Source organism: Rhizobium leguminosarum, from assembly GCF_010668065.1.
Taxonomy (GTDB): domain Bacteria; phylum Pseudomonadota; class Alphaproteobacteria; order Rhizobiales; family Rhizobiaceae; genus Rhizobium; species Rhizobium leguminosarum_S.
The window spans coordinates 1-57147 of the sequence record NZ_WUEN01000004.1; the positions used below are offsets into that span (position 1 = coordinate 1).

Genomic DNA, 57147 nt, shown 5'->3' on the forward strand with positions numbered 1-57147 from the left:
CCTCCCGCCCGCCTCTTCTTGCTTCTTCAGCCGGCACAGCAGCCAGATGCCGGCTGTGTCAATCTCCGAAATCTCCGAGAGGTCTACCGTCAGGTCGCCAGTCTTCTTCTGCAGGAGCTTTTCGAAATCGCGTAGCACCAGATGGATGTAGGCGCTGCGCCAATTGCCCTGAAGACGCACACGCTGTCCCGAGCCATCGGCCTGGTCGTCCACTTGCAGTGAGGCGGCGTTGCGATTCTCGGCGGTCAAGATACTTGTGTCTTTCAAGGCTTACAGCGACATTGCCGAATCGCGAAGCAGATCGTCCGTCCGGCGCGTCAATATACAGAAGCACCGTGCAATTTCCATGCTTGCAGGAGAGCAATAATGCCGCGCACCCTCGATATCCAGATGAATTCCTTTCCGATTGCCGGGACCTTCACCATCTCGCGCGGGGCAAAGACCGAAGCCGAGGTCATCACCTGCGCGCTTATCGAAGAGGGTGCGCAGGGGCTTGGCGAATGCGTGCCCTACCGCCGCTACGGCGAGACCATGGAGAGTGTTTTCGCCCAGATCGAGGCGGCGCGACCGCTGATCGAGGCCGGTATTTCGCGCCGCGACCTGCTGTCGGCGATGCCGCCGGGTGCGGCCCGCAACGCCGTCGATTGCGCCCTCTGGGATCTCGAGGCGAAGCGGACGGGAGACAGCGTCGCCGCCCGCCTCGGCCTTTCCGCTCCGCAGCCGCTCACCACCGCCTACACCATCTCGCTCGGTGAGCCGGAGGTGATGGCCGCCCAGGCGCGCGAGCATGCCGGCCGCGCCCTGCTGAAGGTCAAGGTCGGCACCGGCGACGATGAAAGCCGCATCCGCGCCGTCCGCGCCGCCGCACCCGATGCCGAAATCATCCTCGACGCCAATGAGGGCTGGCCGGAAGCGGTGTTGGAGCGTCATCTCCATATCGCCGCCGAAGCAGGCATCGCCCTCGTCGAGCAGCCACTGCCGGCCGGCCGCGATGGGCTGCTCGCCGAAATCCGCCGCCCGCTCCTCGTCTGCGCCGATGAGAGCGTCCACCACACCGGCGATCTCGCAAGCCTTGCCGACCGCTACGACGCGATCAACATCAAGCTCGACAAGACCGGCGGCCTGACGGAGGCGCTGTCGATGAAGGCCGAGGCCGAACGGCTCGGATTCAGTATCATGATCGGCTGCATGGTCGGCACCTCGCTTGCCATGGCGCCCGCCGTTCTGCTCGCGCAGAATGCCGATTTCGTCGATCTCGATGGTCCGCTGCTGCTTGCCCGCGACCGCGAACCCGGCCTGCGTTACGCCGCTTCCCTGGTCTTTCCGCCCGAAACTAGCCTTTGGGGCTGAAGGTAATAGGCGAAGATGACGAGGCCGAGGCCGGCGAACGCCACCACGGCCATGACGTAATAGCTGACGACGCCGAGCCAGGCGTAGAGATAACCCGACGCCAGGGTCATCAGCGCCATCGCCATGCCGACATAGAAGAAATAGGCGCCCTGCGCCGAGGATTCCTGCGTCTCCTGCACCGTCGCCACGATCCGCCGCTGCACGCCCGTATGCACGAAGGCGTAGGTGAAGCCGTGGAAACATTGCAGCAGGAAGAAACCGGCAAATCCCGTATTCATCGGAAACAGGATCCAGCGGCAGACGCTGATGGCGCAGCCGAAGCGGATCAGAGTCCAGGCGTCGAAGCGACGGCTGAGGCGCTTCGACAGGAAGAACACCGTCACTTCCGAAGCGACGCCGGCGCTCCAGAGGAGGCCGACCTCGGTACCGGAAAAGCCGAGGTGATGCCAGTAGATCGAGGAGAAGGCGTTGAGCACCGCATGGCTCGATTGCTGGATGGCGACTCCAATCAATAGCAGCAGCAGGTGCGGCTCACGCAGGCCGCTGCCGGTGGCGGCCGGAAGATCGATCGGCTGGCCTCGCCGCCGCGTCGGCCCGATGCGCGGGCAGAAGATTGCCATGACCACGGTCATGATAAAGCCGAACATCATGATCGGCAGCACCATCCCCCCGCCCCACTGGTTGATGAGTTCGCCGCCAACCAGCGTCGAAACGATGAAAGCAATCGAGCCCCAGACCCGCATCGATCCGTAATCGAGACCCCAGCGGCGCACGCCCGATATGACGATCGATTCGACGACCGGCACATAGGGCGCGAAGGTGGCGCCCTGCAGCGTAAAGACGATGAAGACAGGCCAGAAAGTCGTCGTCCAGTAGAGTGCTACCGCCGTCAGCAGCGACAGACTGCCTGACCAGAGCAGCACGTCGGCGCGCTCCTTCATCCGGTCGGCGATCATGGCGACAACAGGCGCCACCAGCACGCGCACCACCATCGGAACGGCCAGGATCACACCGATTTCGTGGTCGCTGAAGCTGTGGCCCGCAAGCCAGACGGGGAAGAACGGCAGGACGATGCCATTGACGAGCAGCGGCGCGCAATAGGAAAGCGCGCTGAGCAATCGGAAGCGCGGCGGCGCTCCCTCACCCGTCGGGGAATTTTGAGCGGGAATCATGGATGGACCTGAAGGAAACTCGTCGCTGTCCTAACACACCACCCTGGAAGCGACTATTGCGAGAAATAGCCCTTCTGAAACGTTTTAGAAAATAAATAGGGCCTGTCGCCTTGCGGTAACGGCTAAATTCCTACTGCAAAATTTCAAAGTGCTACGGCGTCCTTTGCGCGTCTGAAAAGACGCGCGGCGCTGTAAAGGGCGGGTGCCAAAATCAGGCGGCTTGCGGGGCCAGCTCACCCTCGTCATGCATTTCGATGGCGGCAAGCGCCGGCACGCTGCTGGCGAGCGCCCGCCAGGTGATCAGTTCGAACGTGCCGTCCTCGTGCTCGGCGACCGCCGTGCAGCTTTCCACCCAATCACCGGTGTTGATGTAGCGGATGCCGTCCATATCCTGGATGATGGCATGATGGATATGTCCGCAGATCACGCCGTCGGCGCCGTTTTTGCGGGCTTCCTCGGCCACGACGCGCTCGAATTCGCCGATGAAATTGACGGCATGCTTGACCTGCAGCTTCGCCCAGGCCGAGAACGACCAGTAGGGCATGCCGAGCCGGCGGCGCACCGCCGCCAGGATGATGTTGATGCGGATCGCCGTGTCATAGGCCCAGTCGCCGAGATAGGCGAGCAGCCGGGCGTTGCGGACCACGACGTCGAACTCGTCGCCGTGCAGGATCAGGTATTTCTTGCCATCGGCGCCGTCATGCATCATGCGCTCGACGACCTCGATGCCGCCGAAATGCATGCCCGGGAAGGCGCGCAGGAACTCGTCATGATTGCCGGGAATATAGACGACGCGCGTGCCCTTGCGGGCCTTGCGCAACAGTTTCTGGACGACATCGTTGCAGACCTGTGGCCAGTACCAGCTGCGCTTCAGGCGCCAGCCGTCGACGATGTCGCCGACGAGCACGATCGTATCGGCCTCGTGGTGGCGCAGGAAATCCAGCAGGAAGTCGGCCTTCGCGGCCTTCGAGCCGAGATGGACATCGGAAATGAAGAGCGTGCGGAAATGTCTGGGTTCCATCATGTCTTTCACGAGCTGCCGCTCATGTCCCATCTTTCATCTAACCTTCCAAAACCAGACTCGTGTTTCAGGAAGATGACAAGCTTGGGGAAAAGCCCTGCAAAGCTGTTCATCCCGCGGGCATAATGCCCGTCGCCGCTAGGCCCGCCGACAATGTTGCCCTGCGCATTCAGGGCGTTCATGATGGCGGCGATTCATATCGACAATGCGGGATGGCTGATGCGTCTCTTTCTCGTTCGCCACGGCGAATCCCTCGGCAACATCAACGAACAGGCCTACCGTCAATTCGGCGATCACAACGTGCCGCTGACGCGATGGGGCCATCGGCAGGCTCTCGAGGCAGGCGGCGTGATCGCGTCCTATCTCGAGGCTTTGCCGAGCGCGGGTTTCGGCAAGCTGCAGATCTGGTATTCGCCCTTTCTCAGGACCCGGCAGAGCAAGGATGCGCTGCTCGAAGCCCTGCCGGAAAGCTTCGTCGGCGATATCAGGGAGGATTATCTGCTGCGCGAGCAGGATTTCGGTCTCTTCACCGAAATCTACGACCACGCCGAACAGAAGCAGAAGTTTCCCGAGGAGTTCGAAAAATGGGCGAGGCTGCGCAGCAACAGCGGCAAGTTCTACGCACGGCCGCCGGATGGCGAAAGCCGGGCGGATGTGGCCCAACGGGTGCGCCTGTTCCTCCAGACAGTCATGCACGACGCCGAAAATAGCGACCACAACGTCGTGATCGTCGGCCATGGCGTCACCAACCGGGCGGTCGAGATGAATTTCCTGCACCGCCCCGTCGAGTGGTTCGAGCGCTCCGACAATCCCGGAAACGCCGATATCACCCTGATCGAGGGGACGCGCTCGCAAGGATACGAGTCGATCCTGCTGCATCAAGCCGCCGACCGGCAGCCGGGACAGGAAGGCGAACTGCGCGATGCCTATGGCGCTGACGTGACGATCACGCCGAAGCCGATCGCATAATTCCTGAAATCGGACCGGCGCAAAGGTGCGGCGGGTTGCGCAAGGCAACCCGCCAACTCTTCACCTCAGGTCGGCGACGTCACCGGCGCAGGCTCCTGCCCGGCCGGCGCCTCCTCGTTCACAGTCTCCGGCCGCTTCGTCCTCAAGAGACGCAGCACGAAGACGAAGAAGACCGGAACGAAGAAGATCGCCAGCACCGTCGCCGAGATCATGCCGCCAAGCACGCCCGTGCCGATGGCATTCTGGCTCGCAGCACTTGGTCCGGTGGCGATCGCCAGAGGCACCACGCCCAATGTGAAGGCGAGCGAGGTCATGATGATCGGCCGGAAGCGCAGACGAGCGCCTTCGATCGCGGCATCCATCAGCGATTTGCCCTCGGCAAAACCGTCCTTGGCGAATTCGACGATCAGGATGGCGTTCTTTGCCGACAGCCCGATGATCGCGATCAGGCCGACCTTGAAGTAGATGTCGTTGGTCATGTCGCGGCTCATCACCGCGAGCACGCAGCCGATGACGCCGAGCGGCACGACCAGCATCACCGACAACGGGATGGACCAGCTCTCGTAAAGCCCCGATAGCAGCAGGAAGACGAAGAGAATGCTGAGGCCGAACAGGAACGGCGCCTGCGATCCCGATCTCAGCTCCTCCAGCGACTGGCCGGTCCATTCGAAGCCGAAGCCGTCGGGAAGTTCCGAGGCCAGCCGCTCCATTTCGGTAATCGCCGCCCCCGACGAATATCCCGGCGCCGGAGCGCCAGAGATACGCACGGAAGGGTAGCCGTTATAACCGACGATCTGCGCCGGTCCCTTCTGCCATTCAGCGACGGCAAAGGACGATAGCGGCACCATGCCGCCGCTCGCATTGCGGACATTGAGCTTCATCAGGTCTTCCGCCTGAAGTCTGCTCTTGTCCTGCGCCTGCACGATGACGCGCTGCATGCGGCCCGAATTCGGGAAGTCGTTGACATAGCTCGAACCGAGATTGGCGGTGATCGTGCTGTTGATGTCGGCGAAGGCGACACCGAAGGTATTTGCCTTCTCGCGATCGATGACGAGCACGAGCTGGGCCGAGTCAGGCATGCCTTCCGGGCGGATGCCTGCGATGATGGGGTTCTGCGATGCCTTGCCGATCAGCATTCCCGCCGCCTCGGTCAGTGCCGCCTGGCCCTTCGCCCCGCGATCCTGAAGGCGGAAGGTGAAGCCGTTGGTCGTGCCGAACCCTTCGATCGGCGGCGGCGACAACGCGAAGGACGTCGCGTCCTTCAGTCCAAACAGCTGCATATTGGCGCGGTTGGAGATCTCCTGCACCGAATTGCCGGCGCCGCGTTCAGCCCAGTCCTTGAGCGTGACGAACACCAGGGCGGCGTTCGGTCCCTGCCCCGAGAAGCTGAAGCCCTGGATCGCGACGACGTTGGCAACGGCCGGCTCCTTCTTGAAGATCGCTTCGATGCTTTCAAGCGAGGCCACCGTGCGGTTGCGGCTCGCCTCCGGCGGTCCCTGCACGTCGACGATCAGGAAGCCCTGATCTTCATCCGGCACGAAGCTGCTCGGCAGGTTGACGAAGAGGTAGCCAAGGCCGATGAGCAGCGCGACATAGACGGCCATCACCCGCCAGGAGCGCTTGGCCAGTCCCTCGACGGTGCGGGCATAGCGGCCGGTCAGCCGGTCGAAGTTGCGGTTGAACCAGCCGGCGATGCCCTTCTTCTCGTGATGACCCTTGATCGGCTTCAGGAAGGTGGCGCAAAGCGCCGGGGTCAGCGACAGCGCCAGGAAGGCCGAAAACAGGATGGATACGACCATGGTCAGGCTGAACTGACGGTAGATGATGCCGGTGGAGCCCGGGAAGAACGCCATTGGTACGAAGACGCAGGAGAGAACCAGCGTAATCCCGAGGATCGCGCCGGTGATCTGCCGCATCGCCTTCTTGGTCGCTTCCTTCGGTGACAGCCCTTCCACCGCCATCAGCCGCTCGACGTTTTCCACCACCACGATGGCGTCGTCGACGAGAATGCCGATGGCAAGCACCATCGCAAACATCGTCAGCACGTTGATCGAGAAGCCGGCGGCAAACATGACAGCAAGCGTCCCGAGCAGCGCGACGGGCACGACGAGCGTTGGAATGATGGTGTAGCGGAAGCTCTGCAGGAAGATGAGCATGACGACAAAGACGAGCGCGACGGCTTCTGCGAGCGTATGCGCCACCTTCTCGATCGATGCCGAGACGAACGGGCTGGTATCATAAGGAACGGAATATTCGACGCCATCAGGGAAGAAGCGTGACAGCTCCTCCATCTTCGCCTTGACCAGGTTGGAGGTGTTGACGGCATTGCCCGTCGACGACAGCTGGATGGCGATGGCGGCACTCGGCTGCCCGTTCAAGCGGGTGGAGAAGCTGTAGCTCTCGCTGCCCTCTTCGATGCGCGCGACGTCGCGTAGCCTGACGTTCGATCCGTCGGCATTGGCGCGCAACACGATGTCTCCGAACTCCTTGATGTCGGTCAGCTGCCCCTTCACCAGCACCGTCGCCGTCAGGTCCTGCGAGATCGGATTGGGTGCTGCACCGATCTGGCCTGCCGCGACCTGGGCGTTCTGCGCCGAGATCGCCGCGCTGATGTCGGACGCGGTGAGGTTCAGGCCGACCATCTTGTCGGGGTCGATCCAGATGCGCATCGCCCGCTGCGAGGCAAATAGCTGGGCGCGGCCGACGCCCTCGAGACGGCGCAGCTCGCCGATGACGTTTCGGTTGAGATAGTCGCCGAGCGCCACCTCGTCGGTCTTCCCGTCCGTCGAAGTCAGCGAGATGAACATCAGGAAGCCCGACGATGCCTCCTCGACCGTGATGCCCTGATCCTTGACGGATTGCGGCAGCCGCGGTTCGACGCGGCGGATGGCGTTCTGAACGTCGACCGAGGCCTGGTCGATATCGGTTCCGGCCGCAAAGGTGGCGGTGATCGTCATCGCACCCGATGTATCGGAGGTCGACTCGAAATAGGAAAGGTGCTCGACCCCGTTCAGCTCTTCTTCGATCTGGCGGGTGACGCCTTGATAAATGTCCTGCGGCGATGCGCCGGGATAGCTGGTGGTGATGCTGAGCTGTGGCGGCGCGACCTTCGGATATTGCGCAACCGGCAGGAACGGCAGCGCGATCAGACCGGCGAGGGAGATGAAGATCGCAAAGACCCAGGCTAGGATCGGGCGATCGATAAAGAAACGTGCCATCGACCTTACTCCGGCTTCTTGGCGTCACCGGACGCGAGCTGGCCATCCCGCCACTCTTCCGGCGCGACCTTTGCGCCCGGCTGCAGCTTCTGGCTGCCGTCGACAACGAGACGCTCACCTGATGACAGGCCGCTTTCGACCACCCATTCATTGCCGAAGGATTGACCGAGCTCGACGTCGCGCGGCTGTGCTACGTCTCCCTCCTGGACGACGTAGACCTGCGCCTTGCCGTCGGCCGTGCGGATGACGGCGCGCTGCGGGATGAGGATCGCCTTCTCCCGGACGGCCTGTTCGATGCGAACACGGACGTAAAGACCGGGCAGCAGGTCGCCCTTCGGATTGGGGAATTCACCGCGAAGGGTGACCTGGCCCGTCGTCGCATCGACGCTGGCGCTGCTGAAGAGAAGCTTACCGGCTTCGCCATAGACCGTGCCGTCGTCGAAGACGAGCTTGATGTCGGCCTTGCCTGGTTCGGTCGACGTGAGGCTGCCGTTCTCGACCGCCCGCTTCAGCGCCAGCAGGTCTCCGGAGGATTGCGTGAAGTCGGCATAAACGGGGTCGATCTGCTGGATCATCGCCAGCGCATCGCCGCCATCGGCCGTCACCAGCGCACCTTCCGTCACCAGCGCGCCGCCGATGATGCCTGTGATAGGCGCACGAACTTCGGTATAGCCGAGATTGATCTTCGCTTCGTCGAGCGCTGCCTGCGCCAGCGCGACATCGGCATCGGCCTGGGCAAGGGCGACGGCAGCCGCATCGTATTCGATACCGCTTGCGACATCGCGGTCGCGCAGCGACTTCTGCCGGTCCAACTGCTGGCGGGCATTCAGCTGCGTCGCCCTGGCGCGATCGAGGCTTGCCTCCGCGCTTGCCACGCGGACCCGGAACAGCGCCGGATCGATCCGGTAGAGCACGTCGCCCTGATGAACGAGGCTGCCCTGCTCGAAGATCCGTTCCTGCAGTATGCCGGAAACCCTGGCACGCACTTCGGAAACGCGCGTCGCCGCAATGCGGCCGGGCAATTCGCTGATAACGGGAACCGGACGCGCGTTGAGCGTCAGGACGCTGACGGCCGCAGGCGGCATCGCGCCGCCTTCCTGTGCGTAAGCCGGCAGGCCGGCACCGAATATCAGCGCCAGGACAAGCGTGTAACGCAATGATTTCGTTCCAAATAGCATGTTCATCAGCCTTCCTGCTGGTCCCGCTGGGGTCCAAAAAAGCACAGCCCGCCGAAATGACGTTCGGCGGGCCTCCTTAACCGACAGATAGTCGATCTTTTTTTGCTTTGCAAGATACCTACCGGTTGGTATGATAGCATTATCATGATCGGAACTCCCATGGTCCGGCGATCCCGGGAGTGATACTGATCTTCCCGGGCCGCCTCGGCGCGAAGCTTATCTCGAACACAGGTCATGCATTGGTAGATAGCCCCCGCAACAGAAAGAAACAGCCGGATGTCGTGCGGCAGGCTCTTCTCGATTGCGCCAGGAAGCTGGCGCTCGAGCATGGTCTGGCTGCCGTCAGCCTGCAGGCCGTCGCCAGCGCAGCCGGCGTGACCAAGGGAGGTCTGTTTCATCACTTCCACAATAAGCAGGCTCTTATAGAGGCCGTGTTCGACGGCATGATGGAAAGCCTCGATCGCGAGATCGACGAGGAGCTTGAAAAGGATAAGGGCGGCCATGGCACATTCACCCGCGCCTATGTCCGCACCCTGTTTGCCGACCGAGCCCTTGCCAACAGCCCGTGGTCGGCGCAGACGATGACGGTGCTAGCCGACCCCTACTCCAAGAGCCTCTGGCACAGATGGATGAATGACCGGCTGGTCAGGCACGCCGAAACCGACATGGGAATGCGGCTAGAGATCGTTCGCTTGGCGGCGGACGGCGCATGGCTTGCCCATGTTTTGAGGCCTGACGACCATGCCGCGTCCGACGACGCGGTTCTGCTGCGCGAATTGATTGAACTCACCGACGGGTGACAAGCGATTGGCGCCTCATCCCGCGCCCGGCTATATCACCCGAGCGCGGGATCGTCGGGGCTAGGCAGCTCGCACTGCCGCCATCGGTTTAACATTCTGGTTCATCCGGAACAGATTGTTCGGATCGTAGCGCCGCTTGATCTCGGCAAGGCGAGCGTAGTTGGCGCCGTAGGCAGTCTCGACGCGGTCGCCTTCGTCTTCGGGCATGAAGTTGATGTAGGCCGTGCCGACCGAATGCGGCTTGGTTGCCTCGAACAGATCCCGCGCCCAGCTGATGCAGCTTCCATCCATCCCGGCCTCCCGCCAGCGCGCATGCACATTCATGACGAAATGCGAGCTGCGCTGCGGAAATGCGGTGGCCTCGGTGGCCACGCGGCCAGCCGCACCGCCGACATGGCCGATGAAGATCTCGCATTCCGGGCCGGGCAGCCTGCGCACGGCATTGAGCAGAACCTCGATCGCGACATCAGAGAGAGAGGCAAAATCCTGGCTCTTCCAGTAATTGCGCGCACCCGGTGTCAACAGTGGATCGAAGGCCTGCTGCCAGCCGGTGAACGGCACCGGACCGACAACGTCGGCAATCGGATTTCCGATCGCGCGCAATCTGGCTGTCGCCTTTTCGCCCGCCGCGATGTCTCCGCAATAACACATGGCGAGCACAACGATTTCCTTGCCGTGCCATTCCGCGGGAAGGAACGGCAGAGGCGGCGCCTGGCGCATCACCACCCAGCAGGTCAGTTCGTCAGGGGCCGCGTCCAGCGCCTGCCGGTATTCCCTCAGCACCTTCTCCGCATCGGCGAAGGGATGCACGACCAGCCCAGCGAGAACCTCTGTGTTGAGAGGGTTGAGCTGGAACTCGAAGGAGGTCACGACGCCGAAATTGCCGCCGCCGCCCCGCAGCGCCCAGAAGAGATCCGGCATTTCCGTCTCGCTCGCCTTGACCAGTTCGCCGTCGGCCGTCACCACATCAACCGAAAACAGATTATCCAGCGTCAGCCCAAATTTGCGGGTCAGCCAGCCGAAGCCGCCGCCGAGCGTCAGTCCGGCAATGCCGGTCGTGGAATTGATGCCGGTCGGCAGCACCAGCCCGAAGGCCAGCGTTTCCTGGTCGACATCGGCAAGCGTGGCGCCCGGCTCGATCCTGGCGCGCCGCGTCTGCGGGTCGACCCGCACCGATTTCATCGCCGACAGGTCGATGACGACGCCGCCCTCGCAGACGGCATTGCCGGCGATGCCGTGCCCACCGCCGCGCACCGAAAGGAGCAGATTGTTGTCGCGTGCAAACCGCACCGCCCGCACGACATCGGCAGCACCCGCGCATCGCGCAATAAGCCCGGGCCGCCGGTCGATCATCGCATTCCAGATCGCCCGCGCCTCGTTGTAATCCATGTCTTTACTGGTCAGGAGACTGCCGCGAAATCCGGCGGCAAAGGCATCGATGGCCACGTCATTGACCATCGTCTGCCCCCTTTGCAGGGTCGTCAGGTTCAAATTGTCCATGATTTCCTCCATGCGACCGGCGCCCCGCACCGTCGCGGCCGGCATTTTGCGCTTGCTGCGGTCGTCAAACAAGTTTCGAAAAGGATTAGCCCTCTGCGCCCGCAACGAAAGGAAGCGGCTTCCTATTGAATTTTCATGGGAAATCGATGCCTGCGGCGGCAATCCCGGCAATCCCGGCATGCGGTGGAACAGGCCCTAATCCCGCAGTCCCCGAGCAATGGCCTCAATGACCGCGCCAATCCTTCCGGGTACGAACCGGCGTGACGGATGAATGGCGTGGATCGGCAGCACCAGTTTCCGCCAGCCAGCCAGAACTTCCACCAGTCGGCCATCCACTATGTCTTCCGCCACGAGATCCACCGGAACGTAGATGATGCCTGCCCCGGCAAGCGCCGCCATCCGCAGCGCCTCTCCGTTGTCGATCTCGATGTTGCCGCGAACCCCAACCGTGAAACTCTCACCGTCCTTTGTCTCGAACGGCCATTCGTCTCGAGGCACGAGATTGAGGTTGAGGATGCAGCGGCCAAGGCGAAGATCCTCGGGCCTCTCCGGCATGGAAAACCTATCGAGATATGCCGGAGAGGCGCAGCAGACAAAATGATAGCTGCCGACGCGCCGCGCAATGAGCGACGAGGGCTTCAATTCGCCGATCCGGATCGCCAGATCATACCCCTCGGCCACCAAGTCGACATTGCGATCGCTGAGATTGAGCTCGACCGAAAGTGCCGGATGCCGCTCCGCGAGTTCGGCCATAACGGGCGCAAGCCGCTTGATCCCCAGTGTCGTCGGAGCGCTTAAACGCAGGCGTCCCGACATGGCCTCGGCGTCAGGCCGGGAGATGTCATTGAGTTCCTCCAACTCATCGATGATTGTGTTTGCCTTGACCAGGAAACGGGACCCGACCTCGGTCAGCCGCTGCGTACGCGTCGTGCGTTCGATCAGCTTGACCCCATACTCATGCTCCAGCGCCTGGATGCGCCTGCCGACCATGGCAGGCGAAATACCGAGGCGTTTCGCGGCGGCGGCGAAACTCCCCGATGTCGCGGCGGCAATAAGCGTCTGCAAGTTCAGAAGATCGGGCATTCGATACTTTTATGCATCTCTGTTATCGATATCAATGCAATTAACGACGGAATATTTCGGATGTATCCCTGAGACCATCACATCGGAAACAGGAGACAGAACGATGAAGACTGCAATTATCGGCATCGGAAACATGGGCAAGGGCCTGGCCTCACGCCTTGCCGGGAAGACTGACCTGATCGTCGCGGGACGTAACGATCAGGCCGCGCGCAGCCTTGCCGAAAGCCTCGGCGTTGAAAGCGCCACTATTGCGGAGGCGATCGCTGCCGCGGGGATCGTCATCCTCGCCGTTCCCTATGCCAGTGCTCTTGAGATCGCCGCCTCGCCGTCGCTCTCGGGCAAGATCGTCGTCGACATCAGCAATCCCCTGAAGCCCGATTTCTCCGGTCTGCTCTTCGGCCACGAGACCTCCGCTGCCGACAAAATCCAGAATGCCGCGATCGGTGCCAAGGTGGTCAAAGCTTTCAACACCATCTTCGCCGAGCTCTTCAACGCGTCCCGCGATACCACGGCCAAGGTGCCGGTATTTGTCGCAGGAAATGACGAAGACGCGGTGGAAAAGGTTTCCAGACTGGTCGTGGACGCAGGATTTGCCGTCGAAAAGACTGGAGGCCTCGACGCTGCCAAGCTCCTGGAACCGCTGGGCATGCTCAATATCCGCCTCGGCTACGGCCTCGGCCGCGGAACCGCCATCGCCCCTGCCTGGATAAACCTCGCCGCCTGAGGTCTCCCATCGACCGGCAGGACCGACATCCCGTCTGCGAGGGCGGGATGTTTTATTGCCCGGACAAAAACTCGCCAACTCCGCCATTTCCATACTGTCGCCGGTATCCGATTGATGTATGGAGGGAGCTCAAAAGACGTGCACGGAGGCGGCGATGGATCACCCGGAAAAATCGAAGACAGAAAAGAACCTGACGAGCGGCGATCTAGACGAACAGGCGCTTTTCTTCCACCGCTATCCCCGCCCCGGCAAGCTTGAGATCCAGGCGACCAAGCCGCTCGGCAACCAGCGCGACCTGGCGCTCGCCTATTCGCCCGGCGTTGCCGCCCCCTGTCTTGCCATCCGCGACAATCCCGAGATGGCGGCCGAATATACCTCGCGCGCCAATCTCGTCGCCGTCATCTCCAACGGCACCGCCGTGCTCGGCCTCGGCAATATCGGCCCGCTGGCCTCCAAGCCGGTCATGGAGGGCAAGGCCGTGCTCTTCAAGAAATTCGCCGGCATCGACGTCTTCGATATCGAGATCGATGCCCCGGGCGTCGAGCAGATGGTCTCGACCATCGCCTCGCTGGAGCCGACTTTCGGCGGCATCAACCTCGAAGACATCAAGGCGCCGGAATGTTTCGAGGTCGAGCGGCGCCTGCGCGAGAAGATGAAGATCCCCGTCTTCCACGACGACCAGCACGGCACGGCGATCATCGTCGCCGCCGCGATCCTGAACGGGTTGGAACTCGCCGGCAAAAACATCGCCGACATCAAGATCGTCGCCTCCGGCGCCGGTGCTGCCGCCCTTGCCTGCCTCAACCTGCTGGTCATTCTCGGAGCAAAACGCGAAAACATCTGGGTCCACGATCTCGAAGGCCTCGTCTATGAGGGCCGTATCGAGCTAATGGACGAATGGAAATCCATCTATGCCCAGAAGAGCGATACGCGCACGCTCGCCGAAAATATCGGCGGCGCCGACGTCTTCCTCGGCCTTTCGGCCGCCGGCGTGTTGAAGCCGGAGCTGCTGGCGCAGATGGCCGACAAGCCGTTGATCATGGCGCTTGCCAATCCGACGCCGGAGATCATGCCCGATCTCGCCCGTGCCGCCCGCCCCGACGCGATGATCTGCACCGGCCGCTCGGATTTCGCCAACCAGGTCAATAACGTCCTCTGCTTCCCCTATATCTTCCGCGGCGCGCTCGATTGCGGCGCTGAGACGATCAACGAGGAAATGAAGATGGCGGCCGTGCGCGCCATCGCAGCCCTTGCCCGCGAAGAACCGTCGGATGTCGCCGCCCGCGCCTATTCCGGTGAAACTCCGGTCTTCGGCCCTGACTATCTCATCCCCTCGCCCTTCGATCCGCGCCTGATCCTGCGCATCGCACCTGCAGTCGCCAAGGCCGCCGAACAGAGCGGCGTCGCACGCCGCCCGATCCAGGATTTCGACGCCTATCTCGACCAGCTGAACCGCTTCGTCTTCCGCTCCGGCTTCGTCATGAAGCCGATCTTTACCGCGGCCAAGGCCGCCGAACGCAAGCGCGTCATCTTTTCCGAAGGCGAGGACGAACGCGTATTGCGCGCCGCCCAGGTGCTGCTCGAGGAAGGCCTCGCCGAACCGATCCTGATCGGCCGCCCGCAAGTCATCGAGACGCGCCTGAAGCGATACGGCTTGCGCATCCGGCCGCTGCAGGATTTCGAAGTCATCAATCCGGAAGACGATCCGCGCTTCCGCGAATATGTCGATCTCTATTTCTCCCTCGTCGGCCGCCGCGGCGTCATCCCGGAAGCGGCCCGCACGATCGTGCGCACCAACACCACCGTCATCGGCGCGCTGGCGCTGAGGCGCGGCGAGGCCGATGCGCTGATCTGCGGCCTGGAAGGGCGTTACGAGAAGCATCTGCGCGACGTCCGCCTGATCATCGGCAAGCGCAAAGATGTCCGCGATTTCTCAGCCCTCAGCCTGATGATTTCGCAGCGCGGCGCCACCTTCTTCACCGACACCTATGTCACCTTCAATCCGACCGCCGAGGAGGTCGCCGAGGCGACGGTGCTGGCGGCCGAGGAAATCCGCCGTTTCGGCCTCACGCCGCGCGCCGCCCTGGTCTCGCATTCCAATTTCGGCTCGCGTGAATCCGAAAGCGCCACGAAGATGCGCAACGCCCTGCAGCTCGTGCGCGAAGCCGCGCCCGACCTTGAGGTCGACGGTGAGATGCACGGCGAAAGCGCCATCACCGAAGCGTTGCGCAAGCGCGTCATGCCGGACACGACCCTGCACGATGAGGCGAACCTCCTGGTCTTCCCGAACCTCGATGCCGCCAACATCACCCTCGGCGTGGTCAAGTCGATGACCGACGGCCTGCATGTCGGCCCGATCCTGCTCGGCACCGCCCTGCCCGCCCACATTCTCGCCCCCTCGGTCACCTCCCGCGGCGTCGTCAATATGGCAGCGCTCGCCGTCGTCGAGGCATCGCAACCGGCTTGAGCCGGTTGCCCGCAACCCAACGTAAAGACCTTGAAGCCGTCTCGACACATGTCCTGATGTCACACATATCAGACACTCCGTATCGACAGGCGCCCCTTCTCTGCGAGCGCATCCGCGCGTTCGTTGCCGGCAATGCCGGAATGGCCTTTGCACCAGACAATGGTCATGAGCGCATTCTGGGATAGTTGAAGATCGACCGCCTTCCAGAGTTCCGCATTGGCGATCGTTCGCCTTCGCGCATTCCCATTCGGGCTGCCCTTCTTCCAGCCGTTGTTCTTCCAGATATGTCGCCAGCTGTTGCAGCCTTTGACGGCGTAGACGGAATCGGACCAGATGGTGACAGGCTCGGCGCTTGCCTCGCTGTTGATCCAGATTGCCGCCCTGAGCACGGCGGTCAATTCCATCGAATTATTGGCGGAATCTTCGGCGCCACCGAAGCCGGACGCGATTTCCGCGGTATCGCGATAAACGACGAATGCCCAGCCTCCGTGCCCAGAACCCGGTTCATAACAACCGTCCACGAAGACGTGGAAGCCGTCTTGGGTTTCCGGCAGCCCGACTGTCGTTGCGGGGGAGCTGAGTTCGTTGGCAATACCTGTCATTTTCGACGTCCTGATATGAGTACGTTCCCCAAGCGACCCTGGAGATTGGAGCGGAGCACTGGCCTCGTTGATTGCCATCGGCAGCTTCTTCACAATCGAACACTGGGTCTCTGGCGGTCCACTGGATAAAATCGCGAAAATGCGCTAGGAATTTCTCCGAGCTTATTAAGAGAAACACGTTAAGAGACAACGCGCGGCGATCGAGGCCGCAATCGACCGATCGATTCTTTGCTCATTCCGGGACGACGCCGTGAAACGCCGAAACCTGTCTCTTGCCCTTCTCCTTGCCTTTGCGGCGCCTGCGGCCGCGCAAAGCAGCGCCGTCTGTGAAGACCTGCGCGGCCGCCTGGCCGACTTGCCGCGGTCGATCGGCAATGGCAACGGCCCGGAAGCGCGCCAATATTCTAGCGCCATGGCCGAGCAGAACCTCGAGCTGCGCAAAGTTCGCAACGAGCTGCGCAGCAATGGCTGCACCTCGGGCAGCATGGTCGTGATCGGCGGCGAGAATGCCGATTATTGCGCCGAACTCTCGCAGTCCGAAGCCCGCATGATCGACAACATCCGCTATCTCCAGGACCGCCGCAACGAGCTGGCCAGCCAGAATGGCGCCGATGACGACGCGCGCCGCGAACTGGTCGCGGCTCTCGACCGCAACCGCTGCAACAGCGAAAACTTCTATGCTCCGAGCGACCGCAGCGCCAACGAACCGGCTCCGAGCGTCGAGGAACAGGCGATGCGCACCAATACCTTCATTCCGCTCGGCGGCGGTGAAGAGGTCGATCCGCGCTACGGCCTGCCGCGGGCCGAGATGCTCTCGCCGGTCAGCACCATGTGTGTGCGCAGCTGCGACGGCGGCTTCTTCCCGATCAGCTCGAACGCCACATCGGTCGATTTCGGCCGCGACGCCCAAACCTGCGCCAAGATGTGCCCGGGCATCGAGACCGAACTGTACTATCGTGACGTGACAAGCACCGAAGCCTCGAACATGATCTCGGTCGCAACGGGCACGCCCTACAGCGCCATGAAGAACGCCTTTGCCTACAAGAACCGCACGCCCGGGGAAAAGTCCGCCTGCGCCTGCAATCTCACCGCCTATTACGAGGAGATGCGCGGCAAGCAGGCGGTGAGCGAACCGCCGCAGCAGGGCTCGATCACCACCATCCGCACCAATCCCCCGGCGAAGGATGGCACAGCGCAGATCGCACCGCAGCAGTCCGTTCCCGAGCGTCCGTATGATCCGACGCAGAACCGCGTCCGTCAGGTCGGCCCGCAGTTCCTGGCCGGCGATCAGGGGTCGATTGATCTCGCCAACCCGGCAACGTCAGGTCCGCAGCCGCAACAGCAGCAGTGATCGAACAGCTGGAACGGCGGTGGCCGAGCCATAGCGGCGTTGTGCCAGGATACATGAGATGACGGCGATGTCGCGTGAACGTGCGGCGGGATGTGAATGCGGGTCGCTCGAGCATGGTCAGTAGGTCGTACGACCGCCGCTCAGGTCGAACGTCGATGCGGTCGTGTAGGAGTTCTCTTCGGAGAGCAGCCAGACGACCATCGAAGCGATCTCACGCAGTTCGACAAAACGGTCGCGCGGAATGCGGACGCGCATATATTCGATAAATTCGGCTGTCAGCCCGTCCAATATAGGTGTCTTTGCTGTGGTCGGCGTTACCGCGTTCACGGCGATTCCCGTCTTTGCGAGTTCCTTGCCAAGAGACTTGGTGAAGCCCAGCACACCAGCTTTCGCTGCGCTGTAGGCGGCGATGTTCGGATTTCCTTCCTTGCCCGCAACCGAAGAGATGTTCACGATCCGTCCGTAATCGCGTTTTGACATGACCGGAACGACGTGCCTGCAACAATTGAAGGTTCCCGTCAGGCAGACATCGACGACGTCTTTCCACTCGTCGAGATCGTATTCGATCGTGGGTTTTACCGGACCGGTAATCCCGGCGGAATTGACGAGGCCGTCGATACGGCCAAAAATCTCCTCGGTCGTCGCCGCCGCGTTTTTCACTGATTGGGGATCTGCGACGTTGACGCCGAAAGCGACCGTGCCGGATCCGAGAGCGGTAGCGCTGTCCTTCGCCATGCTTTCGTTCAAGTCCCAGATGGCCACCTTGCCACCAGACTGGATGACGCGCTCTGCGATCGCGTAGCCGATGCCCCGCGCACCGCCTGTGATCACGATGATGCGTTCCTTCAAGTCGATCATGTTCATTGGGCCGTTATCCTCCGATTGAGCCGCCGATAGCCGAATATCTATTGGAAATTCCGAGATTCGCCTTCAGCGTATCGATATGAAGGCCAGGAATAAAGATATCTCGGCCTCGCCCGGCGTCGGCGATACCGACATCGGTTTGCTCACCTTGACGGTCAATGGCGTGACTGTGCGATTGAGGCCATGCTCGACCGCACGGCCCCCGGGAAGACCGTGCCCTAGGTGTTCAGTCCCCACCCATCATGGAAGACGAGGTCTTCGAGCGGCAGCCGCTGCCGCCAGCCTTTGACGGAGAGTTCCGGCTCATCATAGAGCCGATCGACGAAACCGGCACAGAGCCAGGCGATCACCTCGATATGCTCGGGTATGCCGAGAATGGTTTTCAGATCGCCTTCGCGAAAAATGCTGACCCAGCCGATGCCGACCCCTTCCGCCCGCGCCGCCAGCCAGAGATTCTGAATGGCGCAGACGGTCGAGTATGAATCCATCTTCGGATTGTGGGTGCGCCCCAGCACCACGCTGCCGCTGCGCGTGGGATCGCAGGTCACGCATATGCCGAGCGGCGCCTCGACGATGCCTTCGAGCTTGAGGGCGCGGTAGGCCTGCTGCCGCTCGCCGGCAAACATCTGCGCCGCCTCCTCGTTGGCACTCGCAAAGGCATCCCGGACGCGCGCCCGCACAGCGGCACTTTTCACCAGAATGAAATTCCACGGCTGCATGAAGCCGACCGAGGGTGCGTGGTGAGCGGCCGTCAGCAGCCGCTGCACGACATCGTCAGGCAAAGGATCGGGTCGAAACTGGCTGCGAACGTCGCGCCGCGTCATGATCGCGTGATAGACGGCCTCGCGTTCGGCCAAGGAAAAACCGGACGCCGCCGAAAGGGCATCCTCATCAAAGGGTCGCATCGTCAAATCCCCAACAACGCGACCGCCCCGCTGTCCGCGCGGATCGGTCTATCTTGCCAGGCCGGTCTTCTGACTCGGCGTCATCCGTCTGCCGCAGCCTTCCCGGCGAAAAGCCAGTGGCGTGATGAAGCGGCAAGCGTCGGCCTTACAGCGTTGGGCACGTTCCGGTCTTGCACCGGATTCTCGATTCTCCCGCCTTATCGGCGGGCACCTGACGGCGCATCTATTTCAGGAAAGCGCGGCGGCGGCAAGCCGGCTCCGATGCCACCGTCAAGCCGGGCGCTGCCACCGCTCTTCTCTTCAGCTTGCATGGGGGAACACGGCGCTGCCACGAATCTCTTCTCCCCAGCGGGAAGTTACAAAGGTGCCGGCAGGCGGTTGAGGGGGCGAGCGGCGAAGCCGCGAATGCGCTGAGCGCAAGCGAAGAGCAATGAAGGGCGTGCGTGTGGCCCCTCATCCGACCCTGCGGGCCACCTTCTCCCCGCCGGGGAGAAGAGGGTGCAAGCCGCAGCCTCGATCAATCCCCCAAGTCTCCGCGAAGAGGAAAGGGAACAAGCTCACCCGCGTCGGTTTGAAGCGGCTAGGCAAGCCCCTTCATCGATAGTTTCTATGGCCTTGTCCCCGCCGAAGGGGTATGGACTGATACAATTCTTCGCAGCATCCCGGTTGCCCGTGCCCCGCCTCACACCCATGATCCTTGCGGTCGCCCTGTTCATGGAACAGATGGATTCGACCGTGATCGCCACCAGCCTGCCGGCAATCGCCGCCGATATCGGCACCTCGCCGATCGCGCTGAAGCTTGCCGTCACCAGCTATCTCGTGGCACTGGCGATCTTCATCCCGATCAGCGGCTGGATGTCCGATCGTTTCGGTGCGCGCAACATCTTCCGCATGGCGATCTTCGTTTTCATGATCGGCTCGATCGCTTGCGCCTTTTCCAACTCGATCACGGCCTTCGTCGTCTCGCGCCTGATCCAGGGCGCCGGCGGCTCGATGATGACCCCGGTCAGCCGCCTGCTGCTGGTCAGGGGAACTCCGCGCCACGAACTCGTCGATGCCATGGCCTGGCTTACCATTCCCGCTTTGATCGGCCCGATCATGGGTCCGCCGATCGGCGGTTTCCTCACCACCTATCTCACCTGGCACTGGATCTTCTGGATCAACGTCCCGATCGGCGTGCTCGGCATCATCCTCGTCACACGCTTCCTGCCGGCGGTCGAGCCACGCAGTCCGCGGCCGATGGACTTCCCCGGCTTCTTCCTTTGCGGCATCGGCTTCTCCGGCTTCGTCTTCGGCGTGTCGGTGATCAGCCTGCCGGCCGTGCCCGTCATCTACGGTTATGTCACGGTTGCGATCGGCATCCTTGCCGGCCTCCTCTACCTCCTGCATGCTCGCCGCGCGCCCTATCCGCTTCTCGACCCGAAGATGTTCCGTTACCCGATGTTTCGGGCAGCGATCCTCGGCGCCTCGAATTTTCGCATGGGGCTCGGCGCCCTGCCCTTCCTGATGCCATTGATGCTGCAGCTCGGCTTCGGCCTGACGCCGCTGCAATCGGGCTCGGTCACCTTCGTCAGCGCGCTCGGCTCCATGGGCTCGAAATTCGCAGCCTCGCGCACCTTCAATGCTTTCGGCTTTCGCACGGTGATCTCGCTCACCACCTTGCTGGCGGCGATCTTCCTCGGCATCAACGGCCTGTTCACCGCCGAAACGCCGCTGTTCCTGATCATGGCCTGCCTGCTGATCGGCGGCCTGTTCCGCTCCCTGGCTTTCTCGGGCGTCAACGCCATGGCCTTCGGCGATGTCGATGACGCCGACAGCAGCCAGGCAACCGCGATCAATGCCGTTGCCCAGCGTATCTCCATGGCGATGGGTGTGGCGATCGCCGGCGGCATCCTCGAAATTTCGAGCAGCTTTCACGGCGGCAGGCTGCTGGTCTCTGATTTCCATATCGCCTTCTTCAGCGTCTCGGCGATTTCGGCACTGGCCTGCATCACCTTCCTGCGCCTGCCGCATGATGTCGGCGCGGAGCTGACGGCGCGCGGCCGCAAGCGCCGGCATGCCGAGCCCGAAGAGGCCGTGGCGGAAAATAGCTGATCTCCCTGGCGCGATGGAGCACTCTTCCCACAGCGGTTCGCAAACCTCGACGCAGGCGCGCCAGAGTGAAATGACCCGCGTGTGCTCCGGCATACCATTCTACTTTATGATTTATTCACATATCAAATACACACTGCGTTTGCGCGTTTTGGGTTGCAATCCGGACATGGGCATGAGGGCTCGTGATGTGACCGTCAGCGCGGATGCCCGTATTGAGACGCCGGTCGGGAACATGTCCGACTGAGCCGCAATTCTAGGCCGCCGCGGAATGTTCCAATTTTTGAAAACGATGCCTCTGACAGCCAAGCTGGCGGCGATTATCGTTGCCGTCAATCTCTGCGGCATTTCCGCTTTCGCCACCTATACCTGGATGTACGAAACCCGGGCATTGATCGATGGCGCCAAGGCGAACTGGTCCAAGGATGCGGAGCAGTTTGCATCTCTGGCCGCCGGCGGCGTGAAATGGGGGAAGGCGAACGCCGTTCGAGAGGCTTATTCGCTCTACCGCGACGACCCCTCGCTCGATCTTGTGCAGTTTGCCGCATTCAACGCCGAACCTGCCGCCGTCGATACATGGACACGCGACGGCATCAACGGTTTGCCCACACCGGCGGACCTGGCGAAGAGCCTTAGTGCGAAGCCGGAAAAAACGACGATTGATGACAGTGGAATATCCGCTGGCGTGATCACGATCATCGCGCCGCTTCCGCTGGACAAGTCAGGCAAGGCCGCCGGTTACATCGTCACGAATTGGTCTGTCGAAAAAATCGCTGCCGAAGTCAGGCAGAAGGTTCTCATTTCGCTGCTCACGCAGTCCGCGATCACCGCCATGGCCGTCGTTGCCTTCCTTCTCGCCATGCGCAGCCTGGTCGGCCGGCCCATCAGGGTGATCAGCGAACGAATCAGCGCGTTGCAGAAAGGCGATTTGGCCTCTCCCGTTACCTACAAGGAAAATGGCGACGAGATCGGCTTTCTGGCGCGCGCGTTGGAAGTTTTCCGTCATGAAGCGATCGCCAAGGTCGAAAGAGAGCAGGCCGCTGCCGAGCAGAGCGCTTCGCTCGACGCCGAACGGGCGCGCAACGCATTGTTCACGGAAGAGGCCAGCAACACCCAGCGGCTGGTCATGACCGCTCTTGCAAACTCACTGGAAAAGCTTGCCGCAGGCGACTTCTCGATACACCTGGCCGATCTCGGTCCTGAATTCGATAAATTGCGGCAGGATTTCAACAACATGGTCGAAGCGGTCGCGGCTGCGCTGACAGAGATCAAGACCGCCTCGGTCGCGGTCGAAGGCGGGTCGAGCGAGCTGGCATCCTCCGCCGATCAACTCGCCAGGCGGACCGAGCAGCAGGCGGCAGCATTGGAACAGACCGCCGCGGCACTGGATGAGGTGACCACCACGGTCAGAACATCGTCGCAGCGAGCCGAAAATGCCGGCAAGCTGGTCGAGGAAACCAAGCGGAGCGCTCATGTCTCGGCAACGGTGGTGCGTGATGCAATCGGAGCGATGGACCGCATTCAGACCTCGTCGAGTCAGATCGGCCGCATCATCGGCGTCATCGACGAAATCGCGTTCCAGACAAACCTACTGGCGCTGAATGCCGGCGTCGAGGCGGCGCGCGCCGGCGAGGCCGGCAAGGGTTTTGCGGTTGTCGCGCAGGAGGTGCGTGAACTCGCCCAGCGGTCGGCAAATGCGGCAAAGGAAATCAAGAACCTGATCAACGTATCCGGCCAGGAAGTTGCCGCGGGCGTCGGGCTGGTGAACGAAACCGGCGACGCCTTGCTGAAGATCGAGGAGCAGATCAACCGCATCAGCGACAGTATCGCTTCCATCGTCCAGTCCTATCGCGAACAGGCGACGGGTCTGCAGGAAATCAACGGCGCGATCAACCAGATGGATCAGGCGACACAGCAGAACGCGGCAATGGTCGAGGAAACGAACGCGGCCTGCCAGGAACTGCTGCAGCAGGGACGTCTTCTGCAGGACTCGGCCGGCAGGTTCGTCGTCGGCGCGTCTGCGGCCAGCCAGCCCAGACCCGTTCAAGTCGCCCGCCAATCTCGTCCCGAACCGAGAGCCCTCGTACAGCGGCATGCAGGAAATGCCGCCGTTGCCGCTGCTCCCGGTGCCTGGGAGGAGTTCTGACCTCATCTTCGTCCAATAAGCCTTAGTTCTCAGCAACCGATAATCAGGAAGGAAACAGCTATGAAGAAAGTCGTGCCCGCATTTCTTTTGGCCTGCACCGCATTTGCCATGCCCATGGGCGTATCCATGGCGCAGGATGCCAAGCTTGCCCCGATCTCCGACTACGTGACAAGCGATGTAAAGCCCTGGCTTAACGACCCCGCCATCATCGAGGCTGTCAAGGCGCAGAACACTGCCAACGCCAATCTCAGCGCGGCCGATGTCGACGCCCTCGACAAGAAGTGGCGTGCCGAAGTCGATGGCTCCGACCACTCAATGATCGACGGCGTGCTTAACAATGCACTGTCGAAGTTCCTTCAGGGAAAGAAGGAGGCTTCCGGTGGCAAGATCACCGAGATCTTCGTCATGGATGCAAAGGGCCTGGACGTCGGTCAAAGCGACATCACATCCGACTACTGGCAGGGCGACGAAGCCAAGTTCCAGAAGTCCTTTGGCTCCGGCAAGGACGCCGTCTTCGTCGATGAGATCGAAAAGGATGAGTCGACCCAGACGCTGCAGTCGCAGGCAAGTGTCACGATTTTCGACGACAAGGGAACGCCGATCGGCGCCATCACCGTCGGTGTGAATGTCGACGCTCTCTGATCTCAGGAACGACATTCGAAAGCAATAAACCATATCGCCCGGGCATGCACGGTTCGGGCGATATGCATAAACAAAGACTTGCAAGACATCGCATGAGCGAGATCGAGTGCGGCGTGCCTTCTTGGGGGGTATGCGCGCCCGCAAGAGCGCCAGTTTTTCAGGCGGCAAATTCTGCGTGACAATGCCTGGTCTTGGCGCTACACACGCCTCATGTCGATCACGTCAACCTACGCCTCGGGATTTTATTGGTACCGCTGCTCCCAGCGGATGCGGGTCCATGCGTAACTGAATTCGACGCGACGACAACCCGAACAGCCGCTAGTCTACCTGGCGGCTTTTTTGTTCCGCCGGTATGACCAAACAGGAGCCATACCGTGTCTGATGCCATTGATGATCTGCGTATCGTCGAAATCACCCCGCTGACCAAACCTGCCGATATCATTGCGGAAATCCACCGCAATACTGCTGTCACCGAGACCGTGACCAGCAATCGCGATGCGATCCATAAGATCCTCCAGGGCGAGGACGATCGGCTGATCGTCGTCATTGGCCCTTGCTCCATCCACGACCCTGCCGCGGCCAGGGAATACGCCGCGCTGCTGGAAGAGCAGCGACGTCGCTTCGCCGGCGATCTTGAGATCGTCATGCGCGTCTATTTCGAAAAGCCCCGCACGACCGTCGGCTGGAAGGGCCTGATGAACGACCCGCATCTCGACGGCAGCTACCGCATCGAGGAAGGGTTGAGGATTGCGAGACGCCTGCTGCTCGATATCAATGCCATGGGTCTTCCGGCCGGCGTCGAATTCCTCGACACGATCACGCCGCAATACATCGCCGATCTCGTCAGTTGGGGTGCGATCGGCGCGCGCACGACCGAAAGCCAGGTCCACAGGCAGCTTGCCTCCGGCCTTTCCTGCCCGATCGGCTTCAAGAACGGTACCGACGGCGGCGTGCGTGTGGCGCTGGACGCCATCCTCGCCGCCTCGCAGCCGCATCACTTCCCGGCGGTGACCAAGGATGGACAGGCGGCCATCGCCTCGACGAGGGGCAATGAGGACTGCCACATAATCTTACGCGGCGGCAAGCGGCCGAACTATGAAGCGGCCGACGTCGAAGCGGTGACCGGCGAAGCCGTCAAGCTTGGCGTCGCCCCACGCATCCTCATCGATGCCAGCCATGCCAACAGTGGCAAGGACCCGATGAACCAGCCGCTCGTCGTCAAATCCGTCGCCGCACAGATTGCCGCCGGCAACAGCGACATCAAGGGCATGATGATCGAAAGCAACCTCGTCGCCGGCCGCCAGGATCTCGTTCCCGGCAAACCGCTGGTCTACGGCCAGTCCATCACCGACGGCTGCATCGACTGGGCTATGTCGGTCGCGGTGCTGGAAGACCTGGCGACATCCGCCCGCGAGCGGCGCCGGACCCGCGCTTAAGCGGCCGGGAAATAGCGGACATAGGCAAACACTTCGCCGTCAGGAGACCAGCAGGGCACGTTGATCGTGCCCTGCCCTCCGAAAAGCTCGAACAGCGTCTTCAGATTGCCGCCGTCCATATCCATCAGCCGCAGCCGCACGTCGAGGTCGCGCGGATGGTCGAACACCGATGGGTCGTAAGACAGGAGCAGCACCAAGTCGTTGTTGGGCGACGGATGAGCGAACCAGTTGCCCTGATTGTCCGAGGTCACCTGTTCGAGCCCAGTGCCATCGGGATGGATGCGCCAGATCTGCATCAGCCCGGTACGGCTGGAATTGAAATAGATCCATTGGCCGTCGGCGGAATAGTCCGGTCCGTCATTGCGGCCCTCGCCATGCGTCAGCCGCGTCTCGGCGCCGCCGTCGACGGAGATGGTGTAGATATCGAAGAGGTCGTCGCGGATGCCGCAATAGGCGAGCTGGCGCCCGTCCGGCGACCAGCCATGCCAGTAGGATGGCAGGTTCTCGGTGATCAGGCGCGGCGTGCCGCCTTCGATCGGCAGGGTATAGATCGCCGACTTGCCGAATTCGGTCTTGTCGGAAATGACGATCTCAGTGCCATCGGGCGAAATGCCGTGGTCATTGTTGCAGTTGACGGCAAAGCCTGTATCGACCTTGACCACCTCGCCGCCATCAAGCGGCAACCGGTAAAGCAGCCCGTCGCCGTTCAAGAGCAGGTAGGAACCATCCGGCGAGAAGTTCGGCGCCTCCACCAGCCTGTCCGTCTGCCAGACCTCCCGGGCCCTGCCCGTCCTGACATTGTAGATCTCAACCGAACTGCGCATGTTTCCTCCCGAAAAGCTTGATGCCGTCAGCGATCTCGCTTGCGTCAGCGATCTCGATTGCGTCAGCGATCTCGATTGCGTCAGCGGTCCCTGAACCGGTTGGTGATGGGATAGCGCCGGTCGCGGCCGAAATTTTTCTTGGTGATCTTCACGCCCGGCGCCGATTGCCGGCGCTTGTATTCGGCGAGATAGAGCAGATGCTCGACCCGGTGAACGGTCGCAACATCATGGCCGCGCGCGACGATCTCCTCGACCGCCATCTCCTTCTCCACCAGGCATTCGAGAATATCGTCGAGCACGGGATAGGGCGGCAGCGAATCCTGGTCCTTCTGATCCGGACGCAGTTCCGCCGATGGCGCCTTGTCGATGATATTCTGCGGGATCACCTCGCCCGACGGTCCCAGCGCACCCGGCGGCACGTTTTCATTGCGCCAGCGGGAAATCGCATAGACCTGCATCTTGTAGAGGTCCTTGATCGGATTGAAGCCGCCGTTCATGTCGCCGTAGAGCGTGGCGTAACCGACCGACATTTCCGACTTGTTGCCCGTCGTCACCACCATCGAGCCAAACTTGTTGGAGATCGCCATCAGGATGACGCCGCGCGCCCGGCTCTGCAGGTTCTCCTCGGTGATGCCGCTATCCGTGCCTTCGAAAAGGCTGGCGAGCGCGCTGCTGAAACCCGTCACCGGCTGTTCGATCGGCACGATATCGTAGCGGCAGCCGAGCGCCTTGGCGCAATCGGCCGCATCCTTCAGCGAATCCTCGGAAGTGTAGCGGTAGGGCAGCATGACTGTGCGCACCCGCTCCTCGCCGAGCGCATCGACGGCAATTGCCGCACAGATCGCCGAGTCGATTCCGCCGGAAAGGCCGAGCACCACGGTCTTGAAGCCGTTCTTGTTGACGTAGTCGCGAAAGCCGAGCAGGCAGGCGCGGTAATCGGCCTCCTCGCTTTCAGGGATATGCGCCATCGGCCCTTCGGCGCAATGCCAACCATCTTCGCCGCGCTTCCACGTCGTCACTGCAAGCGCCGTCTCGAACTGGCTCATCTGGAAGGCGAGCGACTTGTCGGCGTTGAAGGCGAAGCTCGCCCCGTCGAAGACAAGTTCGTCCTGGCCGCCGAGCTGGGCGGCATAGATCAGCGGCAGGCCGGTCTCGATCACCTGCTTCAGCACCACCTGATGGCGGATATCGACCTTGCCGCGATAATAGGGCGAACCATTCGGCGACAGCAGGATCTCGGCCCCGCTTTCGGCCAGCGTCTCGCAGACGCCGAGATCGCCCCAGATATCCTCGCAGATCGGAATGCCGATGCGCACGCCGCGGAAATTCACCGGCCCCGGCATTGCGCCCTGGTCGAAGACGCGCTTCTCGTCGAATTCGCCGTAATTCGGCAGGTCGATCTTATCGCGCACCGCGATCACTTTGCCGCCGTCGAGCACGGCGACCGAATTGTAGCGCCCGGTGTCGTCCTGCCGGGGAAAGCCGATGATGACGCCAGGCCCGCCATCGGCGGTATCGGCCGCGAGATTCTCGACCGCCTTCCAGCAGGCGCGGATGAAGGCGGGCTTCAGCACCAGATCTTCAGGCGGATAACCGGAGATGAAAAGTTCGGTGAGGACGAGCAGTTGCGCGCCCTCCCGGGCAGCATCGGCGCGCGCCTCGCGCGCCCTCGTCAGATTGCCGGCGACATCGCCGACCGTCGGGTTGAGCTGGCCGATGGCGATGCGGAAGATATCAGAAAGCGCGTTTTCCTGTGTCATGTCATTTATTTAGCCTGCACCTTTCACGACCGCAACACGTTCGGGCCGAAAGCAGCACCTCGCGACGACGAAATTTTTATGAACGGATCGCGCGTGCCCCCGCGCGGCACCGATACGCATTGCAATTTGCCTCCGGAGCGGAATACTGGCGCCGAAAGCGACTGCATCGATAACCGGCATCGGAAACAGGCAATGTCTAATCTTTCGAATTTCGTGCATCATCACTTCGACAAGCCGGCCGATGAACTCGGCGACATCGAGAAGCGCGTGCTGGCGAAAACGCACGCGCGCAAGATCATCTCGACTGACGTCAATGCAGCCTTATCCGCCGAGTCATCGTTCGGCGAGCGTATCGCCGATGGCATCGCCCGCGTCGGCGGCTCCTGGTCCTTCATACTCGCCTTCCTCGCCTTTCTCGCCGTCTGGACACTGATGAACACCATCGGTCTGGTGGCGAATCCCTTCGACCCATACCCCTTCATTTTTCTGAATCTGATCCTGTCGATGATCGCCGCCATCCAGGCGCCGATCATCATGATGTCCCAGAACCGGCAGGCCGAGCGCGACCGCTTCGAGGCCGCCAAGGATTACGAGGTCAATCTCAAGGCCGAGCTTGAGGTGCTCTCCCTGCATCAGAAGATCGATATGAGCGTGCTGACCGAGCTGACGGCGCTGCGCGAGGATGTGGCCCGCCTCACAGCTGCGCTTGCCGCCAAGGGCTAAACCGGATTCACCGCGTATTGCGGAAGGCCGTCCGATATCTCGTAGAAATCGCCCTTGTCGGCGCAGTAGATATGATGGCCGAAGGCAAGGCCGCTCGGCTCGTCGAAGGCGCCCGCCATGACCGAAATCTCGGCCGATCCGTCCGCCTGCCAGAACAGCGCCGAACCGCAATTCGAGCAGAAGCCGCGCTGCGCCTCTTCGCTCGACCGGTACCAGCGGACCGCCTCGGTGCCATCAACCGAAAGAGCCGCGCGGGCCACGTTGACCGCGGCGTAATAAAACCCCGTCTGCCGGCGGCACTGCGAGCAATGGCAGCCGACGACAGGTCCTGGCTTCGCCGTCGTTGAAAATCGCACGGCGCCGCAAAGGCAGCCGCCTGTATGCCGTTCGGTCATCATCGCCCTCCCGTTTATGACGGGACGTTGCCGCCGATCGCCCCCGGCGTCAAATCCATTCCGTTCAACGAAATCATCAGAAATCTTGAAAATCGCCGGCCTTATGCATGCTTGGTCGGCTCGAGCACCTGTTGCTCGACGACAACAGCCGCCAATCTCATCTCATCCCGGCATTGAATCGCCGGCTGTTGTCGGCGATACTTAAGGTCCAATTTATTCAACCCCCGGGAGACTGACATGAGAGCGACCCTGTCCGAACAGAAAGGAAAAATCCCCCACAAGGACATTCAGCTTCATGAACATTCGGTTCTCCCGCGCGAGGAAAAGCTCGCGACGCCATAACCTCTTCCCGAGATTCTCCCGCGACGATGCGAATGCCGCCGACCGCGAGCGGCGCTGGTCGCGTATGCGCAAATTCCTCTCCTACTACCGTCCGCACCTGCCTTTGCTGCTGGCGGATCTGCTTTGCGCCATCCTGGTCGCCGGTACGGCGGTCGCCCTGCCGCTCTGCGCCAACGTCGTCACGAGCCGCCTTCTGGCTCTGCCCGACGCGCCGCAGGCCTTCGCACACATCCTTGCGATGGGCGGCGTCATGCTGGCCGTTCTGGCGGTCCAGATCATCGCCATCTTCTTCGTCGATTATCGCGGCCATGTGATGGGCGCGCGCATCGAAGCAACGGTGCGCCAGGAACTCTTCGAGCACTGCCAGAAGCTCTCGTTCAGCTTCTACGACCGCCAGCGCACCGGCCAGCTGATGAGCCGCATCACCAATGACAGCCTGTGGCTGGGCGAGCTCTTTCATCATGGTCCCGAGGATCTTTCCATCGCCGTACTCAAATACGGCGGCGCCATGCTGGTACTGTTCTTCATCGATCCGCCATTGGCGGCTCTCATCCTGCTGCTCACTCCGGCGGCGGTCGCCTATGCGCTCTATTTCAACCGCCGCATGAACCGCGCGCTCGAAGCCAGCAAACGGCAGATCGCCGCCGTCAACGAGCGCGTCGAGGACGCTCTTGCGGGCATCCGCGTCGTCCAGTCCTTTGCCAACGAGGCGCTGGAGAAGGAACGCTTCGCCGAGCAGAACCGGCGTTTCTTGCAAAGCCGCGCCGAGGGCTACCGCAGCGAAGCCTGGTTTTCGGTCGGCACCGAAACCTTCGCCCAGCTCGTCACCATATTGGTGATCATCGTCGGCGGCCTGCGCATTCTGGCGGCGGAACTGACCGTGCCTGATATGCTGACCTTCCTTCTCTGCGTCACCGTGCTGGTCGATCCCGTGCAGCGGCTGGCGAATTTCGTGCGTCTCTGGCAGGAGGGTTACACCGGCTTCGTCAGGGCCATGGAGATCCTGGAGATCGCCCCCGATATAACGGATCGGCCGGAGGCGCGTCCGATGCCGGCACCAAGGGGCGAGATCAGTTTTTCCAACGTCGCCTTCGGTTACGAGGCAGATGGCCCGCGGGTGCTCGAGCAGCTGTCGCTCACCATCGCTCCCGGGGAGTTCGTCGCGCTGGTCGGCCCGTCAGGGGTCGGCAAGAGCACACTTTGCGCGCTGATACCGCGTTTCTACGATGTCGAGGCCGGGGCGATCCGCATCGATGGCACCGATATCCGCGAGGTGACACTGGCATCGCTCCGGCGCCATGTCGGGGTGGTACAGCAGGATGTCTACCTCTTTGCCGGTACGGTGGCGGAAAACCTGCGTTACGGCCGGCCCGACGCCAGCGATGCCGAGCTGGAGGCGGCCGCGCGCGCCGCCAATGCGCACGACTTCATCAGCGCCCTGCCCCATGGCTATGACACCGATATCGGCCAACGCGGCGTCAAGCTCTCGGGCGGCCAGCGCCAGCGCATCACCATCGCCCGCGCCTTCCTCAAGAATCCGGAAATCCTGATCTTCGACGAAGCAACCAGCGCGCTCGACAACGAGAGCGAACGGGCGGTGCAGCAGGCGCTGCTCAGCCTGGCAAACGGCCGAACCACCCTGGTCATCGCCCACCGTCTGTCGACCGTCCGCCATGCCGACCGCATCCTGGTCCTGACGGCTGATGGCATCGTCGAGCAGGGCACACATGACGAGCTCATGACGCAAGACGGCGTCTACGCCAATCTGCACAGCGTCCAGGCCAGCATCTGAGCGTCCGGTGCGCGCGCACGGCAACAAAAAGCCCGGCGGTTCGCCGGGCTGCTAACAAGTCGGCCAACTCCTCTTTCGTCATGCTCGGGCTTGTCCCGAGCATCTGCAGCCGGCGCAGCAGATCCTCGGCAAAAGGCCGAGGATGACGTCGGGTAAAGAGCGAGGCCTGTCAATAAAAAGCCCGGTGAACCGGGCTTTTCGTCATCTGTCTGGGCCGCTGTCAGCCGTTGGCGACCATCCGCTTTTCGTCGCGGCCGCCCTTCATGCGCTCGGCAAGCAGGAAGGCGAGTTCGAGCGCCTGGTCGGCGTTGAGGCGCGGATCGCAATGGGTGTGGTAGCGGTCCTGCAGGTCTTCTGCGGAGACCGCGCGGGCGCCGCCGGTGCACTCGGTCACGTCCTTGCCAGTCATCTCGATATGGATGCCACCCGGATGCGAGCCTTCGGCGCGGTGGATCTGGAAGAAGCTTTCGACTTCCGACAGGATCCGCTCGAAGGGACGGGTCTTGTAGTTGTTGAGCGTGATCGTGTTGCCGTGCATCGGATCGCAGGACCAGACGACCTTGCGGCCCTCGCGCTCGACGGCGCGAATGAGCTTCGGCAGGCTGTCGGCGACCTTCTCATGGCCGAAGCGGCAGATCAGCGTCAGGCGCCCGGCCTCGTTGGCAGGATTCAGGATGTCGATCAGTTGCAGCAGATCGTCGGCCTGCAGCGACGGGCCGCATTTCAGGCCGATCGGGTTCTTGATGCCGCGGCAATATTCGACATGCGCATGGTCGGCCTGGCGCGTGCGGTCGCCGATCCAGATCATGTGGCCTGACGTGGCATACCAGTCGCCCGAGGTGGAATCGACACGGGTCAGCGCCTCCTCGTAGCCGAGCAGCAGCGCCTCATGGCTGGTGAAGAAATCGGTCTCGCGCAGGCTTGGATGGTTTTCCGAGGTGATGCCGATCGCCTTCATGAAATCCATGGTCTCGCTGATGCGGTCGGCGAGCTTGCGGTAGCGCTCGCCCTGCGGGCTGTCCTTGACGAAGCCGAGCATCCACTGATGTACGTTTTCGAGATTGGCGTAACCGCCCATCGCGAAGGCGCGCAGAAGGTTCAGCGTCGCAGCCGACTGGCGATAGGCCATGGCCTGGCGTTCCGGGTTCGGAATGCGCGACTCCTCGGTGAACTCGATGCCGTTGATGATGTCGCCGCGATAGGCCGGCAGCGTCACGTCGCCCTGCTTCTCGACATTCGACGAACGCGGCTTGGCGAACTGGCCGGCGATGCGGCCGACCTTGACGACCGGCAGCTGCGCACCGAAGGTCAGCACCACGGCCATCTGCAGGAAGGCGCGGAAGAAGTCGCGGATATTGTCGGCGCCGTGTTCGGCGAAGCTCTCGGCGCAGTCGCCGCCCTGCAGCAGGAAGCCGTTGCCTTCAGCGACATTGGCGAGATGCTTCTTCAGGCGCCGCGCTTCACCTGCAAAGACAAGCGGCGGATAGCTGGCGAGCGTGGCTTCCGTTGCCGCCAAAGCGGCCGCGTCGGGATACTCGGGAACCTGCAGGATCGGTTTTTGCCGCCAGCTGCTCGGGGTCCAATTGTCTGCCATCTCACTCACCTGTTCTCACATCCATACCTCAGGATGCCCTCAATATGCGGCGGCTTATAGACCTTTAGGTCAGGCTTGCAAAGACCATTCGCCGACAGTTGTCGCCTCACCGCCGCCGCCCGCCGCTCTCTAGTTAAACCAGCATATACCATGTCGATTTTCCCATACTTTAGACTTTCAATGTAGAACCGGAGAGAGTTTCAATTTCGGGGACATGGCATGGCAATCCTTCCGCCCGGTTTCATATCGGACCGCTCGGGCAATTTCGGCATCATGACGGCACTGCTGGTGGTGCCGCTCTTCGGTGCGGCCGGCATGGCGGTGGATTTCGCCCACGCGCTCAGCTTGAGGACACAGCTTTACGCCGCTGCCGATGCCGCCGCCGTCGGTTCGATCGCGGAAAAATCCGGCGCGGTCGCAGCCGCCATGACCATGAGCGGCAACGGCACGATCTCGCTCGGCAAGGACGACGCCCGCAATATTTTCATGTCTCAAATGTCCGGGGAGCTGACCGACGTTCATATCGATCTCGGCATTAATGTCACCAAGACCGCCAACAAGCTAAATTCGCAGGTTTCCTTCAGCGCCACCGTGCCCACCACCTTCATGCGCATCCTGGGCCGGGACTCGATCACGATCTCGGGTGCGGCGACTGCCGAATATCAAACCGCCGCCTTCATGGATTTCTACATCCTCCTCGACAACACGCCCTCCATGGGCGTCGGCGCAACCGCGAACGATGTTTCGAAGCTGCAGGCTAAAACAGGCTGCGCCTTCGCCTGCCATCAGATGGACCAGAGCACCAACAACTATACCATCGCCAAGAGTCTCGGCGTCGCCATGCGCATCGACGTCGTGCGCCAGGCAACCCAGGCGTTGACGGATACGGCCAAGACCGAACGCGTCAGCAGCGACCAGTTCCGCATGGGCGTCTATACTTTCGGCACAAAGGCCGAGGACGCCAAGCTGACGACAATCTCCAGCCTCACCTCCGACCTGACCAAGGTGAAGAATTACACCGACGCCGTCGACCTGATGACCATTCCCTACCAGAACTACAACCAGGATCAGCTCACGAGCTTCGATAGCGCCCTGACGCAGATGAATACCATCATCGATCCGGCGGGCGACGGCACGTCGAATATCAGCCCTGAAAAGATCCTGTTCTTCGTTTCCGACGGCGTCGGCGACAGCTACAAGCCGTCGACATGCACCAAGAAGACGACCGGCGGCCGCTGTCAGGAGCCGATCGACACCTCTTTCTGCAAACCGCTGAAAGACCGCGGTGTCAAGATCGCCGTGCTCTACACCACCTACCTGCCGCTGCCAAGCAACGATTGGTACAACAAATGGATCAGCCCCTTCCAGAGCGAGATCCCGACGAAGATGCAGGCATGCGCCTCGCCCGGCTTCTATTTCGAAGTCACGCCGACCGAAGGTATCACCGATGCGATGAAGGCGCTTTTCCTCAAGGTTATCCGCTCGCCGCGCATCACCAGCTAAAGCATGTCGCGCAAAAGTGTGCAGCAGTTTTGCGCCAAAAACATGCGGGAATCAAAGACCTAAAGCGCAGAAAGCGAATCTGAAAGATCGCGACGTGCTTTAGCACATCGACCCGAAAACGGAATCGATTTTCGGAAAGCACAATGCGTCGTTCAAAAAGTTAGAGCGTCCTTTGTGCGTCCGAAAGGATGCACGGCGCTCTAATGCATGTCGCCCGGAAGTGTGCAGCGGTTCCGGGTCAACGACATGCAGGACAAAAGCACGTCGCGGCTCAAATCCGCTTGCCGTCGCGGATCCGATAGCTCGGCGCATACATGGTGACGAGTTCTTCGGCGGCCGTCGGGTGCAGCGCCATCGTCCGGTCGAAATCGTCCTTGGTGCAGCCGGCCTTCAACGTGATGCCGAGCAACTGCGCCATCTCGCCGGCATCGTGGCCGAGGATATGGGCGCCGACCACCTTGCGGCTCGCCGCATCGACGATCAGCTTCATGATCATCCGCTCGGCCCGCCCGGAAAGCGTGGCCTTCAGCGGCCGGAACTGGGCGCGATAAACCTCGAGTTCGGGATAACGCTTGCCCGCCTCCTCTTCCGAAAGGCCGACGGTGCCGATCTCAGGCTGCGAGAACACGGCGGTCGGGATCAGCTCGTAGTCCGGCCGGGTCGGATTGTTCTTGTACTCGGTCTCGATGAAGCACATCGCCTCGTGGATCGCCACCGGCGTCAGCTGTACCCGGTTGGTGACATCGCCGAGCGCGTAGATGTTTTCGACATTGGTGCGGGAATATTCGTCGACGATAACGGCGCCGCGCTCGTCGACGGCGACGCCGGCCGCATCGAGGCCGAGGCCTTCGGTGTTCGGATCGCGCCCGAGCGCCAGCATGACCACGCCGGCTTGCAGCGTACCGTTGTTCAGCGTCTCCAGAATGAGCCCGCCCTCGCCCTTCGAAACCTTCTGCAGCGTGTCGTGGCAGAGGATGCGGATGCCCTTGGCGACCATCGCCTCGTGCAGCCCGCGCCTCAGGTCCTCGTCGAAGCGCGACAGGATCTCGGCGCCGCGATAGATCAGCGTCGTCTCGACGCCGAGGCCATGGAAGATATTGGCGAACTCGACGGCGATATAGCCGCCGCCTGATATCACGATCGATTTCGGCAGCTCTTCGAGATGAAAGGCCTCGTTGGAGGAGATGCAGAGCTCGTGACCGGGAAGGGCTGCATGCAGGTTCGGCCGTCCGCCGGTGGCGATGACGATCGTCTTTGCCGTCACCGTCTGTCCGGTCTTCAGCAGTCGGACCGTATGGGCATCGACGAGTTCCGCGCGCGTTTCCAGGATCTCGGCATTGGCGCCGGCAAGCCCCTTCTTGTAGAGACCTTCAAGCCGGGCGATTTCAACATCCTTGGCAGCCACCAGCTTCTTCCAGTCGAAGCTGCTTTCGCCGACTGTCCAGCCGAAACCCGCCGCATCCTCGAAATGCTCGTGGAACTGCGAAGCATAAACGAAGAGCTTCTTCGGCACGCAGCCGCGGATGACGCAGGTGCCGCCGTAGCGATACTCCTCGGCGATCGCCACTTTCTTGCCGAGCGAGGCGGCGACACGGGCGCCGCGCACGCCTCCGGAACCGCCGCCGATGACGAAGAGGTCGTAGTCGTAGGAAGACATGAGGAGCTCCGGAAGGGAATCGCAGGAAGGATGTTCCTGATATAGGGGCGATCATCATGAAAACAAAAGCCCGCTCGTGCGTCATCCGGTTCCCATCGTCGAATCTTCATTCCGGTTGACCAGTCACCGTTTACGGTTGACCCGGTCACCGTTTACGGTTGACCCGGTCGGCCGAGGCTGGCAGGCAATCCATGGGATGGAAAAGAATGGCGGAGCAAAAGATGGATCAAACTCTCTTCAGCAACCTGTGCAAGGCTGGCAAATTCAAGGAAGCGCTCGGCCTCGCCATTCAGGGCCATGAGGACGAAAAATACACGCCGAGCCGTTTCTCGATCGACAAGAAGACGAGACTGCCGATCTTCTACCGAGGCAACAAGCGCGTGGAGCCGGATGAGGAGGGTGTGTGGCAACTTGCAAAGAACCCGAACCCATAGGACTGAGTTCCGGCACATATGCGATGCCAATTGCATATGCTTAGCGAGTGCTGCTGTCAGCGGGTAATGCGGAAATCCGTCAGGCTTTTCTCAAGCTGGGCCGTTTCCGTCTCGACGCCCGAAACCGACGCCCCCGAAGGCCCGCGCCCAAAACGCTCGATCATCGCCGAGATGGCGCTGTCGGGTCCTGCGATCACAGCGACGACAGCCCCGTCCTCTTCATTGCGAACCCAACCCGTCAAACCGAGCCGTACGGCCTCATCGCGCGTCCAATAGCGAAAACCGACACCCTGGACCTTGCCGGATATCCGCACTCGGACAGCCTTGTCATGATCGGACATGTCTGCAGTCACCTGAAGCCTCGCCAGCGGCATTTGCCGGATCATAGCAAAAAAGCCCGGACGATGCCGGGCTTTCGCAAATTTGATGGGGCAGGCCTTACTGTTGGGCAGCCGGTGCCGGAGCAGGAGCGGTCGGGCTGTCGGTTGCCGGCGGCGGTGCCTTGATGACCTTGGAAAGCTCGGCGTTGCTCTGCTTTTCCAGGTCGCGGGAAATGCCCTGCGCCCAGATGTCGGCAGCCTTCGCAGTCTCGCGCGAGGCGACCGGGCCATCGCGCAGCAGCTTCTTGCCGACGTCGGAATTATAGAAGTCGGCGATCGCCTTCAGCTCATCGACTGAGAAGGTCTTGGCATAGGTGAGTGCCGCCTCCTTCTCCAGGTCGCCGCGGCGCGGCGCCAGCGCCAGCGCCTGCGCGTCGACCGTCGACGAAATGACGTCCTGGTAGTTCGGCGAATCCTGGATCAGGCCGGCCTTCAGACGCTCGGCGAGACCAGGCAGGATGTTGTCGAACTGGGCAGTGGCGCCGATGGCGTCAATCGCCGCGCGAGACGCCTTCAGCTGCTCCTCGGAGACTTCCTGCGCCTTGACGGCGGAGTTGAAGGCAAGCCCGGAAAGAACGACGGTCGCAGCGGCGAGACGGCCAAGACCTGCAATGTTCATCATGAGTATATGCTCCTGTTATCTGTTTGCCTGCAGCGTGCGCGCACCCGCAGGACCGGCAATGATCGCAAGTGCCGCCATATTGATAAAGAGCCCGTGTTCAACGACGCCGGGTATGGAATTCAGCTCGCTCGAAAGCGCCTCTGCATCAGGAATGCGGCCAAAAGATGCATCGATGATGTGATGGCCGCCATCCGTGGTAAACTCTCCGTCACCCGACTGGCGCAGATCGAGTTCACCGGAAAGACCGAGCCGGGCCGCAACCTTTTCGATCGCGATCCGCGTCGAGACGAGCCCGAACGGATTGACCTCGATCGGCAGCGCGAAGGCGCCGAGCGTTTCCACCAGCTTGCTCTCGTCGGCAATGACGATCATTCGCTCGGAGGCGGCCGCGACGATCTTTTCGCGCAACAGCGCGCCGCCGCCGCCCTTGATCAGCCTGAGCGCCTGATCGACCTCGTCGGCGCCATCGATCGTCAGGTCGAGTGCCGGCAGTTCGTCGAGCGACTTCAGCGGCACGCCAAGTTCGACGCAGAGCCGCGCGGTTCGTTCGGACGTAGGAACGCCTTCGACCCTGAAGCCGCCCGCGACCTTCTCCGCCAGCAGGCGAACGAATTCCTCCGCCGTGCTGCCGGTGCCGATCCCGAGACGCATCCCGCTTTCCACATGGGCGAGTGCGGCCTCAGCGGCCTTGATCTTCATTTCGCGGGCATCCATGCGCCGCCAGCTCCTGATATTGCGTTGGATGTGCTGTTTACACGGCTCGCCTGGCAAACGAAAGTCAAAATCATCACGGAAAATGAAAAGCCGAAACAGAGGCCTGCAGCCTTCCCGACCATCGCCGGACGTTGCTTTCCGCCGCACGATCGCCTACCTCAGGGACGACCCATCGTTCCCCAGGACGATCCATCGTTCAAAGAGACATGCCCTTGACCCCTGTTCCCGCTCGCCCGGCGCTCGTCGTCTTCGATCTCGACGGTACCCTTCTCGATACCCACGTGGACCTGGTCGAGAGCCTGAACCATACGATCGCGGCCCTTGACCTCGAACCGGTCAGCTACGACGACCTCACCCATCTCGTCGGCCAGGGCGCGCGCGTCATGATCGAGCGCGCCTGCAGGCTGCGCGGCCATCCGCTCGAAAGCGACGCCTTGCCGCCGCTGGTCGAGCGTTTCGTCGCCCATTATGCCGGCAACATGCCCGGCCGGACCGAACCCTATCCCGGCCTGGTCGCCGCGATGGACCGGCTGAAATCTCAGGGTTATCGCCTCGCCGTCTGCACCAACAAGATGGAAAGCCTGGCGCTCGGCCTGCTCGACAAGCTCGAGCTTACCCGATATTTCGACGCCATCACCGGCGGCGACAGCTTCGAATACCGCAAGCCCGACGCCCGCCACCTCACCGCCACCATCGAACGCGCCGGCGGCGACATCACCCGCATCGTGATGATCGGCGACAGCATCAACGATATCGCGGTGGCGAGAAACGCCGGCATACCGTCGATCGCCGTGCCTTTCGGTTATTCCGACGTGCCGGTTTCGAGCCTCGATCCGGATGTTATCATCACCCATTTCGATGAGTTGACGCCGGAGCTGGTGGAAACGCTGTTGCGGGAATATGCGGAGAAAGTCGCCGTCTGAGACTTGGCGATCAGGCGTATGTCTTTGCGATCGCGGCCCCCTCATCCGACCCTTCGGGCCACCTTCTCCCCACTGGGGAGAAGAGGGGAACCAGCGGCACGGCTGCGACCGCACGAAACGCCTTGATCAGGAGCGAGGCGTCGCGGCAACGTCCCTTCTACCCAGCGGGGAGAAGATGCCGGCAGGCAGATGAGGGGCCCACACAGCACGCCCTCTCCTCTTACTTCTTGCACGCAACACCCCAAAAACAAAAACGGGCGGCCCAAAAGACCGCCCGCCAGCACCACTAATCAAATCCGATATCAGATCTGCGCCCCACGCGCCTTCGTCGTCGCGTCAAAAGCCTTGTCGACATAAGCGTCGCGGCCGTAGACGTCGTCGAAATATTCCACCACGCCGTCCTTGTTCGGCCAGGCGGTGAAGTAGGAGACGTAGACCGGGATCTTCTGCGGCACGCGCACCGCATGGTTCTGGCCGCTGGCGATCTGCTTGGCGACGTCGTCGACCGTCGTGCCGAGCACGGCGGCCGCCATCGCCCGCGGATCGGCAAGGCGCACGCAACCGTGGCTCAGCGCCCGCATGTCGCGCTTGAAGAAGCTCTTCGACGGCGTGTCGTGCATATAGATCGCGTGGCTGTTCGGGAACAGGATCTTCAGTTCGCCGAGCGCATTGTCGCTGCTTGGCGGCTGGCGCACCGAAACATTATTGGTCGAGCCGTACCAGTCGACACTCGACGAGGCGACGGCGTGGCCGTTCACCTCGACCTCATAACCGAGCTGGTCGAGATAGTTCGGATCCGAGCGTAGCTTCGGCAGCATCTCGTTGATGATGATCGACTGCGGCACGCCCCAGAAAGGGTTGAACTCGACCGTCTCGATTTCGTCATCGAAGAAATAGGTCTGGTTGTTCTTGCCGCCGACCACCACGCGCATCGACAGCTGTTCCTTGCCGTCATTGTGGTAGTAGACCTTGTAGGCCGGCTGGTTGATCATGACGTAGCGGGAACCGAGATCCTCCGGCAGCCAGCGCGCCTGTTCCATGGCGACGACGAGCTTGTCGATCTTCGAGGCATTGGTATCGCCGCCGGTCATGGCGCGCACGGTCGCCTGGCCGATGACGCCATCGGGCTTCAGCCCACGCTCTTTCTGGAAATCCTCCACCAGCGAAACGATGTCGGGCGAATAGTCGATGCTGCCGGCGTAAGCAGCAAGCGTTGCCGCATGATCGGTCTTCAGCGTTTCGGAGCCGTGCTTGCCGATCGCCTTGACGATATTGGCGATCTCCGGCGAGCTGTCGCCAGGCCTCAGTAGCCTGTCGAGCGAAACGACGATTCGCTCCTCATTGCCGCCGTCGGCGGCGCGAAGCTTGGCAAGCTCCGCCTTCAGCGCCTGGAATTGCGGACTATCAGGCGAGCGGCTGGCGATGTAGGCGCCGACATTGGGGCTCATGCGGGCAAGTTTCAGCACCGGGGCCAGATTGACCACCTTGCGCTGGAAGTCGTGATAGCCGGAGATCTTGTTCGGATCGATGCGGCCGCGCACCGTGTCCTGCACGAAGGCGAGCACCTTGGCGGAGAGATCGAGCTCGAACTGTGTCAGCGCCCGGTCGCGGAAGGCGGGATCGGGATTGGCTGGGTCGATATCAGGCGTCTGGACGGCGTAATCCGCCGGGTCGAGGCCAACGAAGGACGCATCGGCAAGTACCAGCATCGCCGACTTGGCGCGGTCGTTGATCTGGTTGCCCTCGACCCAGACGAGCGGATTGCGGCTGTCGCCGTAATAGGCTTCGAGCGCCTTCGCGACGTCGGCATTGGCACGCACCTTGGCCTGCGCCAGGAAACGGCGCTGCACGGCCGGCTCGGCGCTGGCATCACCGCTGCCCGAAACATCGGCGACCGCGCCGGTGACGACGGGATCGGCGAACTTGCCGGTATCGACGAACTGCAGCGTCTCGGTTTTGTAGGTATAATAACGCGGACCGCTCACCTTCGGCAGCGGCGCTTCCGGATCGAGCCCGCCGAGCGAGCCACCGACGCCGCCGCGCGAGCCCACACGGCCGGGCGGCATCTGGTCCATGAAGATGGTGCTCTGCGTCCGCTGCCTGTCGCCGCGCAGCATATCCATCAGTGTATAAGCATGCGCGGGTGCGGCACTCATCATTGCCACGCCGCAGGAAAGTGCCAATGCGGATGCCGCGCTTTTCAAAACGAACGTCATATATCTTCCAGTCCCGGTGTCATGCTGTTCTTGTCACGAGCGCAAGGCTCAAGCTCAAATCCCGCGAAACTCAAGCAGCGTAGGGCCTCATTGATCAGAAACCGGCCTGCGCCGCCAGCGCCGGCGGACTCAATTTTGTGTGACGGAGATCCTGCACGGCGCCACCCAGCAGTTCACACAAAATTATGAAATTATTAGTTAATTTTTTACCGAATTTTCGCCGCCAGACCAGTCCGGCGAAAACGCCCGGACGCATAAAATTTCCAAAGTGGCCTAAAAGGCACGCCGAAAAGCCAGCGCAAACATGACTTCCGATTTCAATATTTCGCGCGGCGTCCAGTTTTCTTGTCGGACTTTCCAACCTATAAGACCTCATCTTTCGAAAATGCCCGAAAACAGCATGTAAAGGGAAGGCAAGGCCGATGACCGCAACCCGCACCGAAACCGATACTTTTGGCCCGATCGAGGTCGCCGCCGACCGATATTGGGGCGCCCAGGCCGAGCGTTCGCTCGGCAATTTCAAGATCGGCTGGGAAAAGCAGCCGCTGTCGATCGTGCGCGCGCTCGGCATCGTCAAGCAGGCCGCCGCCCGCGCCAACATGGCGCTCGACCAACTCGACCCTGCCCTCGGCAAAGCGATCGTCGACGCCGCCCAGGAGGTGATCGACGGCAAGCTGAACCACCACTTTCCGTTGGTCGTCTGGCAGACCGGTTCTGGCACACAGTCGAACATGAACGCCAATGAAGTGATCTCCAATCGTGCGATAGAAATGCTCGGCGGCGTCATGGGTTCCAAGAAGCCGGTGCATCCGAACGATCACGTCAACATGAGCCAGTCGTCGAACGACACCTATCCGACGGCCATGCACATCGCCTGCGCCGAGCAGATCGCCCATCACCTGCTGCCGGCCCTGAAGCACCTGCATGCCGCCCTCGACATGAAGGTCACCGAATTCAGCCACATCATCAAGATCGGCCGCACCCACACCCAGGATGCGACGCCGCTGACGCTCGGCCAGGAATTTTCGGGTTATGCCGCCCAGGTCGGCTCCGCGATCAAGCGCATCGAAATGACCCTGCCCGGCCTATGCGAGCTCGCCCAGGGCGGCACTGCCGTCGGCACCGGCCTCAACGCGCCGGTGGGCTTTGCCGAAAAGGTCGCCGAAGAGATCGCCGCCATCACCGGCATGCCTTTCGTCACCGCGCCGAACAAGTTCGAGGCGCTCGCCTCGCATGACAGCATGGTCTTTTCCCACGGCGCCATCAATGCGGCAGCCGCCGCCCTCTTCAAGATCGCCAACGACATCCGCCTGCTCGGTTCCGGCCCACGCGCCGGCCTCGGCGAGCTGGCGCTGCCGGAAAATGAGCCCGGCTCCTCGATCATGCCCGGCAAGGTCAATCCGACCCAGTGCGAGGCGCTGACGCAGGTCTGCATCCATATCTTCGGCAACAACGCGGCGCTGACCTTCGCCGACAGCCAGGGCCATTTCGAGCTCAACGTCTACAATCCGATGATGGCCTATAATTTCCTGCAGTCGGTGCAGCTACTCGCCGACGCCGCCGTCTCCTTCACCGACAATTGCGTCGTCGGCATCGAGGCGCGCGAGGACAATATCAAGGCCGGCCTCGAACGCTCGCTGATGCTGGTGACGGCACTTGCCCCGAAGATCGGCTACGACGCAGCCGCCAAGATCGCCAAGACCGCCCACAAGAACGGCACGACGCTGAAGGAAGAGAGCCTCGCCAGCGGCCTGGTGACGTCGGAAGAATATGATGCAATCGTTCGCCCGGAAACGATGATCGGGCCGAAGTAGGAAGGTCGCATAGGCCACAGCCCCTCATCCGGCTGCCGCCACCAACCGGGGTCGAGCCACAGGTCTCGACCCGTCCTTCGGACCCCCGCTCGCGGGGAGAAGGGGATATGCCGCAACGCCTCGACTCCCTCCAGCCTATAGCAAGGCAAACAGCGAAAAATTGTCCATCACGACAGAATTGCCCATGAAGTCGAAACGGATTTCTTCGATGTCTTCGAGATTGACCTCGAGAGTGGGGCCGGTGACCTCGAGCTCCTGCTGATAGACGATCTGGCCGTCGTTCAGCGCGGTGAGCGTCAGGTGAAAGGGCGCTGCCGACAATTCGGCAATCGAAACGCTCTGAAAGGTGAATTCCCCGCCATCGAGCATTTTCAAGCTTACGGGCGCAGAACCCGGCGATAGAACGGTATCGCTGAAACCGTCCTCGGTGATGGCGTTGACGCCCGGGATCGTGTCGTAGACGATGCCGTTCAGAAGCGTCACTTCGTGGCTTCCATTCACCGAGAGCGCAAAGTTGCGATAGTCAGGCAGAGAGAAATTATCTGCCCTGGATAAGACGCCCAGATCGTCGAAATTCAGGATTTCATGGTATTTGTCGCCTTCGTTGACGCCGTCGATCGCGAGCGTCAACACGCCGAGGTCCGTGCCCCCCGAGCCATCTGACATCTTGAAGCTCAGCTTCTCGATGAGCTGATCGTATTTCGTTAAATTTTTCACGACGTCGAGCGTGTAGTCCAGCTCGTACTCGAAGTGACCGTCAGGTTTCAGTCTGAAGGTTCCGTACTCGCCCCTTATGATCGTTTCGTGGTCAGGCCCATGTTTGGCGTCGATACGCACGCCATTGACGAAGCGAACATACATGTCCGCTCCCTCGGGATCGCTGGAGAGGCGCAGCAGATTCCCGCGGATCCAATTGTCTTCGAAAAAAACGAGAAGGTCGTCGACAGCAGTTGGCTTTGCATTTGTCATTTGAAGCCCCGGCAGGTTAACGCTGCCGGGAATATGTACTGGCCTCGAACAGAAGGCAACTTGAAGTCGTCTTTTTGTCGGACCGATTTCGACGGTTCGCCTCATCCGCCGCGCGTGGTCCTGATTGCTTTTGCCCCGCAGCGGATTTAGACCGGTTCCAATCTAGCGACGCACGCCCTACCAGAAAGGTCACTTCGATGGCTGACGATCTCTTCCCCCTCGGCAAGGATGCCACCCCCTATCGCAAGATCAGCGGCGACCATGTCTCGGTCGATACGTTCAAGGGCCAGGAGATCCTGACCGTCGAGCCGGAGGGGATCCGGCTGCTCGCCGAAACCGCCTTTGCCGACATCAACCACCTGCTGCGTCCCGGCCATCTGAAGCAGCTCGCCTCGATCCTCGACGATCCCGAAGCGACCGACAATGACCGTTTCGTCGCCTACGATCTCTTGAAGAACGCCAATATCGCCGCCGGCGGCGTGCTGCCCATGTGCCAGGACACCGGCACGGCGATCATCATGGGCAAGAAAGGCCGCAGGGTCTGGACCGAGGGCGAGGATAGTGCAGCGCTGGCCCGCGGCGTCATGGACGCCTATGAGAAGAAGAACCTGCGTTACTCGCAGCTCGCGCCGGTCAAAATGTTCGAGGAGAAGAATACCAGGAACAACCTGCCGGCCCAGATCGACATCTATGAGGAAGGCACCGACGCCTATGAATTCCTCTTCGTCGCCAAGGGCGGCGGCTCGGCCAACAAGACCTTCCTTTACCAGGGCACGCCCTCGCTCTTGACTCATGACCGTATGATCGACTTCCTTAAGGAGAAGATCCTGACGTTAGGGACGGCAGCCTGTCCTCCCTACCATCTGGCGATCGTCATCGGCGGCACCTCGGCCGAGATGAACCTGAAGACCGTCAAGCTCGCCTCTACCCGCTATCTCGACGAGCTGCCGACCGAAGGTTCCGAGAGCGGCCACGCTTTTCGCGATATCGAGATGGAAAAGGAAATTCACCGGCTGACCCAGCAGATGGGGGTCGGCGCCCAGTTCGGCGGCAAGTATTTCTGTCATGACGTGCGTGTCATCCGCCTGCCCCGCCACGGCGCCTCGCTGCCGATCGGCCTCGGCGTCTCCTGTTCCGCCGACCGTCAGGCCAAGGGCCGCATCACCCGCGACGGCATCTTCGTCGAGCAGCTCGAAACCGATCCGTCGAAATACATGCCCGAGATCGACGAGGCGAAACTGTCGGAATCGACGGTGCGCATTGATCTCAACCGGCCGATGGCCGAGGTGCTCGCCGAACTCTCAAGACATCCCGTCAAGACGCGCCTGTCGCTGTCAGGCACCATCATCGTTGCCCGCGACCTGGCGCACGCCAAGATCCGCGAGCGGCTGGAAAAGGGCGAAGGCATGCCCGATTACCTGAAAAACCATCCGGTCTATTATGCCGGCCCGGCCAAGACACCGGTCGGCTACGCCTCCGGCTCCTTCGGCCCGACCACGGCCGGCCGCATGGACAGTTACGTCGATCAGTTCCAGTCTTTCGGCGGCTCGATGGTGATGCTAGCCAAGGGCAACCGTTCGCGCCCCGTGCGCGAGGCCTGCAAGAAACACGGCGGCTTTTACTTGGGCTCCATCGGCGGCCCCGCCGCCCGTCTTGCCCAGGACTGTATCCGCAAGGTCGAGGTCTTCGAATATCCCGAACTCGGCATGGAAGCGGTCTGGAAGATCGAAGTCGAAGACTTCCCCGCCTTCATCGTCATCGACGACAAGGGCAATGATTTCTTCCAGGAGCTGAATTTGGGGTGATGGGCAGGCTGCGTTGCCGCCTGCTCTACCGTGCCGACGCCTTATCAGACGCGCTGACATTCCGCGCCTTCACCGCCTCGCCCACGCTCACCACATCCCCGGCATCGACCCTTGCCAGGATCTCCGTGCGGAACGCGCCGGCGAAGAAGCCGGTGTGCTCCAGCAACAAGGTGCCGCCGGCGAAGACGGTGAAGGCGAGGATGGCAAAAGAAATATGGCGGGAGGTTTCCACGATCTCACGCCCTGGCTTGCAGGCTACGATCGGGTTTGCCACCAAGAAATATCACCCCGAAATACCGGCACTGCAATACGAAACCGCCAAAACCAGCTGTCGACAAGATGAATACGGTCTCCGGCAGAGAAGAACTGTAAGTTTTTCAGACACTGTACCCGCCCAGCGAGTATGCACTGTCCCACTAAAGATACGTTTTCCCATGGAGAATCATAGGTCTGATCGAAGTATTGCCCCATGGGGCATTTGTCGTATGTAATCTTTGGTATATATCGCTTTAATCTTTTCCCAAGAAATTTAAGCTAACAAATAGAATATTGCCTTTGAATATATGAGGAGTTCGCCGGATGAATACGGCTGTCGCGCCCAAGGTGCCGGTTCCCGACGTTGCGGGTCAGATCACCTATGCCATGCGCTCCATGGGCGTCGCGCCGATACCGCGCAATTACCAACTCTTCTACGAGGCCTATATCGGCTCCAATCCAGCCCTCACCCGCGAGCTCGCGGCCCTCGGCGGCCAGGTGACCCAGGCCGAACTCGATGCGCTCGGCGCGCAGCATTTCACCCACAGCCCGGCCCGCGTCTTCGACGATGCCCATACGCGCATTGCAGGCGAACTCGATGGCCTGCTGCGCATTCTCAAGCAGGAGCAGAGCTCGCTCGAAAGTTATACCAGGCTGCTCGGCGAGACCCACAAGCGCATCACCTCCAAGAGCAATGCCAGCGTCGAGCTGATCGAAAACGCCATCGATCTGCTGAGCCAGGCAACCGGAGACACCATGGCGCATGGCGAACGCACCGTCGAGGACGTCGTCCAGCGCTCGCAGGAGATGGATCAGGTCCGCAAGGAACTCGACGAATACAAGCGCATCGCCAACACCGACTCGCTGACGCGCCTTTCCAACCGCCGCGCCTTCGACGACCGCCTTGCCGCCATCTTCGACAATTCGAGCATGCGGCCGGTGACGGCGCTGCTGCTCTGCGACATCGACAATTTCAAGAAGATCAACGACACCTACGGCCATCCGGTCGGCGACAAGGTGCTCGCCACCGTCGCCTCCGTCATCCGCAGCAATGTCCGCCGTGACATCTTCGTTGCCCGCACCGGCGGCGAGGAGTTCGCACTCATCGTCGATGGCAACACGCCCGAGGAAGTGACCGCGATCGCCGAGCGCATTCGTCGCACGCTGGAGACGACGCCTTTCAAAAACTCACGTACGCGGGTGAATTACGGTCCGGTCACCGTCTCAATCGGCATCTGCATGGCCTCCAGCGCCGGGGATGCCGGCGAACTCTACAGCAAGACCGACATCGCGCTCTACGGCGCCAAGAATGCCGGCCGCAACTGCACCATCCTCTATCAGGACGGCATGCAGAAGGATTTCACCAAAAGCTGGCTGATCTACAAGACGTGACGGCCTCCCACGCCACACGCACGCTGTCACCGACAGGTGACGGCGACAAGCTGCTGGCACTCCGGCCAACTCCTCTTTCGTCATGCTCGGGCTTGTCCCGAGCATCTGAAACCGGTGCAGCAGATCCTCGGCACAAGGCCGAGGATGACGTCGAGTAAAGGCCGAGGTTTGTCAAAAAAACTGAGCCGTCACAACAAGATGACGGCGTTTTACCACATCGTCTTCGCCGCCCGCCCCGGCCATTCCCGGTCGTAGGTTTCCTGGTCGAAGTCGCCGGTTGCGGCCTTCAGCATCTGCCCGGGCGTCGGCAGCTTCGCCGGATCGGCGAAGTGTTCTCCATTCCAGAGTTCGGCTCGCATCACGGCGCGCGCGCATTGGAAATAGACCTCGTCGATCGAAATGACGACGACGGTGCGCGGATGTTTGCCGTCCATCTCGAAGCTCGAAAGCAGCGTCTCATCGTTGGAGACGACACCGCGGCCGTTGATACGCATCGTCGTGTTCGAGCCGGGGATCAGGAACATCAGCGCCAGGCGAGGATCGCGCACGATGTTGGAGAGCGAATCGACGCGGTTGTTGCCGCGCCAATCCGGCAGATGCAGCGTCTCATCGTCGGCGACGCGCACCACGCCGCCAAGATCACCGCGCGGCGAACAGTCGAGCCCTTCCGGCCCGACAGTCGCAAGCGCCGCAAACGGTGAGATCTCGATCATCTCGCGATAGAGGGGGGTCAATTGCTTCGTCACCTTGGTGACGGAGGCCGGCGAAAGCCCGGCGCCATAGATCGTATTGAGCTCTTCGATGCTGCTGATGATTTTCATGAGGCGTCCCGCCGCGGCTTGATCTTCGCGACGGACGCTACAATGCCGCGCGCCTTGCCGGAAGCTCAAAAAACGGAATGATCTCCGCATCTTTTTTGATGCTTTCATCGGGCACTTCAACCACGCCTCGATCGCCGTCGAGAAACGCCGCGATCGCGGCAAGAACCGGCTCGGCGCCGATGATGCGCCGGTGGCCGAAGCCGTTCGCCCAGAACAGCCGAACGCCCTTCCCCGCTGCGCCATAGCGCCTGGCATGGAGAGACGACACCTCCTTGTCGTCCTCGGCATGGATGACGAGCACCGGCCGGCCGATGCCGCCCGCAGCCCCGCCGACGTCGAAATCCTCAAGTCTCCGTCCGGTGATGCGATGGACCTCGTTCTCCAGTGCCGCTTGCGCTGTAGGGCGAAGGCCGATCATCCCGCCGAAATCGGTAAACAGCCAGCCCATCTCGCTCGGCGCGCCGATCAGCACCAGTCTCTCGCCGGTGACAGGCGCCACACCAGGCAGCAGCCCCGCCGCCGAGACCATCAGCGCCGCACAGCCGAAGGAATGGCCGATAGCCGCATCGAATGCGCCGAAGCGCGCCTCGGCCGCCGCGATCGTCTCGACCGCAAGCCCCATATGCAGGAAGCGTCCGCCGGAACGGCCGTGGCCGGGAAAATCGAGCGCCACGACCTCCGCGCCCATTGCCGCAAGCATCGAGACGAGTTCGGCCATATATGCCGCGCTCGATCCCCAGCCATGTGTCACCAGATAGCGCTTGCGTTTACCCCTCGCCCCGCCGTTCAGCCGATAGGCATGCGCTTGGCGCCCGCCGGCAAGCCGGAGGGTGAAGCGTTCGGCACCGGCAAGCCGGAGCGCACCCGCTGCATGCACCGCTTTCGCCTTTGCTCCCTTCGGCTTTGTCGATGGCGTCCGGCAGAACAGCTGGAACGCCGCTTTGCCTGCCAGATCAGGAGAAACCGCCTGCAGAACCGAAAACCCGAGGCGGGTGACGTCAAGCGCAAAGTTTGCCATAGTGGGATTCCAAAAGACTGTTCAACACTGAACAATAAAGTACAACGATGAACAAAAATCAATCCCTTCCCTGGGATCATCCGCGTTTTCGCAGCTGGATCGCGGTGGCTCGCGCCTGCCAGCTGATGCAACAATCCCTGGCCCGCTCGCTTGCCGATCTCGATATCAAGCCGCCGCACCTCGATATCCTGGTCAATCTCTATCGTTTCGAAGGCATCTCGCAGCAGGAGCTGGCGCGCAAACTGCTGGTCGGCCGCTCCAATATGAGCATGCTCTTGCCGCAGATGGAGAAGCGCGGCCTGATCCTTCGCCGCGATGACGAGCGCGACAAGCGCGTGCTGCGCCTCTATTTGACGCCAGAGGGTCGAAAACTGAGTGAGGAGGCCATGGCCATCCAGACCGGCCTCATCGACCGCGTGCTGTCGGACGAGCCGATAGAGCAATGCATGGCGACCGCCGATTCGATGGAGCGGATCATCACCGTGCTGCTGAAAGATCTGCGCGACGAGGACTGATGTTCAATGCAGCGTCGGCGCCGCCTCCGTACCCGTCAGCGAGCGGTATTCCCAGGCGGCGACGACGATCAGCACCAACGTCGCCAGGATGCCCATCAGATAGACCTCGATGAAGGGCGCGACAAAGGCAAGCAGGATCAAAAACACCAGGCCGGCGAGATGCGAGAGCGGCATCCGCCCGCTGGTCGCGCCCTTGAACCAGAGATTGCCGATCAGGAACAGGCCGGAGCCGCCGAGCACGGCCGCGGCGATACCGAGATCGCCGGTTTCGTGCGGATGCGAGAACATGAACTCGACCGCGACCGCATGGACGATGATGCCGGCAAGAATTGGGATATGCCCATAGGTGAAGGCCTGCCGCGCCAAGCTTCCCGGCGTCTCCTCATGCTCGATGCGGTGGGCGGCGCGCCCGTGGCCGAAGCGGAAGTAGAGCCACCACATGGCGACCGTGCCGATGAAGGCGGTGACGAAGACGACGCTGGTGAGCCCGGAGAACGGCAGCTCCGCAAATGTGCGGCCGGACACGAGGATCGCTTCGCCGAGGCAGATGATCACGAAGAGTGCACAGCGCTCCGCCATGTGCGCGCCGGAAACGTCCCAGTCCCGCGCCGTCGAGCGGCCGAGCCCCGGCACGGCAAAGCCTGCGGCCGGCCCGGCATATTCGATCGCAAGCGCTATCACCCAGGCGATCAGCCGGGCTTCATGCTCGAGCAGCCCACCGGCAATCCAGAAGGCGCCTGCTACCACGAGCCAGGCTGTGATGCGGACGAAATTCAGCGTATTAGCGCGATCGACGCGCGTCATCGCATAGGTCGTAAACAGCGAGCGCCCGACCTGCATCGCCACATAGGCGCCGGCAAACAGCAGGCCCTTGTCGCCGAAAGCCTCGGGGATGGAGGCAGACAGCAGCAGCCCGAGCATCATCAGCGCCACCAGCATCCCGCGCACCGGCATCTTGTCCGGATCGAGCCAGTTCGTCACCCAGGCGGTGAAAATCCACACCCACCAGACGGCGAAGGTCATCAGCGCCGCTTCGGCCGCACCGAGCGGCGTGTAGTGGGCGGCGAGCGCATGCGAGAGCTGCGAGATCGAAAAGACGAAGACCAGGTCGAAGAACAGTTCGAGGAAGGTCACCTTGTTGCTGCTGGCGCTGCCCTTGGCGCGCAGCCAGTTCTTTCCGTTCGTTTTCGCCATATGGCCCCCCGATGGCTGGAATTATGAGTCTGTTGAATTTGATAGCGGCGCGCTCGTGAGCGTCAGCGCGGCTTCTCCGCCGTGTCGCGGTTCATGCCCTTTTCGCTGAGCTCGTGCTCATAGGCCGAAAACAGCTCCGCGCCCCGTTCGCCGAGCTCGCGCAGATAGGTCCAGGTGTAGATGCCGGTATCGTGCATGTCATCGAAGCCGATCCGGACCGCGTAATTGCCGGTCGGCATCATCGAGATGATCGCGACATTGCGTTTGCCCGGCACCGTCACCTTCTGCCCCGGCCCATGGCCCTGCACCTCGGCCGAGGGCGACAGCACGCGCAAGAGTTCGGCCGACAGGTCGAAGCTCTGGCCGTCGTTGAAGGTCACCACCAGCCGCTGCCTGTCTTTCGAGACGCGAAGTTCGCTCGGCCAGATATCGCTCATCATTTTGTCCTCTTCTCATGCGAGGAGTAGGCGCTGATCTTTTTCAGCGCAAGCTGAAATTGGCATGCTCACGCGGGCTGTTTCCCTTGACGCGACAATAGCATATGCCCACATTGATAAGAGTACGGAGATACAGGTGAACACCAGAATCGGAACGATAGGCAATGCATCGCCGCTGATGGCGGATGCACATCCGATGATCGACCCCTTCGGGCGGGCGGTCACCTATCTCCGCGTCTCCGTCACCGACCGCTGCGATTTCCGCTGCACCTATTGCATGGCGGAGAATATGACCTTCCTGCCCAAGAAGGATCTCTTGACGCTGGAAGAGCTCGACCGGCTCTGTTCCGCCTTCATCGCCAAGGGTGTCAGCAAGATCAGGCTGACCGGCGGCGAGCCCCTGGTGCGCAAGAACATCATGTATCTGGTTCGCCAGCTCGGCCAGAAGATCGGCTCCGGCCTCGACGAATTGACGCTGACCACCAACGGCTCACAGCTTTCCCGCCATGCCGAGGAGCTCTATGATTGCGGCGTGCGCCGGATCAACGTCTCGCTGGATACGCTCGACCCCGACAAGTTCCGCAAGATCACCCGCTGGGGCGATTTCGCCAAGGTCATGGAAGGCATCGACGCGGCTCAGAAAGCCGGGCTGAAGATCAAGCTCAACGCCGTGGCGCTGAAGGATTTCAACGATGCCGAGATGCCGGAGCTGCTGCGCTTCGCCCATGGCCGCGGCATGGATCTCACCGTCATCGAAACCATGCCGATGGGCGAGATCGAAGAAGACCGCACCGACCAGTACCTGCCGCTTTCGAAACTGCGCGCCGATCTCGAAGACCAGTTCACTCTTGCTGACATCGATTACCAGACCGGCGGCCCGGCGCGTTATGTCAGGGTCGAAGAAACCGGCGGCCGCCTCGGCTTCATCACGCCGATGACCCATAATTTCTGCGAGAGCTGCAACCGCGTCCGCCTGACCTGCACCGGCACGCTCTACATGTGCCTCGGCCAGAACGACGCCGCCGATCTGCGCGCCGCACTCCGCGCCACCGAAGACGACGCCCTCCTCCACGCCGCCATCGACGAGGCCATCACCCGCAAACCCAAAGGCCACGACTTCATCATCGACCGGACGCATAACCGGCCGGCCGTGGCAAGGCATATGAGTGTTACGGGTGGGTGAGGCCCGGTCCCCGCAAAGCGGGGAGCGATCGATCCAGTGAATCGATCGCAGGGCCGAACGCCCTGAGCCATGCGAAGGGCCGGGATACGGTGCGGCAGACTCCCCCTTCTCCCCAGCGGGGAGAAGATGCCCTTCAGGGCAGATGAGGGGGTGAGCGACGACAGGAGCGAATGCGCTGAGCGCAAGCGAAGAGCAATCAACGTTGTGCCGAGTGGCCCCCTCATCCGACCCTTCGGGCCACCTTCTCCCCGCTGGGGAGAAGAGGGAGCCGCTCCCCATCACCCAGGCTTACGCGCACAAATCGCAAACCGCTCCTGCACCATACGCTCAAGCCCGCGCAAAAACGGCATCTTGCGCGCCTGCGCCCAATGAATATCGCTGAGCTTGCGGTCGACGACGATGTCCGTAAAACCGGCTTGGCGCAGAAGATCGACGACTGCTTCGGCCGGCATCTGGCTGGAGAAATGCACGCGTGAGCGGATCTTCTGGTGCCGCGCCATCATCTCCGGCGACATGTGGCTCGCCGGCGGCTTGCCGGTCACCTTCGTCCAGAGCTTCTGCAGGCCCTTGACCCAGGTTTCCTTGCCCATATTGCCGTCGAGGATCAGCACCTTGCCGCCCGGCTTCAATACCGAGAACCATTCCCTAAAGGCCGAAGCCGGGTCCACCAGCGTCCAGACGAGATGGCGGTTGGTGATGACGTCGTAGCTGTCCTTCGGCTCCATCGTGTTTTCGGCGTCGCCGGACACGAAGCGGATATCGGTGCCACGCTTCTTCGCCTTGGCACGCGCCTGCGCAAGCATCGCATCCGACCAGTCGAGGCCGGTGACCGCAAAGCCGACATCATGCATCAGATGCGAGATGACGGCGGTGCCGCAGGCGAGATCGAGCGCCGCGCGCCCCTGCCCCTCGCCCAGATGTTTTCTGATCAGCCGCTGCCAGCCTTTCCGCTCAGCTTCCGAAAAGATTTCATGGCCGACGCTCTGGTCGAAGGTCGCCGCCCGTTCCGACCAGAAATCGCGGATTTCATCGCGGATGGAGTAGTTCGTATTCATGGAATTCATCTGAGGCACCCCGGCATCGGATCAGTTTGGAAACGCTCTAAAACATAGAACTTGATTCATAAAGTCATATTTCTTATGCCTGCGAACATTATTCAGACACCGGGGGAATTTCCAGATGAATTTCGTGAAAATACTCGCAGTCTCCGCAGCGGCGATTGCGAGCCTGTTGCCGCTTTCGGCTTGGGCGCAGCCCTTCACCGTCAAGGATGTCGCGGGTCGTGAAGTGACCTTCGACAAGCCGGTCGAGCGTGTGATCCTTGGGGAAGGCCGCATGCTCTACGCCGTAGCACCGATCGAGAAGGAAGATCCCTTCGCCAAAATCGTCGGCTGGCGCAACGATCTCTGGACCACCGACAAGGATGGCTTCAACGCTTATGTCGAGAAGTTTCCTAAGGGCAAGGACCTGCCCTTCCTCGGCAACCTGACCGACGGCACGCTGCAGACCGAGACGGTCGTCAAGCTTCATCCCGATGTGCTGCTGCTGCCGATCGGCAACAAGGCGGCCGCCGACGAGGTGAAGCTGGAGGAGATGCTGAACGGCATCGGCGTAAAGATCGTCTATATCGATTTCCGCGAGCACATCCTTGCCAACACCGAGCCGAGCCTGAAGATCCTCGGCCAGATTTTCGGCCATGAAGACCGCGCCGAAGCCGTCGCCAGCTTCTGGAAAGAGCAGATGGCGCGTGTCACCGACAGGCTGAAGGCCGCCAATCCGCCGAAGCCGAATGTCTTCATGTACCGCGCCGCAGGCCTGGTCGAATGCTGCGGCACCTTCGGCCCCGATAATTTCGGCCTGATGGTCGATTGGGCCGGCGGCCACAATCTCGGCTCCGATTTCCTGCCGGGATATACCGGCTCGATCAATGCAGAGCAGGTCGTCGCCTCCAATCCCGATGTCATCGTCGTCACCGGATCCAATTGGAGCCAGACCAAGAATGCCAAGGATTATGTGAATGTCGGCCCGAATGCCGCCGTCACCTTCGACGACAGCCGCAAGGCGCTGAACACGTTGGTGGAAAACCCTGCCTTCACCGGCTCCAGAGCGGTTGCCGGCGGCAATGTCCATGCGATCTGGCACCAGTTCTATACCAGCCCCTACCAGTTCGTCGCCGTCCAGCAGCTGGCCAAGTGGTTCCATCCGAACCTCTTTGCCGATCTCGATCCCGATGCCACCTTCAAGGAATTCCACGAAAAATTCCTGCCGGTCGCCTACCAGCCGGGTTACTGGGTCGACGCCAAGGCGGGTCAATAATCCAAAATGGCCGAGATCGCCGCCATATCGATAGAAGCCGAAGCCGGGAGGGAGCGCTACCGCGCCCTTGCCCGGCGCAAGCTGCTGATCCTTGCCGCCATGACGGCAGCGCTCTGCCTGTCCTTTGCGGTCGATCTCGCCTGGGGTCCGGCCCGCTATAGTCTCAGTGAAGTCGTCGCCGCCCTCCTAGACCCCTCCTCCGTTTCGGATCAGGTGCGGGCCGTCGTCTGGGACATCCGCATGCCGGTTGCGGTGATGGCGATCGTCGTCGGCGCATCGCTCTCCGTCGCCGGCGCACAGATGCAGACGATCCTAGCCAATCCGCTCGCCAGCCCCTTCACGCTCGGCATTTCGGCGGCGGCAAGCTTCGGTGCCGCCCTGGCGATCGTCACCAGCGTTCCGCTTCTGCCTGTTGCAGCCGGCCTGCTGGTGCCGGTCAACGCCTTCATCATGGCGCTGATCGCCACGCTCTTCATCCATTTCGTCTCGCAGGCCCGCGGCGTCTCGGTGCAGACCGTTGTGCTGCTCGGCATCGCGCTGGTCTTCACCTTCAATGCCTTGCTCGCCTTCCTGCAATATCTCGCCTCAGAACAGGCGCTGTCGGCTGTCGTCTTCTGGACGATGGGCAGCCTTACCAAGGCCACCTGGCCGAAGATCTGGGTGACGCTCGCGGTTCTGCTGGCAGCACTTCCCCTCTTTGCCCGCAATGCCTGGGCGCTGACGGCCATCCGCCTCGGCGAGGACAAGGCCGCAAGCTTCGGCGTCAATGTCCGCCGCATCCGGCTGGAAACCATGCTTGTGGTCTCGCTACTCGCCGCAATACCCGTCAGCTTCGTCGGTACGATCGGTTTCGTCGGCCTCGTCGGGCCGCATATCGCCCGCATGATCCTCGGCGAGGATCAGCGCTTCTTCCTGCCGGGCTCGATCCTGTCGGGTGCGCTGCTCCTGTCGCTGACCTCGATCGTCTCGAAGTCGATCATCCCAGGTGTCGTCTTCCCGATCGGCATCATTACCGCCCTGGTCGGCGTGCCCTTCTTCTTTTCGCTCATCCTCTCAAACAGGAGCCGGTCGTGGTAGCGCTTCAGTTGCAGTCCGTCGGCGCCTATCACGGGCGCAAGCTCTTCGTCGAAGACGTGACGACGCCGGTGATGACATCGGGCGAGGTCGTGGCGGTGATCGGCCCGAACGCTGCCGGCAAGTCGACCCTCTTCAAGCGCATCACCGGCCTCCTCAAAGGGCCGGGCCAGGTCGTCGTCGAAGGCTCGAAGGCGAAAAACGCCATAGGCTACATGCCGCAGGATACCTCGGCCAACGCGGTGCTGACGGTCTACGAATCCATCCTGCTTGCCCGCAAGCAGGGCCAGTCCTGGGCCGTCAGCGACAGCGACCTGCGCTTCATCGACGAGATCATGAAGGCGCTCGATATGTCAGCCATCGCCTTCCGTGATCTCGGCGCCCTTTCCGGCGGCCAGCGCCAGCTCGTCTCGATCGCCCAGGCGCTCGTCCGCGAACCCGAGATCATGCTGATGGACGAGCCGACCAGCGCGCTCGATCTTCACCGCCAGGTCGAGGTCCTCGATTTCATGCGCCGCCAGGCCCGCACCAAGGGCATGATCGTGCTGATCGCCATCCACGACCTCAACCAGGCGCTCCGCTTCGCCGACAAAGTCCTCGTCATCGCCAACGGCCGCATGCACGCCTGCGGCACCCCCCGCGACGTCGTCACCGCTGAGATGCTACGGGAAATCTACAGGGTCGAGGCCCGGGTCGAGAAATGCTCGCTGGACCATGACCACGTGATTGTGGATGGGACGGCGCATTGAGGTGGCAATCAGCCTAACTCATCAGTTGATCAGTCGCTGCGCGGTAAACTTGTCCGTAACAAGCATGTGGATGACTCCCACGCGGAGCGCCCCTGCGATTGCGTCGGTCTTTTTAGACCCGCCGGCAAGAGCAATGACCCGGTCCACCCGTTCGAGATCCTCGAGTGGAAGCCCTATGACCCGGTCGTCCAGAGGTGTCTTGACCGG

The 57147-nt window shown here is 61.8% G+C and carries 52 protein-coding genes and 1 riboswitch (1 of these 53 only partly in view); of the genes, 23 read left to right on the top strand and 29 right to left on the bottom strand.

The features are described from left to right. A partial coding sequence (locus tag GR198_RS12060) for an STAS domain-containing protein (RefSeq protein ID WP_164069058.1) occupies positions 1–267 on the bottom strand: 267 nt, incomplete at its 3' end. A gap of 99 nt (positions 268–366) precedes the next feature. Here GR198_RS12060 and dgcA point away from each other — a divergent pair. Beyond that, positions 367–1350, top strand: a complete 984-nt coding sequence (gene dgcA, locus GR198_RS12065) for an N-acetyl-D-Glu racemase DgcA (protein WP_164069059.1) — start codon at positions 367–369, stop codon at positions 1348–1350. On the opposite strand, the gene GR198_RS12070 is transcribed toward dgcA, so the two are convergent. The 3 genes from GR198_RS12070 to GR198_RS12080 all read right to left on the bottom strand — a co-directional run bounded on the left by GR198_RS12070 (position 1302) and on the right by GR198_RS12080 (position 3725). Continuing rightward, positions 1302–2522: an MFS transporter gene (locus tag GR198_RS12070; protein ID WP_029875483.1), complete on the bottom strand. Its 1221-nt coding sequence runs from the start codon at positions 2520–2522 to the stop codon at positions 1302–1304. The two genes, dgcA and GR198_RS12070, sit on opposite strands and share 49 nt — an antisense overlap. 211 nt (positions 2523–2733) lie before the next feature. Beyond that, positions 2734–3576, bottom strand: a complete 843-nt coding sequence (locus GR198_RS12075) for a UDP-2,3-diacylglucosamine diphosphatase (RefSeq protein WP_024321852.1) — start codon at positions 3574–3576, stop codon at positions 2734–2736. Then, complete coding sequence (locus GR198_RS12080; RefSeq protein WP_164045836.1) at positions 3552–3725, bottom strand: hypothetical protein; 174 nt, start codon at positions 3723–3725, stop codon at positions 3552–3554. The genes GR198_RS12075 and GR198_RS12080 overlap by 25 nt, the downstream gene beginning before the upstream one ends. Positions 3726–3762: 37 nt before the next feature. Here GR198_RS12080 and GR198_RS12085 point away from each other — a divergent pair, with 37 nt between their 5' ends. Continuing rightward, a complete protein-coding gene (locus GR198_RS12085) occupies positions 3763–4512 on the top strand; it encodes a histidine phosphatase family protein (protein ID WP_029875484.1) in 750 nt (249 codons plus the stop codon). A 65-nt stretch (positions 4513–4577) separates the two neighbouring features. Here the strand turns inward: GR198_RS12085 and GR198_RS12090 are convergent, their stop codons facing one another. Both GR198_RS12090 and GR198_RS12095 read right to left on the bottom strand, forming a co-directional pair. Further along, complete coding sequence (locus GR198_RS12090; protein ID WP_029875485.1) at positions 4578–7730, bottom strand: efflux RND transporter permease subunit; 3153 nt, start codon at positions 7728–7730, stop codon at positions 4578–4580. Positions 7731–7735: 5 nt separating this feature from the next. Next, a complete protein-coding gene (locus GR198_RS12095) occupies positions 7736–8914 on the bottom strand; it encodes an efflux RND transporter periplasmic adaptor subunit (RefSeq protein WP_029875486.1) in 1179 nt (392 codons plus the stop codon). Positions 8915–9147: 233 nt separating this feature from the next. Here GR198_RS12095 and GR198_RS12100 point away from each other — a divergent pair, with 233 nt between their 5' ends. Beyond that, complete coding sequence (locus GR198_RS12100) at positions 9148–9708, top strand: TetR/AcrR family transcriptional regulator (protein WP_164069060.1); 561 nt, start codon at positions 9148–9150, stop codon at positions 9706–9708. A gap of 60 nt (positions 9709–9768) precedes the next feature. Here GR198_RS12100 and GR198_RS12105 read toward each other — a convergent pair whose 3' ends face one another. Continuing rightward, complete coding sequence (locus GR198_RS12105) at positions 9769–11208, bottom strand: FAD-binding oxidoreductase (RefSeq protein ID WP_029875488.1); 1440 nt, start codon at positions 11206–11208, stop codon at positions 9769–9771. A 195-nt stretch (positions 11209–11403) separates the two neighbouring features. Then, on the bottom strand, positions 11404–12291 hold the full coding sequence (locus tag GR198_RS12110) for a LysR family transcriptional regulator (protein ID WP_029875489.1): 888 nt from the start codon (positions 12289–12291) through the stop codon (positions 11404–11406). Between the two features lie 103 nt (positions 12292–12394). Here GR198_RS12110 and GR198_RS12115 point away from each other — a divergent pair, with 103 nt between their 5' ends. Beyond that, entirely contained in the window at positions 12395–13015 is a 621-nt protein-coding gene (locus GR198_RS12115) for an NADPH-dependent F420 reductase (protein WP_029875490.1), read from the top strand. Positions 13016–13169: 154 nt separating this feature from the next. Beyond that, positions 13170–15482 carry an NADP-dependent malic enzyme gene (locus tag GR198_RS12120; RefSeq protein WP_029875491.1) on the top strand — a complete coding sequence of 771 codons (2313 nt, stop codon included), beginning with the start codon at positions 13170–13172 and terminating at the stop codon, positions 15480–15482. Positions 15483–15550: 68 nt separating this feature from the next. On the opposite strand, the gene GR198_RS12125 is transcribed toward GR198_RS12120, so the two are convergent. Next, positions 15551–16084, bottom strand: a complete 534-nt coding sequence (locus GR198_RS12125; protein ID WP_164069061.1) for a ribonuclease H family protein — start codon at positions 16082–16084, stop codon at positions 15551–15553. A 250-nt stretch (positions 16085–16334) separates the two neighbouring features. Here GR198_RS12125 and GR198_RS12130 point away from each other — a divergent pair, with 250 nt between their 5' ends. Next, entirely contained in the window at positions 16335–17435 is a 1101-nt protein-coding gene (locus GR198_RS12130; RefSeq protein ID WP_164069062.1) for a DUF2865 domain-containing protein, read from the top strand. A gap of 117 nt (positions 17436–17552) precedes the next feature. Here GR198_RS12130 and GR198_RS12135 read toward each other — a convergent pair whose 3' ends face one another. Together GR198_RS12135 and bluB are read right to left on the bottom strand one after the other, a co-directional pair. Next, positions 17553–18299 (bottom strand): SDR family NAD(P)-dependent oxidoreductase, encoded by a 747-nt coding sequence (locus GR198_RS12135; protein ID WP_164069063.1) that lies wholly within the window; start codon positions 18297–18299, stop codon positions 17553–17555. A 218-nt stretch (positions 18300–18517) separates the two neighbouring features. Then, entirely contained in the window at positions 18518–19204 is a 687-nt protein-coding gene (bluB, locus tag GR198_RS12140) for a 5,6-dimethylbenzimidazole synthase (protein ID WP_164051914.1), read from the bottom strand. 42 nt (positions 19205–19246) lie between these two features. Further along, positions 19247–19434: riboswitch (cobalamin riboswitch) on the bottom strand. A gap of 460 nt (positions 19435–19894) precedes the next feature. On the opposite strand from bluB, the gene GR198_RS12145 reads away from it, so the two are divergent. The 4 genes from GR198_RS12145 (at position 19895) to GR198_RS12160 (ending at position 25519) form a co-directional block, all read left to right on the top strand. After that, positions 19895–21298 carry an MFS transporter gene (locus GR198_RS12145; protein ID WP_164069064.1) on the top strand — a complete coding sequence of 468 codons (1404 nt, stop codon included), beginning with the start codon at positions 19895–19897 and terminating at the stop codon, positions 21296–21298. Positions 21299–21566: 268 nt separating this feature from the next. Then, on the top strand, positions 21567–23441 hold the full coding sequence (locus GR198_RS12150) for a HAMP domain-containing methyl-accepting chemotaxis protein (RefSeq protein ID WP_017960699.1): 1875 nt from the start codon (positions 21567–21569) through the stop codon (positions 23439–23441). Between the two features lie 60 nt (positions 23442–23501). Continuing rightward, a complete protein-coding gene (locus tag GR198_RS12155; RefSeq protein WP_164069065.1) occupies positions 23502–24083 on the top strand; it encodes a PDC sensor domain-containing protein in 582 nt (193 codons plus the stop codon). A gap of 374 nt (positions 24084–24457) precedes the next feature. Further along, positions 24458–25519, top strand: a complete 1062-nt coding sequence (locus tag GR198_RS12160) for a 3-deoxy-7-phosphoheptulonate synthase (protein ID WP_164069066.1) — start codon at positions 24458–24460, stop codon at positions 25517–25519. Here GR198_RS12160 and GR198_RS12165 read toward each other — a convergent pair. Further along, positions 25516–26343 (bottom strand): TolB family protein, encoded by an 828-nt coding sequence (locus tag GR198_RS12165; protein WP_164069067.1) that lies wholly within the window; start codon positions 26341–26343, stop codon positions 25516–25518. The two genes, GR198_RS12160 and GR198_RS12165, sit on opposite strands and share 4 nt — an antisense overlap. A gap of 80 nt (positions 26344–26423) precedes the next feature. Next, positions 26424–28103 (bottom strand): NAD+ synthase, encoded by a 1680-nt coding sequence (locus GR198_RS12170; RefSeq protein ID WP_164022712.1) that lies wholly within the window; start codon positions 28101–28103, stop codon positions 26424–26426. A 192-nt stretch (positions 28104–28295) separates the two neighbouring features. Here GR198_RS12170 and GR198_RS12175 point away from each other — a divergent pair, with 192 nt between their 5' ends. Next, positions 28296–28826 (top strand): DUF1003 domain-containing protein, encoded by a 531-nt coding sequence (locus tag GR198_RS12175; protein WP_017988514.1) that lies wholly within the window; start codon positions 28296–28298, stop codon positions 28824–28826. Here the strand turns inward: GR198_RS12175 and GR198_RS12180 are convergent. Continuing rightward, on the bottom strand, positions 28823–29221 hold the full coding sequence (locus GR198_RS12180) for a GFA family protein (RefSeq protein ID WP_164022711.1): 399 nt from the start codon (positions 29219–29221) through the stop codon (positions 28823–28825). The genes GR198_RS12175 and GR198_RS12180 overlap by 4 nt on opposite strands. Positions 29222–29516: 295 nt before the next feature. On the opposite strand from GR198_RS12180, the gene GR198_RS12185 reads away from it, so the two are divergent. Continuing rightward, positions 29517–31355, top strand: coding sequence for an ABC transporter ATP-binding protein (locus GR198_RS12185; protein WP_164069068.1), 1839 nt, complete (start codon positions 29517–29519; stop codon positions 31353–31355). Between the two features lie 220 nt (positions 31356–31575). Here GR198_RS12185 and GR198_RS12190 read toward each other — a convergent pair whose 3' ends face one another. Beyond that, entirely contained in the window at positions 31576–32949 is a 1374-nt protein-coding gene (locus GR198_RS12190; RefSeq protein WP_029875504.1) for a class II 3-deoxy-7-phosphoheptulonate synthase, read from the bottom strand. A 219-nt stretch (positions 32950–33168) separates the two neighbouring features. Between GR198_RS12190 and GR198_RS12195 the strand changes: the two genes are divergently transcribed. Continuing rightward, the gene (locus GR198_RS12195) at positions 33169–34452 is read left to right on the top strand and encodes a pilus assembly protein TadG-related protein (RefSeq protein ID WP_164051906.1); all 1284 of its coding nucleotides are present in this window, start codon (positions 33169–33171) and stop codon (positions 34450–34452) included. Between the two features lie 271 nt (positions 34453–34723). Here GR198_RS12195 and gor read toward each other — a convergent pair whose 3' ends face one another. Continuing rightward, complete coding sequence (gene gor, locus GR198_RS12200; RefSeq protein ID WP_164069069.1) at positions 34724–36109, bottom strand: glutathione-disulfide reductase; 1386 nt, start codon at positions 36107–36109, stop codon at positions 34724–34726. 221 nt (positions 36110–36330) lie between these two features. On the opposite strand from gor, the gene GR198_RS12205 reads away from it, so the two are divergent. Then, entirely contained in the window at positions 36331–36543 is a 213-nt protein-coding gene (locus GR198_RS12205; protein ID WP_003540246.1) for a hypothetical protein, read from the top strand. Positions 36544–36599: 56 nt separating this feature from the next. Here the strand turns inward: GR198_RS12205 and GR198_RS12210 are convergent, their stop codons facing one another. From GR198_RS12210 to rpiA, 3 genes are all read right to left on the bottom strand, one after another. Continuing rightward, on the bottom strand, positions 36600–36884 hold the full coding sequence (locus GR198_RS12210) for an acylphosphatase (RefSeq protein WP_062944910.1): 285 nt from the start codon (positions 36882–36884) through the stop codon (positions 36600–36602). A gap of 97 nt (positions 36885–36981) precedes the next feature. Beyond that, positions 36982–37545: a DUF2059 domain-containing protein gene (locus GR198_RS12215; RefSeq protein ID WP_164045843.1), complete on the bottom strand. Its 564-nt coding sequence runs from the start codon at positions 37543–37545 to the stop codon at positions 36982–36984. Between the two features lie 15 nt (positions 37546–37560). After that, positions 37561–38259 (bottom strand): ribose-5-phosphate isomerase RpiA, encoded by a 699-nt coding sequence (gene rpiA / locus GR198_RS12220; protein ID WP_003540249.1) that lies wholly within the window; start codon positions 38257–38259, stop codon positions 37561–37563. Positions 38260–38465: 206 nt separating this feature from the next. Between rpiA and GR198_RS12225 the strand changes: the two genes are divergently transcribed. Next, positions 38466–39182, top strand: coding sequence for an HAD family hydrolase (locus GR198_RS12225; RefSeq protein ID WP_204328463.1), 717 nt, complete (start codon positions 38466–38468; stop codon positions 39180–39182). A gap of 302 nt (positions 39183–39484) precedes the next feature. On the opposite strand, the gene GR198_RS12230 is transcribed toward GR198_RS12225, so the two are convergent. Both GR198_RS12230 and GR198_RS12235 read right to left on the bottom strand, forming a co-directional pair. Next, the gene (locus GR198_RS12230) at positions 39485–41398 is read right to left on the bottom strand and encodes a L,D-transpeptidase family protein (RefSeq protein WP_164022705.1); all 1914 of its coding nucleotides are present in this window, start codon (positions 41396–41398) and stop codon (positions 39485–39487) included. Between the two features lie 94 nt (positions 41399–41492). Next, positions 41493–41759 (bottom strand): hypothetical protein, encoded by a 267-nt coding sequence (locus GR198_RS12235; RefSeq protein WP_155248891.1) that lies wholly within the window; start codon positions 41757–41759, stop codon positions 41493–41495. A gap of 61 nt (positions 41760–41820) precedes the next feature. Here GR198_RS12235 and fumC point away from each other — a divergent pair, with 61 nt between their 5' ends. Then, positions 41821–43212: a class II fumarate hydratase gene (gene fumC, locus GR198_RS12240; RefSeq protein ID WP_164022704.1), complete on the top strand. Its 1392-nt coding sequence runs from the start codon at positions 41821–41823 to the stop codon at positions 43210–43212. 135 nt (positions 43213–43347) lie between these two features. Here fumC and GR198_RS12245 read toward each other — a convergent pair whose 3' ends face one another. Then, the gene (locus GR198_RS12245) at positions 43348–44181 is read right to left on the bottom strand and encodes a VCBS domain-containing protein (protein ID WP_029870803.1); all 834 of its coding nucleotides are present in this window, start codon (positions 44179–44181) and stop codon (positions 43348–43350) included. A 197-nt stretch (positions 44182–44378) separates the two neighbouring features. Here GR198_RS12245 and GR198_RS12250 point away from each other — a divergent pair, with 197 nt between their 5' ends. Next, positions 44379–45986: a fumarate hydratase gene (locus GR198_RS12250; protein WP_164022703.1), complete on the top strand. Its 1608-nt coding sequence runs from the start codon at positions 44379–44381 to the stop codon at positions 45984–45986. A gap of 25 nt (positions 45987–46011) precedes the next feature. Here GR198_RS12250 and GR198_RS12255 read toward each other — a convergent pair whose 3' ends face one another. Then, positions 46012–46218 (bottom strand): hypothetical protein, encoded by a 207-nt coding sequence (locus GR198_RS12255; RefSeq protein WP_164069201.1) that lies wholly within the window; start codon positions 46216–46218, stop codon positions 46012–46014. A gap of 347 nt (positions 46219–46565) precedes the next feature. Between GR198_RS12255 and GR198_RS12260 the strand changes: the two genes are divergently transcribed. Next, entirely contained in the window at positions 46566–47633 is a 1068-nt protein-coding gene (locus tag GR198_RS12260; RefSeq protein WP_029870800.1) for a GGDEF domain-containing protein, read from the top strand. A gap of 209 nt (positions 47634–47842) precedes the next feature. On the opposite strand, the gene GR198_RS12265 is transcribed toward GR198_RS12260, so the two are convergent. Next, positions 47843–48454 carry a pyridoxamine 5'-phosphate oxidase family protein gene (locus GR198_RS12265; protein ID WP_029870799.1) on the bottom strand — a complete coding sequence of 204 codons (612 nt, stop codon included), beginning with the start codon at positions 48452–48454 and terminating at the stop codon, positions 47843–47845. Between the two features lie 37 nt (positions 48455–48491). Continuing rightward, on the bottom strand, positions 48492–49472 hold the full coding sequence (locus GR198_RS12270) for an alpha/beta hydrolase (RefSeq protein ID WP_164069070.1): 981 nt from the start codon (positions 49470–49472) through the stop codon (positions 48492–48494). A gap of 47 nt (positions 49473–49519) precedes the next feature. On the opposite strand from GR198_RS12270, the gene GR198_RS12275 reads away from it, so the two are divergent. After that, on the top strand, positions 49520–49987 hold the full coding sequence (locus tag GR198_RS12275; RefSeq protein ID WP_011652244.1) for a MarR family winged helix-turn-helix transcriptional regulator: 468 nt from the start codon (positions 49520–49522) through the stop codon (positions 49985–49987). A 3-nt stretch (positions 49988–49990) separates the two neighbouring features. Here the strand turns inward: GR198_RS12275 and GR198_RS12280 are convergent, their stop codons facing one another. Together GR198_RS12280 and GR198_RS12285 are read right to left on the bottom strand one after the other, a co-directional pair. Further along, positions 49991–51181 (bottom strand): low temperature requirement protein A, encoded by a 1191-nt coding sequence (locus GR198_RS12280; RefSeq protein WP_164022701.1) that lies wholly within the window; start codon positions 51179–51181, stop codon positions 49991–49993. 62 nt (positions 51182–51243) lie between these two features. Further along, positions 51244–51618, bottom strand: coding sequence for a gamma-butyrobetaine hydroxylase-like domain-containing protein (locus GR198_RS12285; RefSeq protein ID WP_032983806.1), 375 nt, complete (start codon positions 51616–51618; stop codon positions 51244–51246). A gap of 136 nt (positions 51619–51754) precedes the next feature. Here GR198_RS12285 and moaA point away from each other — a divergent pair, with 136 nt between their 5' ends. Next, positions 51755–52801 carry a GTP 3',8-cyclase MoaA gene (gene moaA / locus GR198_RS12290; RefSeq protein ID WP_029870796.1) on the top strand — a complete coding sequence of 349 codons (1047 nt, stop codon included), beginning with the start codon at positions 51755–51757 and terminating at the stop codon, positions 52799–52801. A gap of 278 nt (positions 52802–53079) precedes the next feature. Here the strand turns inward: moaA and GR198_RS12295 are convergent, their stop codons facing one another. After that, on the bottom strand, positions 53080–53865 hold the full coding sequence (locus GR198_RS12295) for a class I SAM-dependent methyltransferase (protein WP_029870795.1): 786 nt from the start codon (positions 53863–53865) through the stop codon (positions 53080–53082). Positions 53866–53980: 115 nt separating this feature from the next. On the opposite strand from GR198_RS12295, the gene GR198_RS12300 reads away from it, so the two are divergent. From GR198_RS12300 to GR198_RS12310, 3 genes are read left to right on the top strand one after another with little or no spacing between them, the layout of a single operon-like run. Then, positions 53981–55117, top strand: a complete 1137-nt coding sequence (locus GR198_RS12300; RefSeq protein ID WP_029870794.1) for an ABC transporter substrate-binding protein — start codon at positions 53981–53983, stop codon at positions 55115–55117. A 6-nt stretch (positions 55118–55123) separates the two neighbouring features. After that, positions 55124–56194 (top strand): FecCD family ABC transporter permease, encoded by a 1071-nt coding sequence (locus GR198_RS12305; protein ID WP_029870793.1) that lies wholly within the window; start codon positions 55124–55126, stop codon positions 56192–56194. After that, positions 56188–56940: an ABC transporter ATP-binding protein gene (locus tag GR198_RS12310; RefSeq protein WP_029870792.1), complete on the top strand. Its 753-nt coding sequence runs from the start codon at positions 56188–56190 to the stop codon at positions 56938–56940. The genes GR198_RS12305 and GR198_RS12310 overlap by 7 nt, the downstream gene beginning before the upstream one ends. A 21-nt stretch (positions 56941–56961) precedes the next feature. Here the strand turns inward: GR198_RS12310 and GR198_RS12315 are convergent, their stop codons facing one another. Continuing rightward, on the bottom strand, positions 56962–57147 hold the end of the coding sequence (locus tag GR198_RS12315; protein WP_003540269.1) for a sugar-binding transcriptional regulator. 765 nt of this gene lie beyond the right edge of the window; 186 of the gene's 951 nt are visible here — the last part of the coding sequence; the start codon falls outside the window, past its right edge; it ends in the stop codon at positions 56962–56964.

Excerpts from the sequence above, each read along its gene's own strand:
- dgcA (WP_164069059.1), top strand. The coding sequence starts at position 367 with ATGCCGCGCACCCTCGATATCCAGATGAATTCCTTTCCGATTGCCGGG.
- GR198_RS12070 (WP_029875483.1), bottom strand. The coding sequence starts at position 2,522 with ATGATTCCCGCTCAAAATTCCCCGACGGGTGAGGGAGCGCCGCCGCGC.
- GR198_RS12075 (WP_024321852.1), bottom strand. The coding sequence starts at position 3,576 with ATGGGACATGAGCGGCAGCTCGTGAAAGACATGATGGAACCCAGACAT.
- GR198_RS12080 (WP_164045836.1), bottom strand. The coding sequence starts at position 3,725 with ATGAACGCCCTGAATGCGCAGGGCAACATTGTCGGCGGGCCTAGCGGC.
- GR198_RS12085 (WP_029875484.1), top strand. The coding sequence starts at position 3,763 with ATGCGTCTCTTTCTCGTTCGCCACGGCGAATCCCTCGGCAACATCAAC.
- GR198_RS12090 (WP_029875485.1), bottom strand. The coding sequence starts at position 7,730 with ATGGCACGTTTCTTTATCGATCGCCCGATCCTAGCCTGGGTCTTTGCG.
- GR198_RS12095 (WP_029875486.1), bottom strand. The coding sequence starts at position 8,914 with ATGAACATGCTATTTGGAACGAAATCATTGCGTTACACGCTTGTCCTG.
- GR198_RS12105 (WP_029875488.1), bottom strand. The coding sequence starts at position 11,208 with ATGGACAATTTGAACCTGACGACCCTGCAAAGGGGGCAGACGATGGTC.
- GR198_RS12110 (WP_029875489.1), bottom strand. The coding sequence starts at position 12,291 with ATGCCCGATCTTCTGAACTTGCAGACGCTTATTGCCGCCGCGACATCG.
- GR198_RS12115 (WP_029875490.1), top strand. The coding sequence starts at position 12,395 with ATGAAGACTGCAATTATCGGCATCGGAAACATGGGCAAGGGCCTGGCC.
- GR198_RS12120 (WP_029875491.1), top strand. The coding sequence starts at position 13,170 with ATGGATCACCCGGAAAAATCGAAGACAGAAAAGAACCTGACGAGCGGC.
- GR198_RS12125 (WP_164069061.1), bottom strand. The coding sequence starts at position 16,084 with ATGACAGGTATTGCCAACGAACTCAGCTCCCCCGCAACGACAGTCGGG.
- GR198_RS12135 (WP_164069063.1), bottom strand. The coding sequence starts at position 18,299 with ATGAACATGATCGACTTGAAGGAACGCATCATCGTGATCACAGGCGGT.
- bluB (WP_164051914.1), bottom strand. The coding sequence starts at position 19,204 with ATGCGACCCTTTGATGAGGATGCCCTTTCGGCGGCGTCCGGTTTTTCC.
- GR198_RS12145 (WP_164069064.1), top strand. The coding sequence starts at position 19,895 with ATGATCCTTGCGGTCGCCCTGTTCATGGAACAGATGGATTCGACCGTG.
- GR198_RS12150 (WP_017960699.1), top strand. The coding sequence starts at position 21,567 with ATGTTCCAATTTTTGAAAACGATGCCTCTGACAGCCAAGCTGGCGGCG.
- GR198_RS12155 (WP_164069065.1), top strand. The coding sequence starts at position 23,502 with ATGAAGAAAGTCGTGCCCGCATTTCTTTTGGCCTGCACCGCATTTGCC.
- GR198_RS12165 (WP_164069067.1), bottom strand. The coding sequence starts at position 26,343 with ATGCGCAGTTCGGTTGAGATCTACAATGTCAGGACGGGCAGGGCCCGG.
- GR198_RS12170 (WP_164022712.1), bottom strand. The coding sequence starts at position 28,103 with ATGACACAGGAAAACGCGCTTTCTGATATCTTCCGCATCGCCATCGGC.
- GR198_RS12175 (WP_017988514.1), top strand. The coding sequence starts at position 28,296 with ATGTCTAATCTTTCGAATTTCGTGCATCATCACTTCGACAAGCCGGCC.
- GR198_RS12180 (WP_164022711.1), bottom strand. The coding sequence starts at position 29,221 with ATGACCGAACGGCATACAGGCGGCTGCCTTTGCGGCGCCGTGCGATTT.
- GR198_RS12185 (WP_164069068.1), top strand. The coding sequence starts at position 29,517 with ATGAACATTCGGTTCTCCCGCGCGAGGAAAAGCTCGCGACGCCATAAC.
- GR198_RS12190 (WP_029875504.1), bottom strand. The coding sequence starts at position 32,949 with ATGGCAGACAATTGGACCCCGAGCAGCTGGCGGCAAAAACCGATCCTG.
- GR198_RS12195 (WP_164051906.1), top strand. The coding sequence starts at position 33,169 with ATGGCAATCCTTCCGCCCGGTTTCATATCGGACCGCTCGGGCAATTTC.
- gor (WP_164069069.1), bottom strand. The coding sequence starts at position 36,109 with ATGTCTTCCTACGACTACGACCTCTTCGTCATCGGCGGCGGTTCCGGA.
- GR198_RS12205 (WP_003540246.1), top strand. The coding sequence starts at position 36,331 with ATGGATCAAACTCTCTTCAGCAACCTGTGCAAGGCTGGCAAATTCAAG.
- GR198_RS12210 (WP_062944910.1), bottom strand. The coding sequence starts at position 36,884 with ATGTCCGATCATGACAAGGCTGTCCGAGTGCGGATATCCGGCAAGGTC.
- GR198_RS12215 (WP_164045843.1), bottom strand. The coding sequence starts at position 37,545 with ATGATGAACATTGCAGGTCTTGGCCGTCTCGCCGCTGCGACCGTCGTT.
- rpiA (WP_003540249.1), bottom strand. The coding sequence starts at position 38,259 with ATGGATGCCCGCGAAATGAAGATCAAGGCCGCTGAGGCCGCACTCGCC.
- GR198_RS12225 (WP_204328463.1), top strand. The coding sequence starts at position 38,466 with ATGCCCTTGACCCCTGTTCCCGCTCGCCCGGCGCTCGTCGTCTTCGAT.
- GR198_RS12230 (WP_164022705.1), bottom strand. The coding sequence starts at position 41,398 with ATGACGTTCGTTTTGAAAAGCGCGGCATCCGCATTGGCACTTTCCTGC.
- fumC (WP_164022704.1), top strand. The coding sequence starts at position 41,821 with ATGACCGCAACCCGCACCGAAACCGATACTTTTGGCCCGATCGAGGTC.
- GR198_RS12245 (WP_029870803.1), bottom strand. The coding sequence starts at position 44,181 with ATGACAAATGCAAAGCCAACTGCTGTCGACGACCTTCTCGTTTTTTTC.
- GR198_RS12250 (WP_164022703.1), top strand. The coding sequence starts at position 44,379 with ATGGCTGACGATCTCTTCCCCCTCGGCAAGGATGCCACCCCCTATCGC.
- GR198_RS12260 (WP_029870800.1), top strand. The coding sequence starts at position 46,566 with ATGAATACGGCTGTCGCGCCCAAGGTGCCGGTTCCCGACGTTGCGGGT.
- GR198_RS12265 (WP_029870799.1), bottom strand. The coding sequence starts at position 48,454 with ATGAAAATCATCAGCAGCATCGAAGAGCTCAATACGATCTATGGCGCC.
- GR198_RS12270 (WP_164069070.1), bottom strand. The coding sequence starts at position 49,472 with ATGGCAAACTTTGCGCTTGACGTCACCCGCCTCGGGTTTTCGGTTCTG.
- GR198_RS12275 (WP_011652244.1), top strand. The coding sequence starts at position 49,520 with ATGAACAAAAATCAATCCCTTCCCTGGGATCATCCGCGTTTTCGCAGC.
- GR198_RS12280 (WP_164022701.1), bottom strand. The coding sequence starts at position 51,181 with ATGGCGAAAACGAACGGAAAGAACTGGCTGCGCGCCAAGGGCAGCGCC.
- GR198_RS12285 (WP_032983806.1), bottom strand. The coding sequence starts at position 51,618 with ATGAGCGATATCTGGCCGAGCGAACTTCGCGTCTCGAAAGACAGGCAG.
- GR198_RS12295 (WP_029870795.1), bottom strand. The coding sequence starts at position 53,865 with ATGAATTCCATGAATACGAACTACTCCATCCGCGATGAAATCCGCGAT.
- GR198_RS12300 (WP_029870794.1), top strand. The coding sequence starts at position 53,981 with ATGAATTTCGTGAAAATACTCGCAGTCTCCGCAGCGGCGATTGCGAGC.
- GR198_RS12305 (WP_029870793.1), top strand. The coding sequence starts at position 55,124 with ATGGCCGAGATCGCCGCCATATCGATAGAAGCCGAAGCCGGGAGGGAG.